Annotated in this window: 56 protein-coding genes and 1 pseudogene (1 of these 57 cut by a window edge); 22 read left to right on the forward strand and 35 right to left on the reverse strand. The window is 51.1% G+C overall.

The features are described from left to right. The 3 genes from FEK47_RS25510 to gadW form a co-directional block, all read left to right on the forward strand. Positions 1-121: hypothetical protein (locus FEK47_RS25510; protein ID WP_001392778.1), on the forward strand; the 121-nt coding region annotated here is incomplete at its 5' end. Positions 122-516: 395 nt separating this feature from the next. Continuing rightward, on the forward strand, positions 517-1,332 hold the full coding sequence (gene gadX / locus FEK47_RS17705) for a DNA-binding transcriptional regulator GadX (RefSeq protein WP_138183318.1): 816 nt from the start codon (positions 517-519) through the stop codon (positions 1,330-1,332). Positions 1,333-1,700: 368 nt separating this feature from the next. Further along, the gene (gene gadW / locus FEK47_RS17710) at positions 1,701-2,429 is read left to right on the forward strand and encodes an acid resistance transcriptional activator GadW (RefSeq protein ID WP_138183304.1); all 729 of its coding nucleotides are present in this window, start codon (positions 1,701-1,703) and stop codon (positions 2,427-2,429) included. 363 nt (positions 2,430-2,792) lie between these two features. Here gadW and mdtF read toward each other — a convergent pair whose 3' ends face one another. Both mdtF and mdtE read right to left on the reverse strand, forming a co-directional pair. Next, positions 2,793-5,906 (reverse strand): multidrug efflux pump RND permease MdtF, encoded by a 3,114-nt coding sequence (gene mdtF, locus FEK47_RS17715; protein WP_130221290.1) that lies wholly within the window; start codon positions 5,904-5,906, stop codon positions 2,793-2,795. Positions 5,907-5,930: 24 nt separating this feature from the next. Then, entirely contained in the window at positions 5,931-7,088 is a 1,158-nt protein-coding gene (gene mdtE, locus FEK47_RS17720) for a multidrug transporter subunit MdtE (protein WP_138183305.1), read from the reverse strand. 59 nt (positions 7,089-7,147) lie between these two features. On the opposite strand from mdtE, the pseudogene FEK47_RS25765 reads away from it, so the two are divergent. After that, a pseudogene (locus FEK47_RS25765) lies at positions 7,148-7,432 on the forward strand (hypothetical protein); the annotation flags it as partial. A gap of 19 nt (positions 7,433-7,451) precedes the next feature. On the opposite strand, the gene gadE reads toward FEK47_RS25765, so the two are convergent. Continuing rightward, on the reverse strand, positions 7,452-7,979 hold the full coding sequence (gene gadE / locus FEK47_RS17730) for an acid resistance transcriptional activator GadE (protein WP_064527778.1): 528 nt from the start codon (positions 7,977-7,979) through the stop codon (positions 7,452-7,454). Positions 7,980-8,699: 720 nt separating this feature from the next. Then, on the reverse strand, positions 8,700-9,269 hold the full coding sequence (gene hdeD / locus FEK47_RS17735; protein ID WP_130221293.1) for an acid-resistance protein HdeD: 570 nt from the start codon (positions 9,267-9,269) through the stop codon (positions 8,700-8,702). A 254-nt stretch (positions 9,270-9,523) separates the two neighbouring features. Here hdeD and hdeA point away from each other — a divergent pair, with 254 nt between their 5' ends. The 3 genes from hdeA (at position 9,524) to FEK47_RS17750 (ending at position 11,010) form a co-directional block, all read left to right on the forward strand. Then, entirely contained in the window at positions 9,524-9,856 is a 333-nt protein-coding gene (gene hdeA, locus FEK47_RS17740) for an acid-activated periplasmic chaperone HdeA (RefSeq protein WP_130209189.1), read from the forward strand. A gap of 116 nt (positions 9,857-9,972) precedes the next feature. After that, the gene (gene hdeB / locus FEK47_RS17745) at positions 9,973-10,299 is read left to right on the forward strand and encodes an acid-activated periplasmic chaperone HdeB (protein ID WP_130209187.1); all 327 of its coding nucleotides are present in this window, start codon (positions 9,973-9,975) and stop codon (positions 10,297-10,299) included. A gap of 63 nt (positions 10,300-10,362) precedes the next feature. Beyond that, on the forward strand, positions 10,363-11,010 hold the full coding sequence (locus FEK47_RS17750; protein ID WP_135487086.1) for an MgtC/SapB family protein: 648 nt from the start codon (positions 10,363-10,365) through the stop codon (positions 11,008-11,010). A gap of 50 nt (positions 11,011-11,060) precedes the next feature. Here FEK47_RS17750 and FEK47_RS17755 read toward each other — a convergent pair whose 3' ends face one another. From FEK47_RS17755 to shuT, 6 genes are read right to left on the reverse strand one after another with little or no spacing between them, the layout of a single operon-like run. Beyond that, positions 11,061-11,831 carry a heme ABC transporter ATP-binding protein gene (locus FEK47_RS17755; RefSeq protein ID WP_135487087.1) on the reverse strand — a complete coding sequence of 257 codons (771 nt, stop codon included), beginning with the start codon at positions 11,829-11,831 and terminating at the stop codon, positions 11,061-11,063. Then, a complete protein-coding gene (gene shuU / locus FEK47_RS17760) occupies positions 11,828-12,820 on the reverse strand; it encodes an iron ABC transporter permease (RefSeq protein WP_214251097.1) in 993 nt (330 codons plus the stop codon). The genes FEK47_RS17755 and shuU overlap by 4 nt, the downstream gene beginning before the upstream one ends. A gap of 50 nt (positions 12,821-12,870) precedes the next feature. Further along, on the reverse strand, positions 12,871-13,494 hold the full coding sequence (chuY, locus tag FEK47_RS17765) for an anaerobilin reductase (protein WP_135487088.1): 624 nt from the start codon (positions 13,492-13,494) through the stop codon (positions 12,871-12,873). After that, the gene (hutX, locus tag FEK47_RS17770) at positions 13,494-13,988 is read right to left on the reverse strand and encodes a heme utilization cystosolic carrier protein HutX (RefSeq protein ID WP_021550030.1); all 495 of its coding nucleotides are present in this window, start codon (positions 13,986-13,988) and stop codon (positions 13,494-13,496) included. The genes chuY and hutX overlap by 1 nt, the downstream gene beginning before the upstream one ends. 12 nt (positions 13,989-14,000) lie before the next feature. Then, on the reverse strand, positions 14,001-15,338 hold the full coding sequence (gene hutW / locus FEK47_RS17775) for a heme anaerobic degradation radical SAM methyltransferase ChuW/HutW (protein WP_135487089.1): 1,338 nt from the start codon (positions 15,336-15,338) through the stop codon (positions 14,001-14,003). Positions 15,339-15,357: 19 nt separating this feature from the next. Next, on the reverse strand, positions 15,358-16,272 hold the full coding sequence (shuT, locus tag FEK47_RS17780) for a heme ABC transporter substrate-binding protein ShuT (RefSeq protein WP_135487108.1): 915 nt from the start codon (positions 16,270-16,272) through the stop codon (positions 15,358-15,360). Positions 16,273-16,327: 55 nt separating this feature from the next. On the opposite strand from shuT, the gene FEK47_RS25135 reads away from it, so the two are divergent. From FEK47_RS25135 to chuS, 3 genes are all read left to right on the forward strand, one after another. Continuing rightward, on the forward strand, positions 16,328-16,528 hold the full coding sequence (locus FEK47_RS25135) for a hypothetical protein (protein WP_167854656.1): 201 nt from the start codon (positions 16,328-16,330) through the stop codon (positions 16,526-16,528). Positions 16,529-16,945: 417 nt separating this feature from the next. Then, positions 16,946-18,928 carry a TonB-dependent heme/hemoglobin receptor ChuA/ShuA gene (chuA, locus tag FEK47_RS17790; RefSeq protein ID WP_130221299.1) on the forward strand — a complete coding sequence of 661 codons (1,983 nt, stop codon included), beginning with the start codon at positions 16,946-16,948 and terminating at the stop codon, positions 18,926-18,928. A 48-nt stretch (positions 18,929-18,976) separates the two neighbouring features. Continuing rightward, on the forward strand, positions 18,977-20,005 hold the full coding sequence (chuS, locus tag FEK47_RS17795; protein WP_135487090.1) for a hematinate-forming heme oxygenase ChuS: 1,029 nt from the start codon (positions 18,977-18,979) through the stop codon (positions 20,003-20,005). A 61-nt stretch (positions 20,006-20,066) separates the two neighbouring features. On the opposite strand, the gene FEK47_RS17800 is transcribed toward chuS, so the two are convergent. The 5 genes from FEK47_RS17800 to arsR all read right to left on the reverse strand — a co-directional run bounded on the left by FEK47_RS17800 (position 20,067) and on the right by arsR (position 23,893). After that, complete coding sequence (locus FEK47_RS17800; RefSeq protein WP_130217826.1) at positions 20,067-20,597, reverse strand: LuxR C-terminal-related transcriptional regulator; 531 nt, start codon at positions 20,595-20,597, stop codon at positions 20,067-20,069. 142 nt (positions 20,598-20,739) lie between these two features. Then, positions 20,740-21,306 (reverse strand): outer membrane lipoprotein Slp, encoded by a 567-nt coding sequence (gene slp / locus FEK47_RS17805; RefSeq protein ID WP_135487091.1) that lies wholly within the window; start codon positions 21,304-21,306, stop codon positions 20,740-20,742. A gap of 451 nt (positions 21,307-21,757) precedes the next feature. After that, a complete protein-coding gene (gene arsC, locus FEK47_RS17810; protein ID WP_130221302.1) occupies positions 21,758-22,183 on the reverse strand; it encodes a glutaredoxin-dependent arsenate reductase in 426 nt (141 codons plus the stop codon). A gap of 12 nt (positions 22,184-22,195) precedes the next feature. Then, a complete protein-coding gene (gene arsB, locus FEK47_RS17815) occupies positions 22,196-23,485 on the reverse strand; it encodes an arsenite/antimonite:H(+) antiporter ArsB (RefSeq protein ID WP_135487092.1) in 1,290 nt (429 codons plus the stop codon). Positions 23,486-23,539: 54 nt separating this feature from the next. After that, the gene (gene arsR / locus FEK47_RS17820) at positions 23,540-23,893 is read right to left on the reverse strand and encodes an As(III)-sensing metalloregulatory transcriptional repressor ArsR (RefSeq protein ID WP_135487093.1); all 354 of its coding nucleotides are present in this window, start codon (positions 23,891-23,893) and stop codon (positions 23,540-23,542) included. 743 nt (positions 23,894-24,636) lie between these two features. On the opposite strand from arsR, the gene dinQ reads away from it, so the two are divergent. Further along, the gene (dinQ, locus tag FEK47_RS17825; RefSeq protein WP_001295215.1) at positions 24,637-24,720 is read left to right on the forward strand and encodes a damage-inducible type I toxin DinQ; all 84 of its coding nucleotides are present in this window, start codon (positions 24,637-24,639) and stop codon (positions 24,718-24,720) included. 53 nt (positions 24,721-24,773) lie between these two features. Here dinQ and gorA read toward each other — a convergent pair whose 3' ends face one another. Then, positions 24,774-26,126, reverse strand: a complete 1,353-nt coding sequence (gorA, locus tag FEK47_RS17830; protein WP_000160811.1) for a glutathione-disulfide reductase — start codon at positions 26,124-26,126, stop codon at positions 24,774-24,776. A 71-nt stretch (positions 26,127-26,197) separates the two neighbouring features. Beyond that, on the reverse strand, positions 26,198-27,040 hold the full coding sequence (gene rlmJ, locus FEK47_RS17835; RefSeq protein WP_135487094.1) for a 23S rRNA (adenine(2030)-N(6))-methyltransferase: 843 nt from the start codon (positions 27,038-27,040) through the stop codon (positions 26,198-26,200). Positions 27,041-27,242: 202 nt separating this feature from the next. Here rlmJ and prlC point away from each other — a divergent pair, with 202 nt between their 5' ends. After that, entirely contained in the window at positions 27,243-29,285 is a 2,043-nt protein-coding gene (gene prlC, locus FEK47_RS17840; protein WP_135487095.1) for an oligopeptidase A, read from the forward strand. Positions 29,286-29,292: 7 nt separating this feature from the next. After that, positions 29,293-30,045, forward strand: coding sequence for a 16S rRNA (guanine(1516)-N(2))-methyltransferase RsmJ (gene rsmJ, locus FEK47_RS17845; RefSeq protein ID WP_135487096.1), 753 nt, complete (start codon positions 29,293-29,295; stop codon positions 30,043-30,045). A 48-nt stretch (positions 30,046-30,093) separates the two neighbouring features. Here rsmJ and dtpB read toward each other — a convergent pair whose 3' ends face one another. Both dtpB and uspA read right to left on the reverse strand, forming a co-directional pair. Continuing rightward, positions 30,094-31,563, reverse strand: a complete 1,470-nt coding sequence (dtpB, locus tag FEK47_RS17850; RefSeq protein WP_130221309.1) for a dipeptide/tripeptide permease DtpB — start codon at positions 31,561-31,563, stop codon at positions 30,094-30,096. A gap of 354 nt (positions 31,564-31,917) precedes the next feature. After that, positions 31,918-32,352, reverse strand: a complete 435-nt coding sequence (gene uspA / locus FEK47_RS17855) for a universal stress protein UspA (protein WP_000323571.1) — start codon at positions 32,350-32,352, stop codon at positions 31,918-31,920. Positions 32,353-32,742: 390 nt separating this feature from the next. Between uspA and uspB the strand changes: the two genes are divergently transcribed. After that, a complete protein-coding gene (uspB, locus tag FEK47_RS17860; RefSeq protein WP_000626187.1) occupies positions 32,743-33,078 on the forward strand; it encodes a universal stress protein UspB in 336 nt (111 codons plus the stop codon). A 67-nt stretch (positions 33,079-33,145) separates the two neighbouring features. Here the strand turns inward: uspB and pitA are convergent, their stop codons facing one another. Beyond that, positions 33,146-34,645 (reverse strand): inorganic phosphate transporter PitA, encoded by a 1,500-nt coding sequence (gene pitA / locus FEK47_RS17865; protein WP_135487097.1) that lies wholly within the window; start codon positions 34,643-34,645, stop codon positions 33,146-33,148. 230 nt (positions 34,646-34,875) lie between these two features. On the opposite strand from pitA, the gene FEK47_RS17870 reads away from it, so the two are divergent. Further along, on the forward strand, positions 34,876-36,069 hold the full coding sequence (locus FEK47_RS17870) for an NAD(P)/FAD-dependent oxidoreductase (protein ID WP_138183306.1): 1,194 nt from the start codon (positions 34,876-34,878) through the stop codon (positions 36,067-36,069). Here FEK47_RS17870 and FEK47_RS17875 read toward each other — a convergent pair. Beyond that, a complete protein-coding gene (locus FEK47_RS17875) occupies positions 36,061-37,059 on the reverse strand; it encodes a permease (RefSeq protein ID WP_138183307.1) in 999 nt (332 codons plus the stop codon). The two genes, FEK47_RS17870 and FEK47_RS17875, sit on opposite strands and share 9 nt — an antisense overlap. A 105-nt stretch (positions 37,060-37,164) precedes the next feature. On the opposite strand from FEK47_RS17875, the gene FEK47_RS17880 reads away from it, so the two are divergent. After that, positions 37,165-37,461, forward strand: a complete 297-nt coding sequence (locus FEK47_RS17880; RefSeq protein ID WP_000418114.1) for a metalloregulator ArsR/SmtB family transcription factor — start codon at positions 37,165-37,167, stop codon at positions 37,459-37,461. A 41-nt stretch (positions 37,462-37,502) separates the two neighbouring features. On the opposite strand, the gene FEK47_RS17885 is transcribed toward FEK47_RS17880, so the two are convergent. Next, a complete protein-coding gene (locus FEK47_RS17885) occupies positions 37,503-38,555 on the reverse strand; it encodes a DUF2776 family protein (protein ID WP_135487100.1) in 1,053 nt (350 codons plus the stop codon). A gap of 559 nt (positions 38,556-39,114) precedes the next feature. Here FEK47_RS17885 and FEK47_RS25140 point away from each other — a divergent pair. From FEK47_RS25140 to FEK47_RS17915, 6 genes are all read left to right on the forward strand, one after another. Beyond that, positions 39,115-39,228, forward strand: a complete 114-nt coding sequence (locus tag FEK47_RS25140) for a hypothetical protein (protein ID WP_214251098.1) — start codon at positions 39,115-39,117, stop codon at positions 39,226-39,228. A gap of 62 nt (positions 39,229-39,290) precedes the next feature. Further along, entirely contained in the window at positions 39,291-40,358 is a 1,068-nt protein-coding gene (locus tag FEK47_RS17895) for an HlyD family secretion protein (RefSeq protein WP_135487101.1), read from the forward strand. After that, on the forward strand, positions 40,355-43,090 hold the full coding sequence (gene rbbA / locus FEK47_RS17900) for a ribosome-associated ATPase/putative transporter RbbA (protein WP_138183308.1): 2,736 nt from the start codon (positions 40,355-40,357) through the stop codon (positions 43,088-43,090). The genes FEK47_RS17895 and rbbA overlap by 4 nt, the downstream gene beginning before the upstream one ends. Continuing rightward, on the forward strand, positions 43,090-44,214 hold the full coding sequence (locus tag FEK47_RS17905) for an ABC transporter permease (RefSeq protein WP_016262635.1): 1,125 nt from the start codon (positions 43,090-43,092) through the stop codon (positions 44,212-44,214). Before rbbA ends, FEK47_RS17905 begins: the two co-directional genes overlap by 1 nt. 72 nt (positions 44,215-44,286) lie before the next feature. Next, the gene (locus tag FEK47_RS17910; RefSeq protein WP_135487102.1) at positions 44,287-44,562 is read left to right on the forward strand and encodes a type II toxin-antitoxin system HicA family toxin; all 276 of its coding nucleotides are present in this window, start codon (positions 44,287-44,289) and stop codon (positions 44,560-44,562) included. Then, positions 44,559-44,918 (forward strand): type II toxin-antitoxin system HicB family antitoxin, encoded by a 360-nt coding sequence (locus FEK47_RS17915; protein WP_135487103.1) that lies wholly within the window; start codon positions 44,559-44,561, stop codon positions 44,916-44,918. Before FEK47_RS17910 ends, FEK47_RS17915 begins: the two co-directional genes overlap by 4 nt. A gap of 119 nt (positions 44,919-45,037) precedes the next feature. Here the strand turns inward: FEK47_RS17915 and nikR are convergent, their stop codons facing one another. From nikR to FEK47_RS17980, 13 genes are all read right to left on the reverse strand, one after another. Then, entirely contained in the window at positions 45,038-45,439 is a 402-nt protein-coding gene (gene nikR / locus FEK47_RS17920) for a nickel-responsive transcriptional regulator NikR (protein ID WP_001190062.1), read from the reverse strand. 5 nt (positions 45,440-45,444) lie between these two features. Further along, positions 45,445-46,251 carry a nickel import ATP-binding protein NikE gene (gene nikE, locus FEK47_RS17925; RefSeq protein ID WP_135487104.1) on the reverse strand — a complete coding sequence of 269 codons (807 nt, stop codon included), beginning with the start codon at positions 46,249-46,251 and terminating at the stop codon, positions 45,445-45,447. Further along, entirely contained in the window at positions 46,248-47,012 is a 765-nt protein-coding gene (nikD, locus tag FEK47_RS17930) for a nickel import ATP-binding protein NikD (protein ID WP_135487105.1), read from the reverse strand. Before nikD ends, nikE begins: the two co-directional genes overlap by 4 nt. Beyond that, a complete protein-coding gene (gene nikC / locus FEK47_RS17935; protein WP_113264606.1) occupies positions 47,012-47,845 on the reverse strand; it encodes a nickel ABC transporter permease subunit NikC in 834 nt (277 codons plus the stop codon). Before nikC ends, nikD begins: the two co-directional genes overlap by 1 nt. After that, positions 47,842-48,786: a nickel ABC transporter permease subunit NikB gene (gene nikB, locus FEK47_RS17940; protein ID WP_000947068.1), complete on the reverse strand. Its 945-nt coding sequence runs from the start codon at positions 48,784-48,786 to the stop codon at positions 47,842-47,844. The genes nikC and nikB overlap by 4 nt, the downstream gene beginning before the upstream one ends. Further along, positions 48,786-50,360: a nickel ABC transporter substrate-binding protein gene (gene nikA / locus FEK47_RS17945; protein WP_000953368.1), complete on the reverse strand. Its 1,575-nt coding sequence runs from the start codon at positions 50,358-50,360 to the stop codon at positions 48,786-48,788. Before nikA ends, nikB begins: the two co-directional genes overlap by 1 nt. Before the next feature lie 110 nt (positions 50,361-50,470). Next, positions 50,471-51,058, reverse strand: coding sequence for a 4'-phosphopantetheinyl transferase AcpT (gene acpT, locus FEK47_RS17950; protein ID WP_130221333.1), 588 nt, complete (start codon positions 51,056-51,058; stop codon positions 50,471-50,473). Between the two features lies 1 nt (position 51,059). Continuing rightward, positions 51,060-52,289: a beta-ketoacyl-ACP synthase gene (locus FEK47_RS17955; RefSeq protein ID WP_000198472.1), complete on the reverse strand. Its 1,230-nt coding sequence runs from the start codon at positions 52,287-52,289 to the stop codon at positions 51,060-51,062. Further along, on the reverse strand, positions 52,286-53,017 hold the full coding sequence (locus tag FEK47_RS17960) for a 3-ketoacyl-ACP reductase FabG2 (RefSeq protein WP_000091664.1): 732 nt from the start codon (positions 53,015-53,017) through the stop codon (positions 52,286-52,288). The genes FEK47_RS17955 and FEK47_RS17960 overlap by 4 nt, the downstream gene beginning before the upstream one ends. Continuing rightward, positions 53,017-53,481, reverse strand: a complete 465-nt coding sequence (locus tag FEK47_RS17965; RefSeq protein WP_000020243.1) for a 3-hydroxy-fatty acyl-ACP dehydratase — start codon at positions 53,479-53,481, stop codon at positions 53,017-53,019. The genes FEK47_RS17960 and FEK47_RS17965 overlap by 1 nt, the downstream gene beginning before the upstream one ends. Beyond that, positions 53,478-54,647: a beta-ketoacyl-[acyl-carrier-protein] synthase family protein gene (locus FEK47_RS17970; protein WP_135405459.1), complete on the reverse strand. Its 1,170-nt coding sequence runs from the start codon at positions 54,645-54,647 to the stop codon at positions 53,478-53,480. The genes FEK47_RS17965 and FEK47_RS17970 overlap by 4 nt, the downstream gene beginning before the upstream one ends. 1 nt (position 54,648) lies before the next feature. Continuing rightward, entirely contained in the window at positions 54,649-55,233 is a 585-nt protein-coding gene (locus tag FEK47_RS17975) for a DUF3261 domain-containing protein (RefSeq protein WP_135487106.1), read from the reverse strand. Beyond that, positions 55,230-57,442 carry the 3' portion of an MMPL family transporter gene (locus FEK47_RS17980; RefSeq protein ID WP_138183309.1) on the reverse strand. The gene runs 106 nt beyond the window's last position, so the window shows 2,213 of its 2,319 coding nt (coding positions 107-2,319); its start codon lies off the right edge, out of view — the gene reads right to left on this strand; the stop codon is at positions 55,230-55,232. Before FEK47_RS17980 ends, FEK47_RS17975 begins: the two co-directional genes overlap by 4 nt.

The following is a 57,442-nucleotide window of genomic DNA, read 5'->3' on the forward strand; positions in this document are numbered from 1 at the left end:
TGGCTTCGAAATGGACTTCGCTGAACTGTTACTGGAAGACTACAAAGCCTCCCTGAAATACCTCAGCGATCACCCGAAACTGCAGGGCATTGCCCAGCAGAACAGCTTTAAACATACCTGATAACCGAATGTCACCTGCATGCCAGGAGCATGCGGGTGTAATTCATTCACGGTAAAGAAATATATCCTATAAATAAGAGCAGTGGCGTAATGATCAGGATGCTAATTCTGATCATTTTTTTGTTTTTTGGGAAATTCATATAATTGAATAATTTGCAATGTAAATTAAATCTTGTGCAAATTACAATAGAATGCATCAGTTATTATTCATATTCCTTATTATTGCTTATTTTTTTCTCTAACAGATTGAAAAATAAGTGACCCGGAACAATGCTTCTAACCACTTAGGATGCTACTCTTTTTTTTGTTTAAGCTTTATTTAAGTCGCGATTTGACTTAGGGTGTTTGCGTGCTACATTAAATACAATAATATGTTTCTGTTATAGTGTATTAATGATGCAATCACTACATGGAACTTGTTTAATTGCGTACGCAAAGCATAAATATATTCTCACCATGCAGAATGGTGAATATCGCTGTTTTAACGGTGGTGATTTGGTTTTTGCGGATGCAAACCAGATTTTAGTTGATAAATGTGCAGAGAACGTCGTCTTTGTCACGAGGGAAACACTCTCATTATTTCTCCCGATGCTCAAGGATGAGGCATTAAATCTTCATGCCTGTAAAAAAGTTCCTTCGTTAATTGTGCATCACTGTACCCGAGATATCCCTGTTTTTCAGGAAGTTGTACAGCTTTCACAGAGTAAAAATCTCCGCTATGGTGAGGTTTTACGTAACAGGGCATTAATATTCGCGATATTGTCGGTTTTTCTTGAAGATGAACAGTTTATAGCGCTACTCATGAATATCCTACAGCCCAATATGCGAACGCGGGTTTGTACGGTTATTAACCGTAATATCGCTCATGAATGGTCATTGGCGAAAATAGCCAGCGAGTTATTGATGAGTCCTAGTTTGTTAAAGAAAAAATTACGTGAAGAAGAGACGTCTTATTCGCAACTGCTTACCGAATGTAGAATGCGACGAGCGTTACAACTCATTGTAATTCATGGCTTTTCTATAAAGCGAGTAGCCGTGTCGTGTGGCTATAACAGTGTGTCGTATTTTATTTATGTTTTTCGCAATTATTATGGTATGACACCGACAGAGTATCATGAACGAATAGCTGAAAGAGGGGGTGATAACCATCTGATGATGGATATTTGTGTAGCAGAAAAGTGTTGTCACCATGAAAGGATAGTAAGGTTATAATTGCTTTTTGAAGATAAAAAAAACCCGGCATAGGGGACCGGGAAGAGGATAGTCTGCCGTCTCCAGACTAATAAGCCGTTATAACACTCCATGTTGGCACGGGAAACTTTGTGCTCTCAGTGGGTTAAATATAACTTTTGCTGGAGATAAGATCAGCCAATTTTTTATAAACATAAGCTATACACAAATTTAAGATATATCACGCATGCATTTACTTTTTATGGCTTAACTGATATATGCGCTTATGTATGTGATTACTTTTTGGTCCTACCAATTTTGGCAGTTTTGGCTTTTTACAGGAGTCATACATCATTTCATTTGTATACTGAAATTGTAATGGTTGTAGTAATGGAATATAAGGGCTTGTCATGACACACGTTTGCTCAGTGATCCTCACCCGCCGTTCATTTGATATTTATCATGAGCAGCAAAAACTCTATTTGCAAAAAGAGAGTATTCTTTTGATGGACAAAAATATGGTGGAGAATTTTCCTTTTGATGAATCCTATGTCCGCAGACTAGATATCGATGAAAGGATCATTAGCCATTACTTGCACAATATCCGTCTTTCGGGTCGGTGTTTAGGGCTGCATGGTAAAAAACGGTTGCTAGTTAACCCAACACCACCAATGCCGCTGGTCACTGCGATATTTGATAGTTTTGCTCAAGAAGATATTGCGTCCAGGACATTAAGTAATATGCTTTACTTTTCCTGCCTTTCGATGTTTTCACGAAATAAAGAACTTATTCCTTTCCTTTTTAATAGCATTAGTACTGTTTCAGGTAAAGTTGAACGCATTATTAGCTTTGATATAGCCAAACGTTGGTATCTGCGTGATATCGCCGAAAAAATGTATACCAGTGAAAGCCTAATCAAGAAAAAATTGCAGGATGAAAATACCTGCTTCAGTAAAATATTGTTGGCCTCGCGAATGTCGATGGCCAGACGATTACTCGAGTTACGACAAATCCCGCTGCCGATGGTCGCAGAAAAATGTGGCTATAGCAGTACGTCGTACTTTATTAATACTTTCCGCCAGTACTATGGCGTAACACCGCACCAGTTTGCGCAACAGTCAACTGGGACCTTTAACTGACGGGATTTCTCATTCGAAAGTCGGTCAGGATCTCCCTCACACTTCATGTGAAAATCTTTCCTCATTAACTCTGCCGGGTCACCGGCAAGTTTACTTTCGCAGTTTGCAAAACAGTAAACGTATTTTCAGGAGGAAAAGACGCGGCATGTTCAGGATTATTAAGTTTGCAATTCATACAATTACGGGAATTCTGGTCAGTGTCGTGTTGTTTAAATTGATAACCAATGGTTGGAGCGGGTTCTACTTTCAATGCTGTTTACTGAGTCTGATGTTCCTGGCGGTAAGCTGGCTGTTGAGTGGCGAGTGGTTAGCGGGAAAGAGTAAGGCTGAATCCTCACGCTCAACCTTACTCTCGTTTACGCGTTACGCTTTTTTAAAGCGGGCAAAGAGATGTTCCACCACAACGAAAAAGACCGGAACGAAGTAAATCGCCAGCACCGTTGCTGCAAACATCCCCCCCATAACGCCTGTACCTACTGCGTTTTGCGCACCGGAGCCTGCGCCATGACTGATAACCAGCGGCAGCACGCCGAGAATAAAGGCCAGAGAGGTCATCAGGATTGGGCGTAAGCGCATCCGTGCCGCTTCGATAATCGCTTCCATCGGTGTCTTCCCTTCTTTTTGCATCATCTCAACCGCAAACTCGACAATCAGGATGGCGTTCTTGGCGGAAAGCCCAATGGTGGTCAGCAGACCAACCTGGAAGTAGACGTCATTGCTTAAGCCGCGCAGGTCTGTAGCCAGTAACGCGCCAATTACCCCAAGCGGTACGACCAGCATTACCGAGAATGGAATTGACCAGCTTTCATAAAGTGCGGCGAGGGCAAGGAACACCACGACCAGCGAGATGGCATATAGTGCCGGTGCCTGGTTGGAAGATAACGCTTCCTGATATGACAGTCCGGTCCATGAATAGCCAACGCCAGTCGGAAGTTTTGCGACCAGATCCGCCATAAATTTCATTGCGTCACCAGTACTTTTTCCTGCCGCCGCTTCACCTAAAATCTCCATTGCTGGAATACCGTTGTAGCGTTCCAGACGTGGTGAGCCGTAGGTCCATTCTGTTGAAGAATAAGCAGAAAGCGGCGCCATCGTGCCGGAGGCGTTGCGCACATACCATTGGTTTATATTGTCTGGCAGCATGCGGAAAGGTGTTCCCGCCTGGACATACACTTTTTTCACTCGTCCCTGGTTAAGGAAGTCGTTCACGTAGCTACTACCGAAAGCGGTGGAAATGGTCTGGTTGATATCGGACAACTCCACGCCCATCGCCTCAGCTTTCGCGGCGTTGACGTTGACTTTGAACATCGGTGTATCTTCCAGGCCGTTCGGGCGTACCCCGGTGACCTGGTCAGGGGATTGTGCTGCCAGAGACAGTAACTCGTTTCTCGCCTGGGTCAGCTTTTCATGTCCCAGGTTACCGTTGTCCAGCAGTTCCATATCAAAACCTGACGCTGTCCCCAGTTCTGCTACCGCCGGTAAGTTGAACGGGAAAATAACTGCTTTATTGATGCGGCTAAGAGCCACCATCGCCCGCTGAATAATCGCGGTCACCGAATTTTCTTCGCCGACGCGTTCAGACCACGGCTTCAGGCTGATAAACGCCAGACCGTTGTTTTGCCCCTGGCCGCTGAAACCAAAGCCGCCAACGGTAAACACCGACTGAACATTATTTTTCTCTTTTGTCAGATAGTAATCGGTCACCTGCTGCAGCACTTTAGTGGTGTTAACCATCGTGGAACCTGATGGTAGCTGTGCAGTGGTCATAAATACCCCCTGATCCTCTTCCGGCAAGAAGGAGGTCGGTGTACGCAGAAACAGCACTGCCATCCCGGCACAAATCAGCAGGTAAACCACCATATAGCGACCCGTGCAGCGCAGCAGTGAGCGGGTACTGTCGGTATAGTGTTGAGTTGATTTTTCAAACAGATGGTTAAATCGCACAAATAACGCATTCTGTTTGTGACCGCCTTCTGGAACGGCTTTCAAAATGGTGGCGCAAAGGGCAGGCGTTAGACTCATCGCCACAAACACCGAAAGCAACATGGAGGAGATCAGCGTAATAGAGAACTGACGATAAATTTCCCCGGTCGCGCCGCTCATAAAGGCCATTGGCATAAACACCGCGGAAAGCACAACGGCAATCCCGACCAGCGCACGTTGGATTTGCCCCATTGATTTATGCGTCGCTTCCTTCGGCGGCAGCTTATCTTCTGCTATCACGCGCTCGACGTTTTCTACCACCACGATAGCATCATCAACCAGCAACCCTATCGCCAGCACCATCCCAAACATGGTGAGGGTGTTGATGGTAAAACCGACCGCCGACAAAATCGCAAATGTGCCGAGAATAACGACCGGAACGGCAATAGTCGGGATGATCGTAGCACGAATGTTTTGTAAAAACAGATACATGACCAGGAAGACGAGGATGATGGCCTCAACCAGCGTTTTGAAAACTTCCTGGATTGAAATTTTAATAAATGGTGTCGTGTCGTAAGGATAAACTGTCTTCAGGCTGGCGGGGAAATACGCTGATAAGCGGTTGAGCTCTGCTTTTACCGCCCGCGAAGTATCGAGCGCGTTTGCTCCGGTAGCCAGTTTGATAGCGATCCCGGCGGCAGGTTTGCCGTTAAAGCGTGCTACGGTGGAATAATCTTCCGCTCCCAGCTCGACGCGGGCAACGTCGCGCAGCAGCACTTGTGAACCATCTTGCTGAACTTTCAGCAGGATTTTGCCAAATTCTTCCGGTGTTTGCAGACGTGTCTGCACAATGATCGAGGCGTTCAGTTGTTGGTCTGCCGCCTGTGGCATTCCGCCCAGTTGACCGCCGGAAATCTGGTTGTTCTGTACCTTAATTTGGGAAATAACATCGGCAGGAACAAGGTTGTATTTATTGAGTTTTTGCGGGTCCAGCCAGATACGCATGGCGTACTCTGAACCAAAGAGCTGCACGCTACCGACACCTGCGGTACGACTTAATGGATCTTTAATATTAGAAGCCACATAGTCTGCAATGTCGTACTGGTTGAGGCTGCCGTTTTCAGAGATAAACGCTGCCACCATCAGGATATTGCTGCTCGACTTATTGACGCTAATCCCTTGTTGCTGTACTGCTTCGGGGAGTGATGGCATGGCAAGTTGCAGTTTATTCTGCACCTGAACCTGCGCAATATCGGGCGACGTTCCTGTCTCAAAGGTCAGTGTGATGGACGCATTACCCGCCGCATCACTGGTTGATGACATATACATCAGGCCATCAAGTCCATTCATATTTTGCTCAATCACCTGAGTGACTGAATCCTCTACCGTTTGCGCATCAGCACCCGGATAGGTGGCGCTAACGGTGATGGTCGGTGGTGCAATCTGCGGATATTGCGCCACCGGTAAGTTCATGATCGCCAGGCCGCCTGCGAGCATCAAAATAATGGCAAGTACCCAGGCAAAAACCGGGCGATCAATAAAATAGTTAGCCATGAAAGTCCCCTTAAGCCTGCAACGTTATTGTTTCGATTCGGTGCTGGCGTTTTCCTGGCTGGAGGAAATTGCGCGTGCTTTGATACCTGGGCGAATGCGTTGCAAACCGGAAACGATCACCCGATCGCCAGCTTGCAAGCCAGAAGTGACGACCCACTGGTCGCCGATGGCTTTAGTGGCCTCAATTTCGCGTAACTGCACGACATCATCTTTATCAAGAATGAGCGCCGTTGCTTTGCCCTGGGCGTTATGGGTAACGCCTTCCTGAGGCACCAGTAACACATTCTGGCGACTACCTTCATCCACTAATGCTGTGACGTACATGCCTGGCAGTAAGTCACCGTTTGGATTGGGGAAAATCGCGCGCAACGTGACGGAGCCGGTGGTTTCATCCACCGTCGGGTCAGAGAATTTCAGCGTACCGGTCTGGCTGTAACGTTTACCATTTTCCAGATTGAGCTGTACTGGTGTACTGCCCTGAACCTGTTTGATTTGCCCACTGGCGACCTCTTCTTTCATGCGCAAAAAATCCTGCACTGACTGCGTGAGATCGACATAAATCGGGTCCAGACGCTGTACGGTAACCAGTGAATCCGCCTGGTTAGCGGTAACGAGTGCGCCGACGGTCACTGATGATTTCCCGCTGACGCCCGTAATGGGCGAGGTGACATTCGCGTATTGCAGATTGATGGTTGCCTGCTCAACAGCCGCTTTAGCAACGGTGACATTGGCTTCCGCCTCATTCAGCTGGGTGCGCGCGGTGTCGTAATCCTGACGGCTGACGTAGTTGGTTTTCAACAACGATGCCTGGCGGTTAAAGGTAATGCGGGCATTGCTGGCGGTAGAGAGGGCTTTCGCCAGCGAACCTTTGGCTGAGTTCAGCTCTGCCTGCAAGGGCGCAGGGTCAATCTGATACAACGAATCGCCCTGGTTAACTTTATCGCCTTCGATAAAATTGCGTTTAATGATGATGCCACCCACCTGCGGGCGAATCTCAGCAACTTCATAAGGAACAGTTCTGCCGGGCAATTCGCTCATGACATTGATTGAGCCGGGGGAGAGCGTCACCACGCCCACTTCTGGCGTCATGGCGCCAGCATTTTGCGCTGATTTGTCGTCGCATGCGGTGAGTATTACGCCGCAGAATAACAACGGTATTAACAGTGTTCTTTTTCTGTTCATTTTATTCCCTGAAAATTCGTGAAAAATTACGGATTTTTTGAATGTGTGCGGGGAGAGGCATGAGGGATTTACAGACCAGCGGCATAGTGCAGGCCATGGGGATGTATGCCTGTGATGGCGCATGCAGGCCGAGTGACCAATGTGGTGATTTAGATGGCAAAAAAAATGTTGCCGTTCTGCTGGCAGTCTCTGCCTGCGTCCGGGCAACGAATGTTTCTACTGGTGGATACATAAACCAGGGGAATAAGTTCGTTTTTGCTTCTCCTTTGGTTATCACCGGGAGTAATGGAGTCAGCATTTGCATCCCTCGTCATGCCAGCCGTCAATTTCAGGCACTTATCGCTGGGCCACATCAACTCCTTCTTAAAAATAAGAAGAGATCCCCAGAGTCACGATGTCGCTCATACGTCTAAGTTTCAGCTTGTACATAATATTGAATTTCTGGATCTTTAATGTCTGCTGTGAAATTTTCAGTGTTGACGTGATATTACTTTCATTTTTGTTCTTAAGGATTAATTGCATAATTTTGAATTGATTATGCGAGAAACATAATTGAGAATTCTTATGAGGCAAGTGTTTTCCATAAGTAATATCAATCAGGTTTTTAATGCTTTCTTTACGGCTGATAAAAAAGATAGGCGACTGACTTTTAAGTTTACTGATGTGGTAAGGTGCCAGAACAATGATTCTTTCAGCATCTAACTTCTCAAGAAACTTAATCGCTTCTTCATCAAGGATATGATTATGATAGGTATCAATGATCACCTTGAATGGTTTGTTACCTATGCTTTTTATCTCTGACAGGGAATTGATTTTTATCATTTCGTGATTATCTTTCAACTGCAAAAAGCCCTGTAAAAGAAAAGAATCCTTCGTCATGAGAAAAATCATAACTTGCTCCTTAGCCGTTATTGTTTCGAACATGTCATCCTTTTCATTATTTACATCCATGTCCGAATTCGTTGTTCAATATAGTAAACGCCTATAAGAACGTTGCCCTTCGTGAACTAATACGTCTATTAACACTAATCAAAACTTGAGATTTATCCATCACGCACTCCATATATTGATCCTAGGTAACATTCCTGGGTGTTATAAATTTGTTAGTGCTAACAGGAAATTAACAACCTCATATTTTCACCAAGAATAAGTTATCAATTTAAAGTTTGTGATTTCTTAATGATAAAACTAAAATAAAAAAGTAATCCGATTTAAATATCGAGTCTCCTTGTTTCTACTTAAGCTGGCAATTGGATTGCCAGCTTTCTTTTTAATTTATCAGGAAAATTAACATCAACCGAATTAATTACCTTCTTATTGAGCCAATGCTTGCCAAATCTTGATTTCATTTTCCCACAGCACTTTTAAACATTAAACCTGACTACAGAAAATATCAGCCATGATAATGTTTGAAATGGCTAATTTGCTGTGAAATTTATAAAACCATAAAGGTTTCAGCGAGTTGTTTAATGAGTCGCACGGTAATTATTTCAACGATGGTTTATGTTTTGCCCTGGTGGCTATATGAAGTGAGAGTGTTACATGCCTCATAGTCACTATGAGTGATTATGAGGCGGTGTGGGAAATACTGTGTCGACGGTCTGATATTGATTATTTTTTAACGAATAAACTAGCGAAGCTAAACAAGCTGGCAGCGCTGAATATTAGTTCTATCCCCACCAGTGTAGAAACTAGTGTTACAGAAACCATTGGCGTTGCACCCAGGAATATCCATGCGATGATGATATCCAGGATACCAATGACTAGTTGTAGCCAGCTGCCTTTCATTGAACGCTGGCGATACCAGCTCATCAAGCGAATAACCCCAGCGACACAAAACAAGCCAGCAATAAACGCCGCAATAGCAAAAATTCCCAGTTCTGGTGCGCGGATGAAGAAATAGCCGATCAACAAATAGGCGACAGCGACAAGGAAGCCGGATAATACAGGCCAGAAATTATGACTCCGGTTGCTGAATAAACCGACAATAAGCGCAATGCCTGAGCAGATTAATAATGCGCCAACGACCGTGCTAAGGATATCGCCAGAGACAAACGGGAAGCTTATACACAGCAAACCGACAATAAACAGTAGCACAGCAATAAACTGGATTGCTCTCCGATGCTTCTTAAGCATATCCAGATCAAATTTCAAAATTGTTGCCTTATCTATATATAACATAGAACCACCCTATAAATTTAAGAAGAAAAACCCCTGCTATCAATCTATGCCAAAAATGCATCCAGGAATGCATGTGATTTAATAAAAATTTCCTAATTAATGTGTCTGACACCTATGTAACCTGTTGTATTTAAATAAAAATATCTGATTTTGATATTTTATCTCAACATGACATACCCAAAAAACCAGGTTATAACCTCAGTGTCGAAATTGATTCGTGACGGCTCTTTCACTTTATAGTTGAGGATATTACGATGAAAAAAGTATTAGGTGTAATTCTTGGTGGCCTGCTTCTTCTGCCAGTTGTGAGCAATGCCGCGGATGCACAAAAAGCAGCTGACAATAAAAAACCTGTCAACTCCTGGACCTGTGAAGATTTCCTGGCTGTGGACGAATCCTTCCAGCCGACTGCAGTCGGTTTTGCTGAAGCACTGAATAACAAAGATAAACCAGAAGATGCGGTTATGGATGTTCAGGGCATTGCAACCGTAACCCCAGCTATCGTTCAGGCTTGTACTCAGGATAAACAAGCCAGCTTTAAAGATAAAGTTAAAGGCGAATGGGACAAGATTAAGAAAGATATGTAATTCATGGAATGCGTTGCATCGTATTTCCTTGAATATTGAACAGGCAGGAATACCTCGCGTTAAAAGCAGATAATCCTCCTGTTCATATATACTTTATTTGTTGAATGGGTTGTAAAATGAATATTTCATCTCTACGTAAAGCCATGATTTTCGTTGGCGCTGTAGCGGCACTTTCACTGGTTAATGCACAATCTGCACTGGCTGCTAATGAATCTGCTAAAGATATGACTTGTCAGGAATTTATTGACCTGAATCCAAAAGCGATGACACCGGTTGCATGGTGGATGCTGCATGAGGAAACGGTTTACAAAGGTGGTGATACTGTAACCTTAAATGAAACCGATCTGACTCAGATTCCTAAAGTGATTGAATATTGTAAGAAAAATCCGCAGAAAAATTTGTATACCTTCAAAGATAAATTGGCAAATGTCCTGCCGAATTAACAGGAATAAAGCAAAAAGGAGTAGCAAGTTGAGCCATCTTGCTGCTCCTTTTTGCATTTTTATATGACTGCAGAATTTATTATTCGTCTAATCCTGGCTGCTATTGCCTGTGGTGCTATTGGCATGGAAAGGCAAATGCGCGGCAAAGGGGCAGGGCTTCGTACACATGTCTTAATCGGTATGGGTAGCGCCCTGTTTATGATTGTGTCGAAATATGGTTTCGCTGATGTGCTGGCACTTGATCACGTCGGGCTTGATCCCAGCCGTATTGCCGCTCAGGTTGTCACTGGCGTCGGTTTTATAGGCGCGGGTAATATCCTCGTTCGTAATCAAAATATTGTCGGCCTCACCACCGCTGCGGATATCTGGGTAACAGCAGCAATCGGTATGGTGATTGGTAGCGGCATGTATGAGCTGGGGATTTACGGTTCTGTAATGACCTTGTTGGTACTGGAAGTTTTCCATCAATTAACTTTCCGGCTGATGAACAAGAATTACCATTTACAGCTGACGTTGGTGAACGGGAATACGCTGTCGATGCTCGACTGGTTTAAACAACAAAAAATAAAGACTGATTTAGTTTCGTTGCAGGAAAATGAAGATCATGACGTGGTTGCTATTGATATTCAGCTTCATGCGGCGACGTCGATTGAAGACTTATTAAAGTCGCTAAAAGACATGACGGGTGTTAAAGGTGTTTCAATCAGCTAATGTGAATATTAATGATATCGACGGGAGTACACCCGGTACTCCCGTCGTATTTAACTATCGAGGACAATCAGCGGAGAATGATTGGCAGGGGCGTTTAATACAGTAATATCCGCGCCGTAGAGCATAGTCAGCGCCTGCTGTGTCAACACGTCCTGCGGTTTACCATTGGCGATAACCTTTCCTTTTTGCATCAATACAACACGGTCGGCATAACGGGCGGCAAGATTAAGATCGTGCAATACACAGCAGACGTTGAATTGCCGTTCGCGAACTAACTGACGTAATAAACGAAACAGATGCTGCTGATGATGAATATCCAGCGCCGACGTTGGTTCATCAAGAAATAACCATTTCGGCGAGGGTATTGCTTCCCAAAGTTGTACCAGCAGGCGCGCTAATTGCACACGCTGTTGTTCACCGCCGGATAATTGCCGATAGTCGCGGTTTGCTAACGCCTGACAGTCGCATAGCGCCATTATCTGTGCCGTTTCATCCCCCTGATTACCGGTACGATGTGGATGGCGCCCCATCTGGATCACTTCTTGTACGCTGAATGGAAACGCCATATGGCTATTCTGACGCATCACGGCACGGTGTTTCGCCAGTTCGGTAATTGACCATTCATTTAATGGCTTATTAAATAACCGGCATTCACCGCTATCAGGTTGAAGGTAGCCGGTGAGTTGGCGAAGCAACGTGGATTTTCCCGCACCATTAGGACCGAGAATGGCAACAATTTCCCCGCCGGGTAAAGTCAGCGAGACATTGTCAGTCAGGCGTCGCCCATGAAGGCTATAAACCAGGTTCCGGGCGCTAATCATGCGATCCTCCGGTTGCGCAGAATCAACCACATGAAATACGGACCGCCAAGCAGGCTGGTTAGTAATCCTACAGGCATTTCTGCGGGCTGTACCAGTGTGCGGGCAAGCGTGTCTGCCATCAGTAATAAGCAGGCTCCGGCAAGGGCAGAGCAAGGAATTAGCCAGCGATGATTTGCTCCGGTTGTCATGCGAATCAGATGCGGGATCACCAGGCCAATAAAGCCGATAATGCCGCTTACCGATACGGCAGCGCCAACGAGCAGTGAGCTAATCAACAGTAATTGTTGGCGTTTACGCTTTACGTTCACGCCGAGGTAATGGGCTTCTTCATCACCAAGTTGCAGCAAATTCAGCGTTCCGGCGAGACACGTTGTTGCCATAATGGCGGGCAGAATGAAGGAACTGGCAACCAATAACGTTGGCCATTGCGCCTGACCGAGATTGCCCATCATCCACAACGTGAGTTGTCGTAGCTGTTGCTCATCGCCGATATAGCTCAGTATGCCGATCGCTGCGCCGCACAGGGCATTGATGGCGATACCGGCGAGTAACAATTGCATCATGCTGCCATCGCGATGGCGCTGTGTAATGAGAAAAATGATGGTGCAGACCACTAAACTTCCGGCGATGGCAAACACCATTTGTTCATAAAGCACCAGCACCACGGGGAAGGAAAAGGGCAGTACAATAGCAACGCCGACCATTAATGCCGAACCGCTACTGACGCCGAGCAATCCAGGGTCAGCCATGGGGTTGCGGAAAAGCCCCTGCATAATCACCCCGGCGGTTGCCAACGCGGCACCTACCAGCACGGCCAGTAAAACGCGTGGCAGGCGAATATTTAGCCAGATGTCGCGGTATTCCTCATCAAGAAGGGCGCTAAAGCTGATTTTTAACGCGCCCTGACTGGCACCGAACAGCACCAGGGCAAGCAATAATAGTGATAGCCCCATAAAGACACTGGCGGATGAAAATGAATCCTTGAGCACGCAAAACTCCGTTATGACGTTGCGGCGCGGAGAGTCTGCGCCGCATGGGATTACGCCGGTTTCAGGTCAGGTTCAATCAGACTGTAGATCTGCTTGTTGAGTGCTGGCGCGTTTGCCAGTTCATGAATGTGTGCGGCGACATCGGCACGGCGGACAAAACCATGACACTCCTGATTTTGTACCCGTTGTGCTTTGCCTGTTGCTGCGCCGTCAAGCAGACCGCCAGGGCGGAGAATGGCGTAGTCTAGCTGGCTGGTTTGCAGCCAGCTTTCTGCCAGTGTCTTTTCGCGCACCGCCTGACCAAACGCGGCTTTTGCCCGATCCGATAAGAACGGCCAACTATCGCCGCATCCCAAAGAAGTCACCAGAATCATGCGACGGATGCCTGCCTTTTCGGCCTCATCAATCACCGTTCTGTGGGCCAGATAATCCTGTGCGCCGCCCATTGTTGAGATGATAAGTGCTTGCGGACCAGCCGCGCGGCAGGCGGCTGCGACTACGCTGGCGTCACAAGCGTCGCCAGTAAAAACCTGCACACCTTGTTGCGCCAGTTGAGCCGCAGCGTCTGCACGGCGAACGACAGCGACGACCGGACGTTGTTCCGCCAGCGCCAGTTCAAGCGTTCTGGCGCCCACACCTTTTCCGCCCGCGCCAAAGAGTAGCCACGGTGTCATCAGGCGTGTTCCTTTAACGATGCTGCCAGAGCATGGAAGGCGTTGACCTGTTCACTCAGGAGCTGACGATGGTCATCCCTGCCGAGGAAGATTTTCAGCATGGCGCTGCCTTCTTTGTTGAAAAAGAGAATGGATGCGGTGTCCATGCCCATAAATTTACGTTCGATTAAGGCAATATGCGTGCAGTTTTCTGCTTTGATATGCCCGGACATGCCGTGCTTTCCACGCAGATTGAAATAGCCGTGGCGGTGGAAACCCGAAGGCAGTTCGCCGCTAAATTCGAGGATCACATCGGCAGTATGCACCAGCGTGGTGACGTTGCCCCATTCGCAGACGGTATCCCAGACAGTATCGAATTTATCGCCTGACACAACAGTCGGAGAGGGCAGATTTTTCACTACCTCCAGCAGCGTGGTGTTGTATTGTTCGGCGATCGCCTCCAGCGTACCGTCTGGCTCCGTTTTCAAAAATTCCTGTAACGAGACATGGCTCATAAATCACTCCTGTTATGGTTTTTCAAGCGCAATCGCTGGCGCATTAAGTACCTGAATCAGTTCATTAAGAGACTGCAAAATGTTGCTTGCCCAGAAACGACCTTCATTGGTCAACCGCAGGCACGTTGAAGCATCGCGGCTTAAGCCTTTTTGGTGCCACTGGGCCAGTAATGGTGCGAGTTTTTCGGCATGTGGCGTAAGTTCGTCCAGCGGTACACGCGCTGTTTCAATGCCCGATTGCAAGGTATGACGCCACTGCGCGTTACGTTCAGCGTTACGCATGATCATCATCAGCGGTTTTTTGCCTGCCGCGACGGATTCATGCCAGGTCTGCAGATCGCGTTCATTCATCCAGGAGTAACCATTAATCGAACCGCCGGCGCCGGAACCAAAGGCCAGACAATCGGCACCTTGTTTTATCAGCAGGTTATAGAGATTGCGTTCGCGTGTGGTACGGCCCCAGTGGCTGTTACTGATGCAGCGCCAACCGGCATCGTCCATAAAATCACACCCTTGCAGGTAAAGATCGCGACGTTCCGCCGGAGAGGGCACGGTAGTGCGCCCGTTTTCCACGGCTTTGCCCAGTGGCGTGTTGGGCAGGACGTTGAGCGCATAGAGGTCGACGCCGTCAAGACCGATATCGCGGGCAATAGCCAGATCTTCTCCCCAGGTTTGCGCATCCTGACCTGGCAGGCCAAACAGCAGGTCACAGACCACCGCAGCACGGTCGCGTTTGACCAGGCTTTCCATAAACGCAATGGCGGTTGGACCATCCGAGGTGCGGGCCATTTTCTTGCGGATTTTGCTGTTAAACGACTGAATACCAATTGAGAAGCGGTTTGCTCCCGCATCAAGGCAAGCGTCGATTCGGTCAGCGTCAAAATTCAGTACCCGGCCTTCAATGGTGATTTCACAATCGGGTGCCAGTGGTAATTTCTCTCGTAGTGTGGTGATGATTCTTGCCAAATCGCGCGCGGAGAGTGCGGAAGGCGTACCGCCACCGAAATAGACCGCATGGATGGGCGCGGACTGATGCAATACGCTGTCTGCCTCCTGTTCGATTTCTCGAATCAGGGCATCGGTATAATGAGCACACGCATCTTCATTAAAACGATTCTGATAAAAACCACAAAACGTGCAGTGTGTCGCGCAAAAAGGAATATGAAGATAAACCAGTCGCTTACGAGGTGAGGTTGTTTGACTGATCATCTCTTGCCAGGTCTGTGCCAGTTGTTCTTTGGCGACCGGAATGGCTCCACGAAACGGCATCATGGCACGCCTGTCTTTAAATGGCTGGTCACCGTCTAAAGCAAAATGAGGCGTGAGATCCAGGGTGTTTTTCATGTTCATACGTCTGATTTAAATCCGTTTATTGCGGCCAAAGTTGCTGGTGTAAAGACTCAACGACATCAGCAATACGCGGGCCCATTCCCAGAATCAGGTTTTGATCAACGGTGATAATGCGCTGGTTCTTCCAGGCGGCGGTGTGGGTAATTCCGGCAATAGAACGTAGCCGATTAATATCGCCATCGACCATTTGTGAGGTTACGACAATCACTTCAGGGTTAGCCGCAATCAGCGATTCCGCGCTGTAGCTTTTGTACTGCTGGTGGGTAGCGACGTTTTCTGCTCCGGCAAGCGACAGAATGGCGTCTGCGACGCTGCCTTTACCGGCGACCTGTGGCGCGCTGCCGCCAGCAGAGAGAATAAACATCGCTTTAACCGGGGCTTTTTTTGCCGCCACGCTTTGCTGTACTCGCTCCAGGCGTTGACTGATTTGTGTCACCAGCACCTCGCCTTGTTCAGGAACCTGTAGCGTTTTTGCCAGTTGGCGAATGTTGGCGTACATCTGCTCAAGGGTGGCTGGTACACGCGGCAGAGTGACGACGTTGACCTTTTGCGCCCGCAGTTGGTCGAGCACAATTTGCGGTCCTGCATCCTGCCAGGTAATTACGCTATCCGGGCGAAGTGACAAAATGCCTTCGCTGCTGAGTTGTTTCCAGTAGCCAATATGCGGCAGTTTGGCGGTTTCTGGTGGATAAGATGTCGTTTCATCGACACCCACTACGCGCTCGCCAGCACCCATCGCGTAGATTAGTTCCGTCAGTGATCCTCCTGCGACCACAATGCGTTCGGCAGCCGTTGCGCTAAAAGCCCAGCTAAGAGCCAGTACTGCCGTAAACAATTTTTTTCGTTTTACCGCAGTCTTCGCGGCAGAGGCCACGGCTGAAATACATAACGTTAGTGGGGAAAAAAGATACGGCCTGTTGGTGATCCTTGGCATCATATGAGAACTCTTATCGAATTGAGAATGATCATGATTATCATTTGAATTATATATGAAACACAACCGTCGATTCAATACGCAAGGCGTTACAAGCGTATTTATTTTTGATTTTTATCAAGATGCTTCGTCAGCTAACGTTCTTGTTACCGACAAAATTTCAGGGCGGGAAAAAGCTGAGATCTCCGAGATATCGCGGCTTGCAGAGCAAAGAGGAGAGAAAATTATCGCGGTTAACGACAACGTTTCGTTATGAGGTCGTGGGGGACTGCCACAAGAAAAAAATGGTTTTCTGGATACAGGATAGCTTTCATAACCCCCCTGTTTATTGTGTTAATGGCGGTTAAAAAAAAGCTTGATCATAAAAAATTGATCGATAATAATTCTCATTATCACGTCTGGCTTTAACAAAATATGACTATATGGATAACAAAATCATAGCTTTTGCAAGGGATAGCGCACAGCGCTCTTCACTCCAGATGCGGCATATCGCTTTGCCTGACAAAGAGGGCGAATTGTCCGGGATACCAGGCAATTTCACGGAATATAAACGCCCGTTAACTCACCCGGCGAATATTATCGCTTTGAATTGTAAATAAATTTATTTTTCGCCAGCCATCCCGGTATTAATCCAGGTAGCCAGCATTTTTTATTTTCCTCATGGAGAATCGCTATGTCACGTCCGCAATTTACCTCGTTGCGCTTGAGTTTGTTGGCTTTGGCTGTTTCTGCCACCTTGCCAACGTTTGCTTTTGCTACTGAAACCATGACCGTTACGGCAACGGGGAATGCCCGTAGTTCCTTCGAAGCACCAATGATGGTCAGCGTCCTCGACACTTCCGCTCCTGAAAATCAAACGGCGACTTCAGCCACCGATCTGCTGCGTCATGTTCCTGGAATTACCCTTGATGGTACCGGACGAACCAACGGTCAGGATGTAAATATGCGTGGTTATGACCATCGCGGCGTGCTGGTGCTTGTCGATGGCGTTCGTCAGGGAACGGATACCGGACACCTGAATGGGACTTTCCTCGATCCGGCGCTGATCAAACGTGTCGAGATTGTCCGTGGACCTTCGGCATTACTGTATGGCAGTGGCGCGCTGGGTGGGGTTATCTCCTACGATACGGTCGATGCAAAAGATTTGTTACAGGAAGGACAAAGCAGCGGTTTTCGCGTTTTTGGCACCGGTGGCACGGGGGACCATAGCCTGGGATTAGGCGCGAGCGCGTTTGGGCGAACGGAAAATCTGGATGGTATTGTGGCCTGGTCCAGTCGCGATCGTGGTGATTTACGCCAGAGCAATGGCGAAACCGCGCCGAATGATGAGGCTATTAATAACATGCTGGCGAAAGGAACCTGGCAAATTGATTCTGCCCAGGCTCTGAGCGGATTAGTGCGTTATTACAATAACGACGCGCGCGAACCAAAAAATCCGCAGACCGTTGAAGCGTCTGACAGCAGTAATCCGATGGTTGATCGTTCAACGATTCAACGTGATGCACAGCTTTCTTATAAGCTCTCTCCAGTGGGCAACGACTGGTTAAATGCTGATGCAAAAGTTTACTGGTCGGAAGTTCGTATTAATGCGCAAAACACGGGAAGTTCCGGTGAGTACCGCGAACAAACAACAAAAGGTGCCAAACTGGAGAACCGTTCCACTCTGTTTGCCGAGAGTTTTGCCTCTCACCTGCTGACGTATGGCGGTGAGTATTATCGTCAGGAACAGCATCCGGGCGGCGCGACGACGGGCTTCCCGCAAGCAAAAATTGATTTCAGTTCCGGCTGGCTACAGGATGAAATCACCTTACGCGATCTGCCGATTACCCTGCTTGGCGGAACCCGCTATGACAGTTATCGCGGTAGCAGCGACGGTTACAAAGATGTTGATGCCGACAAATGGTCGTCTCGTGCAGGGATGACTATCAATCCGACCAACTGGCTGATGTTATTTGGTTCATATGCCCAGGCATTCCGCGCGCCGACGATGGGCGAAATGTATAACGATTCTAAGCACTTCTCGATTGGTCGCTTCTATACCAACTATTGGGTGCCAAACCCGAACTTACGTCCGGAAACCAACGAAACTCAGGAATACGGCTTTGGGCTGCGTTTTGATGACCTGATGTTGTCCAATGATGCCCTGGAATTTAAAGCCAGCTACTTTGATACCAAAGCGAAGGATTACATCTCCACAACCGTCGATTTCGCGGCGGCGACAACCATGTCTTATAACGTCCCGAACGCCAAAATCTGGGGCTGGGATGTGATGACGAAATATACCACTGACCTGTTTAGTCTTGATGTGGCCTATAACCGTACCCGCGGCAAAGACACCGATACCGGGGAATATATCTCCAGCATTAACCCGGATACCGTTACCAGCACCCTGAATATTCCGATCGCTCACAGTGGCTTCTCTGTTGGTTGGGTCGGTACGTTTGCCGATCGCTCAACACATATCAGCAGCAGTTACAGCAAACAACCTGGCTACGGCGTGAATGATTTCTACGTCAGTTATCAAGGGCAGCAGGCGCTCAAAGGCATGACCACTACTTTAGTGTTGGGCAACGCCTTCGATAAAGAGTACTGGTCGCCGCAGGGCATTCCACAGGATGGACGTAACGGCAAAATTTTCGTGAGTTATCAATGGTAATCATCAGCCCCGATATTTCGGGGCATTTATCTGGAAGGAAGAGAGACAATGAACCACTACACACGCTGGCTTGAGTTAAAAGAACAAAATCCCGGAAAGTACGCGCGTGACATCGCAGGTTTAATGAATATCAGCGAAGCAGAACTGGCATTTGCGCGCGTCACGCACGACGCGTGGCGGATGCGCGGCGATATTCGTGAAATTCTGGCGGCGCTGGAAAGCGTTGGTGAAACCAAATGTATTTGTCGTAATGAATATGCAGTCCATGAGCAAGTCGGCTCGTTCACAAACCAGCATTTGAACGGTCATGCCGGATTAATACTCAACCCGCGCGCGCTGGATTTGCGACTGTTTCTCAATCAGTGGGACAGTGTTTTCCATATAAAAGAAAACACGGCTCGCGGTGAACGTCAGAGTATTCAGTTCTTTGATCATCAGGGCGATGCATTACTGAAAGTTTATGCTACCGACAATACCGATATGGCGGCATGGAATGAGCTTCTGGCACGCTTTATCGTCGAGGAAAATACGCCGCTTGAGTTAACAACGATTGATGCGCCTGCCGCACAAACCGACGTCGATGCCAGTGTTGTAGAACAAGAGTGGCGTGCGATGACGGATGTCCATCAGTTTTTTACGTTGCTCAAGCGCCACAACCTGACTCGTCAGCAGGCGTTCAATCTGGTGGCAGACGATTTGGCCTGCAAAGTATCTGGTAGTGCGCTGGCGCAGATTCTGGAATCTGCACAGCAGGATGGCAATGAAATCATGGTTTTTGTTGGCAACCGTGGCTGCGTACAGATTTTCACGGGTGTGGTCGAAAAAGTAGTGCCAATGAAAGGTTGGCTGAATATTTTCAACCCGACGTTTACTCTTCATCTATTAGAAGAGAGCATTGCTGAAGCCTGGGTTACCCGTAAACCGACCAGCGATGGCTACGTAACCAGCCTGGAACTGTTTGCTCATGATGGTACACAGATTGCGCAACTTTATGGTCAGCGTACTGAAGGGGAACAGGAGCAGGCGCAATGGCGTAAACAGATTGCGGCGCTGACGCAGGAAGGCGTTGCTGCATAACGAGTCATTGTCAGGAGGTCTGGCTGTCGCTGGGCCTCTTTATAAATATCAGCTGGAGATTTCAGACCAGATAATCAATATGTTGATGACGTACCAGTTCGTTGATCCGTTTAAGATTGAGGATCATCATAATATTGTGTTTATGGCAGTAGAATGTTTTCAGCGATATTTTTAGTTTCCCCAGAATATCTTCTGTCGTCATTTGATTCGCAATGCAGCTCAGAACCTGATGCTGTTTGCGCGAGAGTGACACGTCCGCTTCTGGTACAGAGCAATAACTGCCATTGAGCAGCGCGACGAAGTCAATAATTGTAATATTTCTCTGGACAAAGGTTACCGGAACTTTCCCCAGACAGCGTTTAATATTAAACGGCGAGAAAACAATGACATGAACAGGTCGCAGGCGTTCAATTTTGTTGAGCATTGATGAGTGGAATACATTATTCATTAATGTATCAATAATCACTAAGGCATTCTGATGCAACGTTAAGTCAATCTCTTTTTCGTTCTGTATATGAACGACATTACCTTTACTTATAATATTTTTCATCGCGGTGAAAAACATGGTGTCTTTGGTAATTATAAGAAACATAACCGACTCCCGTTGCGAACATTAACTTTATAATCAGGTCGCCAAAGGTAATAAAAAGGTCAGGGCTTGTAATTATAGTTATATAGAAATGATTTTATTGAAGATGCAGATATTTGAAAAATATCTGCATCTTTAAACCAAATTATTTCACCAGTTCTGGCGTTACCTGGCTAACTGCATTGGTGTAGTACGGTGCGCCCCAGCCGGGTTCAGGCCAGAATGCGCCGTAGCCGTAATCCCACAAGTTGTAGGTGGTATTGACCACTTCTCTCAAATGCCATACCTGAATCCCCTGCACATTTACGTCAACGAAGTTATATGGGACTTTATTGATAAATCCAGGTTGTTCGCCCTGAATGGTGCCGAGAACGGTGACAAAGTGGTTACGGTAGTTCACTGGGTCAAGGAAGCCGCTTTGTCTGGCGAGCAGTCGCCCTTGATAGTTGGCCTCAATGTCAGGTTTCGCATAGCTATCCAACGGCAATACGGCGATTTCTAGCAACGTATCTGTTTTACCGTTGATAACGTTGATAACCTTCCCGCCGAAGCGTGCCTGTTGGCCAACATACAAATTCGGTTGGTTATGAACAGCAACAAAACTTTTTTGAATATCAGGTTGGTTATTGCCTTTGATATTTTGCGGAATCGAACTACATGCGGCAAGAAAAAATGAAAGGCTGAAGATGAGTGCACCTTTTGTCTTGTTCATGTTACTATCCTTATCAACAAATGTTAAAACCATAATAGATATTTCTTTATAGTTTTCATCTGATTTTCAGGTGATATGCCTGATAGTAACGTAAACCTGTCTGATATTTATATCCTTGCAGATGAGTTCCGGAAAGCATTGATGTGTGATGTTATTATGTGTCTCCTTATAATATGGGATATTTTAGGGAGGCTCTTATTTCTAATGGTACATGGCGTAAAAATTGTTATTGATGTGATGATAATGGTTTATAAATGTTAGATATGCAAGCCATTCGTAATTTTAACTTTGGGGTTCTTCAATTTAAAACGCTTATTATATAACTCATTTTATCTGTTTATAAAAAACATTGTTTATCCGTCCTGCATGGATATCAATAATTTACTGAAATTGCACGATCGAAATTATGTATTTTTTGTCAATAATGAGAGGGCGCAGCCGCCCCCTTTGTTTATTTTAATCGTTTACCCGCCTCATCAACCACTTTCTCGCCATCTTCCTTGGTGAACGCGCCTTGTTGCGCATCTGGCAGAATTTCCAGCACCACTTCTGAAGGGCGGCACAGACGAGTTCCCAGCGGTGTAACCACAATCGGGCGATTAATCAGGATGGGATATTGCAGCATAAAGTCGATTAACCGATCGTCAGTAAATTTATCTTCTGCAAGGCCCAATTCCTCATACGGTTCAACGTTTTTACGCAGCAGCGCGCGTACGGAAATCCCCATATCGGCAATGAGTTTGACCAGTTCATCGCGCGTCGGCGGTGTTTCCAGATAATAGATAATGGTCGGTTCTGTACCGCTGTTGCGGATCATCTCAAGCGTATTACGCGACGTACCGCAGGCCGGGTTGTGATAAATGGTAATGTTGCTCATATCAGTATCTCATTACAAAGTGAAAGAGAGACGTAGCGCCAGCGCGGCGAGCGTCACAAACAGCACAGGCAGGGTCATGATAATCCCTGTACGGAAGTAATATCCCCAGCTGATAGTCATATTCTTCTGCGAAAGTACGTGCAGCCAGAGCAGCGTTGCCAGGCTACCAATCGGGGTAATTTTCGGCCCCAAATCGCAGCCAATCACGTTGGCATAAACCATCGCTTCTTTGATAACACCAGATGCCGTGCTGCCATCAATGGACAACGCGCCAACCAGTACCGTTGGCATATTGTTCATAATAGAAGAGAGGAAGGCGGTGAGGAATCCGGTGCCGAGCGTCGCGGCCCACAGGCCGTTATCCGCCAGCACGTTGAGTACGCCAGAAAGATATTCCGTTAATCCGGCATTGCGCAGGCCATAAACCACCAGATACATGCCGAGCGAGAAGATGACAATCTGCCAGGGCGCACCGCGCAGGACTTTGCCCGTATTAATCGCATGACCGCGTTTAGCGACGACAAATAATATCAGCGCGCCCACAGCCGCAATGGCGCTTACCGGAATGCCGAGCGGTTCCAGGACGAAAAATCCCACCAGCAGAAGCAGTAAAACAACCCAGCCAGTTTTGAACGTAGCAGGATCTTTGATCGCTTCTGCGGGAGATTTCAGCAGCGCCATATCGTAGTTCTGCGGAATATCTTTGCGGAAATAGAGATGCAGCATCACCAGGGTAGCCAGTATCGCGGCGATATCCACCGGTACCATCACCGAGGCGTATTCGCGAAAGCCGAGGCCAAAGAAATCAGCGGAAACGATATTCACCAGGTTGGAGACAATAAGCGGCAGGCTGGCGGTATCGGCAATGAATCCGGCCGCCATCACGAACGCAAGCGTCGTGCCTTTACTGAATCCTAAAGCCAGCAGCATGGCGATGACAATCGGCGTCAAAATAAGCGCCGCGCCATCATTGGCAAACAGGGCCGCAACGGCGGCACCGAGCAGGACAATCCAGGTAAACAGCAAGCGACCGCGTCCATTGCCCCAGCGTGAAACGTGCAGCGCCGCCCATTCAAAAAAGCCGGACTCATCCAGTAGCAGGCTGATGATAATGACGGCAATAAACGCAGCCGTCGCGTTCCAGACGATATTCCACACCACCGGAATATCACCCGGATGGACCACGCCCGTAGCTAACGCCAGTACTGCGCCGAGCGTTGCACTCCAGCCGATGCCTAAACCTTTCGGCTGCCAGATAACCAATACGATGGTCAGGACAAAGATAGCGCCTGCCAGTAACATAATGCCTCCCGGATAAAACACATGTGCAAATCCATATGTGTTTAGCTAAATTTTTTAACTGCAAATGTTCTTACTGTCTGCGGAACAGTTTTGCCGAGCCAGGTTGCGGACAATCGCCTGAATCTTTTCCTGTTCACACCGCCAGGCCTGCTCAATAATTTTCGCCGCCCATGCTGGAATATGCGGCGATAAGCGGTAATGAACCCACTTACCTTGCTTGCGATCCAGCAATAACCCGCTTTCACGCAGCAATGCCAGATGGCGGGATATCTTGGGCTGCGACTGATCGAGGGCAGTGCAGAGATCGCAGACGCATAACTCTCCCAGTTCGCTAAGCAGTAAAACGATGCCCAGACGGGTTTCATCAGCAAGAATTTTGAACAATTGGATGGGTAACAGAAATGACATATTGTGCTCCTGATTGTTGCAGGTAGTGTCTCTCTTCGAAGCGGATAAGTCAAAAACATATATGAATTAATGAATGTGTAAGTGCAGAGGAAGGTAATAGGTGTGAATTTTGAGTTGGGTATTCATTTGAAAGGCGGTCTGAATCAGGACGTAAAAAAACCGACTTTGCGTCGGTTTTTTACTCTTCAGCCTGAGTTGGTGGCTCTGGCTGAAGTGAGAGAGCTCTTATCTAACAGTTCAATACTATTAGCCAGTGGCTAACATTGCAAGAATTAGCGATTTCTTCAGCTGGCGGAGGGAGCACTTCGGTATATATCGCAGTGAAAGGCGATTTATATACTTTCACCGGATTATCGCCGTATTAAGCCTTGTCCGAATCAGGACGTAAAAAAACCGACTTTGCGTCGGTTTTTTTACTCTTCAGCCCAGAGTTGGTGGCTCTGGCTGGAGTGAGAATGCCATCATCTAACGCATCAATGCTAATACCATACTGAAACTATTGCAAGGACATGCTGGTTTTATAACCTGCGCGTACTGTATGATTATCCAGTTAGCTCTGAGGCATTTTCACTCTGGCAATGCGCATAAACGCTTTCAAAGTCCTGGTCAGAAGTACGGGTGGTGCCGTTAACTGATGCTCTGGCCGGAGTGAGAATGCCATTATCTAACAATAGGGCATGCGCCGTGACAGGCAGTGGATGAGTAAGCGGATGCATTCTCACTCCATCGCATGGAGAAAACGGGTGATTGATAAAGCAATCATCGTTCTTGGAGCGTTAATTGCGCTGCTGGAACTGATCCGCTTCCTGCTTCAGCTTCTGAACTGATAGCGGAAACGTAATTAAGGGCTAAGAGCACACTACTCTTAGCCCTTTAACATTTAACGCATTGTCACGAACTCTTCTGCCGCCGTTGGGTGAATGGCGACGGTATTGTCGAAGTCTTTTTTGGTTGCACCCATCTTCAGCGCCACCGCGAAGCCCTGCAACATTTCGTCCATACCAAAACCAATGCCGTGAATACCGACAATCTTCTCTTCTGGTCCAACGCACACCAGCTTCATGCGGCACGGCTGGCGGTGAGTGGTGACGGCGGTATACATCGCAGTGAAAGAGGATTTATACACTTTCACCTGATCGTCGCCGTACTGCTCGCGCGCCTGCGGTTCCGTTAAACCAACAGTACCAATCGGCGGATGGCTGAAGACCACGGTCGGAATGTTGCTGTAATCCAGATGCTCATCCGGCTTGTTATTAAACAGGCGTTCAGAGAGACGGCGACCCGCTGCAACTGCCACCGGTGTCAGTTCCACTGCACCTGTGTTATCGCCTACCGCGTAAATACCTTCAACGTTGGTGTTTTGATATTTATCGACGACGATATAGCCTTTTTCGTTGGTTTTAACGCCAGCGGCTTCGAGGTTGATGTTGTCATTGGCAGGCTCGCGACCAATCGCCCAAATCAGGCAATCCACCGTTTCACTGCGACCATCTTCCAGCTCCAGCGTCAGGCTACCATCGGCATTTTTCACTACCGCTTTCGGGATGGCGTTGGTGTGCAACTGCGGGCCTTCGGCGTTCATCACTTCAACCAACGTTTCAGAGATCATCGGGTCGAAGCTGCGCAGCGGCGCATGTTTACGCACAAACAGATGCGTTTTCGCGCCCAGGCCGTTAATCACGCCCGCCAGCTCAACAGCGATGTAACCCGCACCAACAACCGCTACGCGCTCTGGCAAAGCAGGAAGGGCGAAGAAGCCATCAGAATCAATACCGTATTCCACGCCTGGAATATCCGGGTGGCTCGGACGACCGCCGGTGGCGATCAGAATATGATCGGCCGTGATGGTTTCGCCGTTTACCTCCAGCGTTTTGGCATCAACGAAGCGGGCAAAGCCTTTGATTACATCAACGTTATTTTTACCGAGCACGTTTTCATAGGAAGTATGAATACGGTCGATATAGGCGGTACGGCTGGCGATCAACGTTTCCCAGTTGAATTTATTGATAGTGGTATCAAAACCATAATCCGGGCCGTACATATGGATCGCTTCACGGATTTGCGCCGCGTGCCACATCACTTTCTTCGGCACGCAGCCGACGTTCACGCAGGTGCCTCCCAGTTCTTTGGCTTCAATCAGTGCGCATTTCTGGCCGTACATAGCCGCGCGGTTGATGGAGGCGATACCGCCGCTGCCGCCGCCGATGGCGATGTAATCATAGTGTTTAGTCATGACAGAGTGTCCTTATCGTTGATTACCGCGATTGTAGCGCGAGACGTAATAGGTGCCAGCAATGGCTGCAATTACTCCGGCACGATCCAGCTTACGGTGGCGTGCCCGGTGCCTGCCGGAACCAGTTTGCTGTGCAGCCACGGCAGCACGTTATTCATCTGCTGTTCCAGCTTCCACGGCGGGTTAATCACAATCATGCCGGAAGCGGTCATGCCACGGCGATCGCTGTCTGGCAGTACCGCCAGTTCAATTTGCAGAATTTTGCGAATGCCGGTCGCTTCCAGGTCGTGGATCATGCGCTTAATTTGCTGGCGCAGCACCACTGGATACCACAATGCGTAAGTGCCCGTGGCGAAACGTTTGTAACCTTCTGCTATCCCGCTGACCACCGCCTGATAGTCGGTTTTCATTTCATACGGCGGGTCGATAAGGATTAAACCACGGCGGGAAACCGGCGGCAGTTTGGCCTTAAGCTGCTGGAAACCGTCGGCTTTTTCGACGCGCGCACGGCTGTCTTTCTGAAATTCAGAACGCAGCAACGGGTAATCGCTCGGGTGCAGCTCGGTCAGTTGCAGGCTGTCTTGTTCGCGCAGTAACTGACGAGCAATCAACGGCGAACCGGGGTAGTAACGCAACTGCCCGCTACGGTTGAAGTGTTTTACCACATCGATGTACGCCTCCAGCTCCGCAGGCAAATCGTCCTGCTGCCAGATACGGGCGATACCTTCGAGATATTCGCCGGTACGCTCGGCATGTTCGCTGCCTAACTGATAACGCCCGGCCCCTGCGTGGGTGTCGAGATAGAGAAACGGTTTATCTTTCTCTTTCAGCGACTCGATGATCAGGCTCTGAACGGTATGTTTAAGGACGTCGGCGTGGTTGCCAGCGTGAAAGCTGTGGCGATAACTGAGCATGGGTAAAGGTGTTCCGGTAAGTAAAAATCGGCCCGTATTCGGGGCGCACAAAAGCCTATCAGGACAGTATACCGAAAAGAGGCCGCTGCCGCGAAAGCGTAACGTTTCTCATTGAAATTCACTACACTTAACCCCATGCTACACACATTATGTAAAGCGCCTGTTGAGCGCTTCCTTAACCTCTTTAACCAGGACTGCGCTAATGACGAATCCGTTACTGACTCCCTTTGAATTGCCTCCGTTTTCTAAAATTCTCCCGGAACATGTCGTTCCTGCCGTGACTAAGGCGCTGAACGACTGCCGCGAAAATGTGGAGCGCGTAGTAGCGCAAGGGGCACCGTACACCTGGGAAAATCTCTGCCAGCCGCTGGCGGAAGTGGACGATGTGTTGGGGCGTATCTTCTCCCCGGTCAGCCACCTGAACTCGGTGAAAAATAGCCCGGAACTGCGTGAAGCGTACGAACAAACCCTGCCGCTGCTGTCGGAATACAGCACCTGGGTAGGGCAACATGAAGGGCTGTATAAAGCGTATCGCGACCTGCGCGATGGCGATCATTACGCCACGCTGAATACGGCTCAGAAAAAAGCGGTTGATAACGCACTGCGCGACTTCGAACTCTCTGGTATCGCTCTGCCGAAAGAGAAACAGCAACGCTACGGCGAAATTGCCACCCGTCTTTCTGAGCTGGGCAACCAGTACAGCAACAACGTTCTCGATGCGACGATGGGCTGGACCAAACTCGTTACCGACGAAGCTGAGCTAGCGGGGATGCCAGAAAGTGCGCTGGCTGCGGCAAAAGCCCAGGCCGAAGCGAAAGAACTTGAAGGCTACCTACTGACGCTGGATATCCCAAGCTACTTGCCGGTAATGACCTACTGCGACAACCAGGCCTTGCGTGAAGAGATGTATCGCGCTTATAGCACTCGCGCCTCCGATCAAGGCCCAAACGCCGGTAAATGGGACAACAGCAAGGTGATGGAAGAGATCCTCGCTCTGCGTCACGAACTGGCGCAACTGCTGGGCTTTGAAAACTACGCCTTTAAATCCCTTGCCACTAAAATGGCGGAAAACCCGCAGCAGGTGCTGGATTTCTTAACCGATCTGGCAAAACGCGCGCGTCCGCAGGGCGAAAAAGAGCTGGCGCAACTGCGCGCCTTCGCCAAAGCCGAATTTGGCGTCGATGAGTTGCAACCGTGGGATATCGCATACTACAGCGAAAAACAAAAACAGCACCTTTACAGCATCAGTGACGAACAACTGCGTCCGTACTTCCCGGAAAACAAAGCGGTTAACGGCCTGTTTGAAGTGGTGAAACGTATTTACGGCATCACCGCTAAAGAGCGTAAAGATGTTGATGTCTGGCATCCGGATGTACGTTTCTTCGAACTGTATGACGAGAACAACGAACTTCGCGGTAGCTTCTACCTCGACCTGTATGCCCGTGAAAACAAACGCGGCGGGGCGTGGATGGATGACTGCGTAGGCCAGATGCGTAAAGCCGACGGTTCGCTGCAAAAACCGGTCGCGTATTTGACCTGTAACTTCAACCGCCCGGTAAATGGTAAACCGGCGCTGTTTACCCATGACGAAGTGATCACCCTGTTCCACGAGTTCGGTCATGGTCTGCACCATATGCTGACCCGCATCGAAACTGCCGGAGTGTCTGGTATCAGCGGGGTACCGTGGGATGCGGTCGAACTGCCGAGCCAGTTTATGGAAAACTGGTGCTGGGAGCCTGAGGCGCTGGCGTTTATCTCTGGTCACTATGAAACTGGCGAACCGCTGCCGAAAGAGTTGCTGGATAAAATGCTGGCGGCGAAGAACTACCAGGCGGCGCTGTTTATTCTGCGTCAGCTGGAGTTCGGCCTGTTCGATTTCCGCCTCCATGCCGAGTTCCGCCCGGATCAGGGAGCGAAAATCCTCGAAACTCTGGCAGAAATCAAGAAACTGGTTGCCGTGGTACCGTCTCCGTCATGGGGCCGCTTCCCGCACGCTTTTAGCCATATTTTCGCCGGTGGTTATGCGGCAGGCTACTACAGCTACCTGTGGGCCGATGTGCTGGCAGCAGATGCCTTCTCGCGTTTTGAGGAAGAGGGCATTTTCAACCGCGAAACCGGACAGTCGTTCCTCGACAACATTCTGAGCCGTGGTGGTTCAGAAGAGCCGATGGATCTGTTCAAACGTTTCCGTGGTCGTGAACCGCAACTGGATGCGATGCTGGAGCATTACGGCATTAAGGGCTGATCATTCAGTGAAAATCTGCTTAATTGATGAAACGGGCGCCGGAGACGGCGCCTTATCTGTTCTGGCGGCCCGCTGGGGGCTGGAGCATGATGAAGACAACCTGATGGCGCTGGTGTTAACGCCGGAGCATCTGGAACTGCGCAAGCGTGATGAGCCAAAACTTGGCGGCATTTTCGTTGATTTTGTCGGCGGGGCAATGGCGCACCGTCGCAAATTCGGCGGTGGCCGCGGTGAGGCGGTGGCGAAAGCGGTGGGCATTAAAGGCGATTATCTGCCGGACGTGGTGGACGCCACCGCAGGACTTGGTCGCGATGCCTTTGTGCTGGCGTCGGTCGGCTGCCGCGTGCGGATGCTGGAACGTAATCCGGTGGTTGCCGCATTGCTCGACGATGGCCTGGCGCGTGGCTATGCGGATGCGGAGATCGGCGGCTGGTTGCAGGAGCGTTTGCAGTTAATTCACGCCTCCAGCCTGACGGCGCTGACCGATATTACCCCGCGCCCGCAGGTGGTTTATCTCGACCCGATGTTCCCGCATAAGCAGAAAAGCGCGCTGGTGAAAAAAGAGATGCGTGTCTTTCAGTCGCTGGTGGGGCCGGATCTTGATGCCGATGGATTGCTGGAGCCTGCGCGGCTGCTGGCGACCAAACGCGTGGTGGTAAAGCGTCCGGACTACGCGCCGCCGCTGGCGAATGTTGCCACGCCAAACGCGGTTGTCACCAAAGGGCATCGCTTTGATATTTATGCTGGTACACCGGCGTAAAAGTAAAACAGGGTAGCGATAACGCTACCCTGTTTTCTGCAAGAATAATCAATGGCTTTCCGGCGTCTCAATCATTCGTTTCAGCCACGGCACCATCAACAGCATCACTACAGCAACGCCCAGCGTGACCAGACCAATCTTACCAAACACGTTGGTATAGACAGGCAGCGTCTCAAGCGGGTCGGTAATGTTGTCTGGTACTGCGGTAAATGTTGCCACATAGCCGCCCAGCAAGAACGCGGCAGCCTGCGTAAGGAACCACATCCCGAGAATAAAGCCCATCAAATGTTGTGGCACCAGAGCGGCAATCATTGCGAGGCCCAGGGCGCTAATAAGCAGTTCACCTAAGCTCTGGAATAAGTAAACCAGCACGATAAACCATGGCGATGTCAGCCCCTGGGCATCCGCAAACCACATTCCTGCTGCGGCGGCTGTCAAAAAGCCCAGCGAGCACATAAACATACCGAGGGTAAATTTCATCGGCATGGAGAGGTCTTTGCCTTTGTTACCCAGATGCGTGTAAATGCCTGCCAGAACTGGGCTGGCGAGCACCACCCAGAACGGGTTAAGCGCCTGGAAGCTCACCGGGTTGATGGAAAAACCGAGAATTTCATGATGCACGTTGTTGATAGCAAAGAAGTTCAGCGACGTTGGCATCTGGGCGTAGAGGATGTAAAACACTACCGCTTCAAGCATCAGCACAAAGGCGACAAACATCTTATTGCGCCCGGTTTTATCCAGCTTGAATGCCTGACGGAAGAAGATAATGGTCACGACGATAGAGAGCACAATCAGTACCAGATTGGCGACTTCCACGTTGTGCATCAGCCATGCGCAAACGAAAATCATCACCACGCTGCCAAGCAGCACGTACAACAATTTGCTGAAGTTCATCGGTCGGAAATCTGGTTCAGAACCAATATCTTTCACCATTCCGCGACAGGCGATGTAAACCAGTAGCGCGACAATCAATCCTGCTCCGCATAAGTTATAGGTGACGGAATAGCCAAATCTGTCAGCGATAACCGGTGCTAGCGACAGCGCAATCAACGAGCCGATATTGATCGACATATAGAACAGGGTGAAAGCGCCATCGAGACGTGGATCTTTCGGTGGATAGCACTTCGAAAGCAGGCTTGCCGGGTTGGCTTTAAACAGGCCGTTGCCGACGGCGATTGTTCCCAGCGCGATGAATATCAGGTCTGGCTTGAGTAGCGACATCCCGGTCATGAAGTAGCCCATCGCCAGAACAATTGCCCCAAGGACAATGGTGCGTTTAGTTCCTAACAGATGGTCGCCAACATAACCGCCGATCGAGATAAGGCCATAGACCAGCGCAGCGAAGGCACCAAAGGTGACAAAAGCCTGTTCTTGTGAGAAACCGAGCTGTTTAACGAAGAAAACGGCCAGGACGCCTTGCACGCCGTAGTAACCGAATCGCTCCCATAGTTCGACAAAAAAGATCATGAAGAATGGGCGAGGTTGTTGCAGCATCCCAGTGGGTGTTGTTGTATTCATAATTTTTAGCCTTTCAATACCATCATGAAAAGTATGAACGCGTAAGTGATTGCGTGCGAAAGAGTTTACACACGTCTAAAATTCTTAATATTGATGTAATGAATGCATTAATGCACTATCACAACAAAAAACAACCAGCTAATCATGCTGGCTGTTTGAGATATGATGGCGCTAAATGCTATTTTGTCGTGATGTAAATTTGAATTATTCGATGCGTAGAGGAACTTTCTGACTGCGGATGAACACCGGCTTGATTGAGCACTCCCGTGTTTGTACCCACACGTTGCATTCGGGTGCAACACAAAAAGCAGAACGCCCGCATAAGCGGGCGTTCAGGAGCAAGTGGGGGAGATATTATTCTTCTTCGTCGCGCAGCGGAACAATCAGCATATCAACGTGAACGGTGTTGATCAGCTGACGCGCGGAAGACATCAGTTTGCTCCAGAAGTCCTGGTGGTGACCACAAACAACCAGGTCCATGTCGTATTTCTTGATCGCATCAACCAGAACCTGACCCAAATCGCCGCTGCCGCTAAGGGTTTCAGTGATGGGGTATCCTGCGTTGGTGGAGAGTTCGGTCAATGCATGATGAGTCTCTTCGGAAATGCGTTTCTGCATGTCACCCAGATTTACATCAATAAGTCCGGTGTATAGGTCAGAGTAGTTTACATCTACGTGGATCAGAGAAACTTTCGCATTGTAGGGGCGAGCCATAGAGACAGCTTTCTCTACCAGAACTTTGCTTTCCGGGGAGAGATCGACCGCGATGAGAATGTGTTTATAAGCCATAGTGTTACTCCTTCCATAAAGTTGTCGATGACTGGCCAGCTTGCGTTTCTTGTGCCGTTACGTCACCCGCGTCCTGCGAACTACGTGCGCGGGGCTAACCCAGCCGTAAAGATTCAGTGAAAAGACCATCCTTACCTTATAGCGACCTGGATGATCCGTCAATCCGCCTTGCTTACCAATCAGATAATCAAATTTTCTACATGAATGTATTGATAGTGGTTAACCTTATGGAAAAAAAACAACCTGATCTCCTACACTATCTATAGAGCCGCTCGGATGTTTGCCATCACAAAAGCGGTTTCTCCAGGACCTGGTGTTAACTGATTGGCAGCGTATCGGGAGCGGTAGCCCCGGAGGGGAACTCCGCGGGCAGGTCGCCGGGGAGGGGGTATGATAAGCACCGTCGCATTATTTTGGGCTTTATGTGTCGTTTGCATTGTTAACATGGCGCGCTATTTCTCATCACTACGCGCGTTGTTAGTGGTACTGCGTAATTGCGATCCATTGCTCTATCAATATGTTGATGGAGGGGGCTTTTTTACCTCACATGGCCAACCCAACAAACAGGTGCGTCTCGTTTGGTATATCTATGCCCAACGTTATCGCGATCATCACGATGATGAGTTTATCCGTCGCTGCGAGCGCGTGCGTCGTCAGTTTATTCTGACCAGCGCATTGTGTGGCCTGGTGGTGGTAAGCCTGATTGCGTTGATGATTTGGCATTAAGCGTCACGGTAATAACGCATAAAAAAAGCGGGCCAGTAAACTGACCCGCTCGTTTTTATGCGTGCGATTACAGGAACTGCAAGGAGATCCAGTACAGCGCACCGGAGAGCAGAACTGCAGCCGGGAGGGTAAACACCCAGGCCATCAGAATGCTGGTTACGGTTTTACGCTGTAAGCCGCCGCCGTCAACCACCATTGTCCCCGCTACGGAAGAGGAGAGTACGTGAGTGGTGGAAACCGGCATCCCGGTATAACTCGCCAGACCGATAGACACCGCTGCCGTCATCTGAGCAGACATCCCCTGAGCGTAGGTCATGCCTTTCTTACCGATTTTCTCACCGATAGTGGTCGCCACACGACGCCAGCCAATCATCGTACCGATACCTAACGCCAGCGCGACCGCCATGATGATCCACACCGGAGCATACTCGATGGTGCTCAGCATATCGGACTTCAGTTTCTTCAACAGACGCTGATCATCCGCAGTGACGCCAGGCATTTTCACCACTTTGTCGATAGTGTCAGAAACGCACAGCATAATGCGGCGCATCTGGCTACGTTGGTCAAGCGACAGCTTGTCGTAGCTTTCCACATCGGCGGTCAGCATGCCTTTCAGGCGGTTGAGCGCGTTAATGGTATTCGACGGATGGCAATGGAACTCCGCAGGTTGTGTTGCGCCTGCTTCCGGAGCCGGTACTAACTGATCGGCACCGGTCGCCTGTTTAAGCAGCGCAGGATGCTGCTCAAAGTAAGCTTCCACATTGTTGATGGCATCACGGGTACGGGTGATTTCGTAGCCAGTGGCATTCATATTCACCACGAAGCCCGCTGGCGCGACGCCAATCAGAACCAACATAACCAGACCAATGCCTTTCTGACCATCGTTCGCGCCGTGAGAGAACGCCACGCCGATAGCGGAAAGGATCAGCGCGATACGCGTCCAGAACGGCGGCTTTTTCTTGCCGTCTTTCTTTTCACGTTCCGCTGGGGTCAGGTGGATACGGGCGCGTTTCTTGGTGCCGCTCCAGTAGCGACGCAGCAAGAAAATCAGACCGCCAGCAAACACCAGGCCGACAATAGGGGAAACGATCAGAGATGCGAAAATACTTAATACTTTCGGGATATTGAGTGCATCCACCACTGACGTACCGGTCATCAACGCATTGGTTAAACCAATACCGATGATCGCGCCAATCAGCGTATGGGAGCTGGATGCAGGTAAACCAAAGTACCAGGTACCAAGGTTCCAGATAATTGCTGCCAGCAACATAGAGAACACCATGGCAAGACCATGGGACGATCCCATATTAAGCAGCAGATCTGTCGGCAGCATATGCACAATGGCATAGGCAACACTAAGACCACCCAGCAAAACACCCAGGAAGTTGAACACTGCCGCCATAACCACAGCGAGCTGAGAACGCATCGCGCGGGTATAGATGACAGTTGCCACGGCGTTGGCTGTGTCATGGAAACCATTGATGGCTTCGTAGAACAGCACAAAAGCCAGTGCAAGCAATAATAACAGCCCGGTATGCAAATCCAGGCCAGCAAACAAATGTAGCATAGGACGTTACGCCATTTTGAGGACATGAACGCGGCGCATTATCAGTGACTTTCGCGGCGCGGGCAAAGTGAAATATAGATTTTTTTGATTTGCCTCCTGTATGAATTTCGCTCAAAAAATAATTATCTTATATAATTCAGACAAATACTTCCCCTAAGTAATATTGCTGCTGGTGCGGCCACTGAGGAATCTTTACAATTCACGCCCATTTTTTCTAAGAGGAGCGCAACGTGGAAAGGTTTGATGCCATTATTATAGGCGCTGGTGCGGCGGGTATGTTCTGTTCTGCGCTGGCAGGTCAGGCAGGACGCCGGGTTCTGCTGATCGATAATGGTAAAAAACCAGGGCGCAAAATCCTCATGTCTGGCGGTGGGCGCTGCAACTTTACCAACCTTTATGTCGAACCAGGTGCTTATCTGAGCCAAAATCCGCATTTTTGTAAGTCTGCACTCGCGCGTTTTACCCAGTGGGATTTCATTGATCTGGTCAATAAACACGGCATCGCCTGGCACGAGAAAACGTTAGGGCAACTCTTCTGTGATGACTCCGCTCAGCAGGTTGTCGACATGCTGGTGGATGAGTGCGAGAAGGGCAATGTGACCTTCAGATTACGTAGCGAAGTGTTGAGCGTGACGAAGGATGACGCGGGATTCACGCTTGAACTGAATGGTATGACAGTAGGCTGCGATAAACTGGTCATCGCGACCGGAGGCCTCTCGATGCCGGGTCTGGGCGCGTCGCCGTTCGGTTATAAGATTGCCGAACAATTCGGGCTGAACGTGTTGCCGACGCGCGCAGGCCTGGTGCCATTCACCCTGCATAAACCGTTGCTGGAAGAGTTACAGGTGCTGGCAGGCGTTGCAGTACCTTCAGTGATCACCGCTGAAAACGGCACCGTATTCCGTGAGAACTTACTCTTCACCCATCGCGGCTTGTCTGGCCCTGCGGTATTGCAGATATCCAGCTACTGGCAACCGGGTGAATTTGTCAGCATCAACCTGCTACCGGATGTCGATCTGGAAGCCTTTCTTAATGAACAGCGTAACGCGCATCCGAATCAGAGCCTGAAAAACACGCTGGCGGTTCATCTGCCGAAACGGTTGGTTGAACTGTTACAACAACTCGGGCAGATCCCGGACGTCTCGTTAAAACAGCTCAACGTGCGTGACCAACAGGCGCTCATTGCCACATTGACCGACTGGCGCGTACAACCTAACGGCACTGAAGGCTATCGCACCGCCGAAGTGACGCTCGGCGGCGTGGACACCAATGAACTCTCTTCACGGACGATGGAAGCGCGTAAAGTTCCGGGCTTGTACTTTATCGGTGAAGTGATGGACGTTACCGGCTGGCTGGGGGGCTATAACTTCCAGTGGGCGTGGTCCAGTGCGTGGGCCTGTGCACAGGATTTGGCCTCAGAATAACGCTTGCGTTACATATCCCATAACCACTGCCATTCCTAAAATTACCATCAGAAAGGCAATAATCATCGGCGTGCGAAACATCGATTTCAGCAAAATAACTTCTGTTAAGCTGGCACCCGCGCTACCGATGATGAGTGCCATTACAGCTCCCATCCCCATGCCTTTGGTCATTAATACCGAGGCGAGGGGAATGACGGCCTCTGCACGTATATAGAGCGGGATACCTATAACCGCGCTCAGGGGGATGGCCAGTGGATTATCCGTTCCGGCATGTGCTGCAATCCATTGTGCTGGAATAAAGCCGTAAATAAATGAGCCAATTAGCACCCCAATTAACAGATAGGGCAGCACTTCTTTAAATTGCAGCCATGCATCCTTTATTGCCTGAGTCGGCAGGCTGGGGGGAGCCGTTTTGGCAGCACTATAGCAATTAACAGCAGGTTTTGCGGTACAGCAAGATGTGGTTTGCGGTGTAAACGTCACGGAGCGCAAGCTAATTACGGGTTTATCGAACACCGGTTTGCAGCAGCTCGCGTTGCTCCCCTTCGCCGGTATGACGTATCGTTCAAAGCCAACAAAATCCAGTAACAAACTGGCGGTCAGCGAAACGCCGCACGCAATAACGGCGTACAACAACGTGACCTTCCAGCCAAATGTTGCCCACATTAGCCCGACGATAATCGGGTTGAGTAATGGTGAAACAAACAAAAAGGTGAGCGTTGGGCCAAATCCCGCTTTTGCAGAAAGAAGACCGCGAAGCATGGGAATGGTTGAGCAACTGCAAAACGGAGTCACTGCACCTAACATTGCTGCCAGCAAATAACCGCGCCCTTTACGCGCACCCATCATTTTCTGGATCTTATGATCCGGGATTTTATGACGGATTACGCTGACACCAGCACTGATAAGAAGAAAAAGTAACGATAGCTCTACGGCTAAGAACAGGAACATCCCGGCGGCGTCGCGCAGCCCTGGTAACCATTCAAACATTTTATACCCTCTTTAAAACGATATTTCTAAAATTATCGAAATAAAGAGCGGTGAGCAAGATATTTCTGGTATTATCGAAATATCAATTAGCCGGAGAAACTACTTATGGAACTGGAAGATGTCGCTAAGGCACTGAAAGAATTAGGTCATCCGACCCGTTTGTTTATTTTTCGTCACCTGGTCAAAGCGGGAGAACGCGGGATGCCGGTAGGCGAGTTACAGAAGGAACTTGCGATCCCCGCATCGACCTTGAGCCACCATATCTCGGCGCTGGTCTCCGTTGGTCTGGTTAAGCAAAACCGCGAAAGTCGCACGTTGATGTGTGTCTCGCAATATGATGTGCTGGAAGGGATTATTAGTTTTCTGCGTGAAGAGTGCTGCGTGAATAACGGGAAGTATTAATATTCGCCAGGCTGTAACTAACCACAACCCGGCGAGAGTCATTATTTTTTCGCAGAACCCGCTTCTAATATAGAAACGATGGAAAACAGTGTAAAACACACTGCACCTAAGCCAACCAAAACTCGCGAAGGAATAAAATAAGCCATATCGGTTTGCGCAATTTCAGCAAGGAACGCTGCGAGGAACAGGCAAAACAGACAGGTAAATACCGGAATCATGGGTATTCTGTTGGCTAACGAACAGGTGCGCCGCCATACCAACGCCAACAGCCACACTTTGGAGAAAATGCTGTAGCAGATCATCCCCAGACAAATAAGAATAATGCCGGGTGCCAGTCTGGCACTTTCATCAGAACTGACTAAAACGTAGATCCCCTGAATAACCGTCAGTGATCCAAGTAAAATAACCCAATAGCACCACAGCCAATGCTCTTTCACTGAGAACGTATTCCGCGTTTGATGGACAATAGTGGCGACAAGGCCGATAAGACAAGCGCAAATTGCAGTTAACCCCAGCAGTACGTGACCAGCAACATAATGTGGTGTGATATTTGCACTACGTAACAGCGCGACTGACCAAATGAAACCAAAGAGAGTAAGCAGAACGGGAACGGCAATTAAGCCATTACCGATTGTTGAAGAATAAGCCTGCAACGGCGTACCATCACTCTTACTGCCCGAGGCGTTTTTGGGAATTAGCAGAAAATGCCCGGAAGACGCCGCCACGGTGGATACGCAGGCGGCAATCATCCCAACACCGAAAATAACATGCCCGGCAACAAATTCATCGGCCATGACATTATCACTTGCCAGCAGTAACCATCCCCAAATCATAGTTGCGACAGACCCAGCGTAACCAATAACAGGAAAAAGTGTGTTGTAGAGCTTATTCACACCATGCGTTAACTGCGAAATAATAATAAACGCAGTAGTGAATAATGCCAGACAGATTGCAGAAAGCGAAATAAGTACATGCCCCGCCACAAAATACTCACTTTGCCCGGAACCTGCTAATACAAAATCACCCAATGCAATACATATTATCCCCATAATTAAAGGGATTAATTTAAATAGCCATCCGATATATATATTCATTTTAAACTCCATGTGTACTTTCTGCTAATATAAGAAAGCGTATCAGTAGTATTTTTAGTCAGTTAAATATAACAATGAGATACCACCAAATGTAACAAGTAACTTTACTATAGCCGGATTTATTGCCCTGAGTGTTAAGTTTTAGATGTGAGTTAATGCTGATAAATAAATATTTATCCTAAGGTAAATTCCGAGTTAATATCTTTATCCTATTTTTATTTTGTTGATTTAAACGACCTTGTTCGAGATTGCTTTATTTAATACACAAGCATTTATCATCTATCATCTTTTCAAAAAAACATTTCACTTTCGGTAAATATTTGCACCTCGGCGATAATAACGCTATGTGATAGTCATCGGATTTTCTGTTATGCAAACCTACGCAGTAGTATCTGAGAACCTGTGCAGAAGATTTTTGGTTAAAAACGCTATCGAACAGAAGAACATCGCGATGTATCACAAGCTGATGGTAATCAAATAGACAACATGAATATAAATGTTAGTATTTAATTGATTTCACTTATGAGTATGCGTGTTTCATTTACGGCCAGGAATGCTGATGATGACAACATTACTACCCGTTTTCACCAGACCTTCCCCGTTGGCGCTCAGTTTGCTGCGCCCTGGCCGCCTTTGCCGTTTCCTTCTTATCCCGGATGGAATAATTCGCTGAACGTCGTTCGGTGGCAGTTGTAACACGCGTCGATTGCTTACAGGGATTATGGCGGGTCGATTATGGATAATATTAAGCGCCATCTGGCGTGGTGGGTTGTCGGGTTACTGGCGGTGGCTGCTATCGTGGCGTGGTGGCTGTTGCGCCCGGCAGGTGTGCCGGAAGGCTTTGCCGTCAGCAATGGGCGCATTGAAGCGACGGAAGTGGATATCGCCAGCAAAATTGCCGGGCGTATCGACACCATTCTGGTGAAAGAAGGCCAGTTTGTTCGCGAAGGCGAAGTGCTGGCGAAGATGGATACTCGCGTGTTGCAGGAACAGCGACTGGAAGCCATCGCGCAAATCAAAGAGGCGCAAAGTGCCGTTGCCGCCGCGCAGGCTTTGCTGGAACAGCGGCAAAGTGAAACTCGCGCCGCTCAGTCGCTGGTTAATCAACGGCAAGCTGAACTGGACTCCGTAGCCAAACGTCATACCCGTTCCCGCTCGCTCGCCCATCGTGGGGCTATTTCTGCGCAACAACTGGATGACGACCGCGCCGCTGCCGAAGGCGCCCGTGCTGCGCTGGAATCGGCAAAAGCCCAGGTTTCGGCTTCTAAAGCCGCTATAGAGGCGGCACGCACTAATATCATTCAGGCGCAAACTCGCGTCGAAGCGGCACAAGCCACTGAACGGCGCATTGCCGCAGATATCGATGACAGCGAACTGAAAGCCCCGCGTGACGGACGCGTGCAGTATCGGGTTGCCGAGCCAGGGGAAGTGCTGGCGGCAGGCGGTCGGGTGCTGAATATGGTCGATCTCAGCGACGTCTATATGACTTTCTTCCTGCCAACCGAGCAGGCGGGTACGCTGAAACTTGGCGGCGAAGCCCGGCTGATCCTCGATGCTGCGCCAGATTTGCGTATTCCTGCAACCATCAGTTTTGTCGCCAGCGTCGCCCAGTTCACGCCAAAAACTGTCGAAACCAGCGATGAGCGGCTGAAACTGATGTTCCGTGTCAAAGCGCGTATCCCACCGGAATTACTCCAGCAGCATCTGGAATATGTCAAAACGGGCTTGCCGGGCGTGGCGTGGGTGCGGGTGAATGAAGAACTTCCGTGGCCTGACGACCTCGTGGTGAGGTTGCCGCAATGACGCATCTGGAACTGGTTCCCGTCCCGCCTGTCGCGCAACTGGCGGGCGTGAGCCAGCATTATGGAAAAACCGTTGCGCTGAACAATATTACTCTCGATATTCCGGCCCGTTGCATGGTCGGGCTGATTGGCCCGGACGGCGTCGGGAAGTCGAGCTTGTTGTCGTTGATTTCCGGTGCCCGCGTCATTGAACAGGGCAATGTGATGGTGCTGGGCGGCGATATGCGCGACCCGAAGCATCGCCGCGACGTCTGCCCGCGCATCGCCTGGATGCCGCAGGGGCTGGGCAAAAATCTCTACCACACCTTATCGGTGTATGAAAACGTCGATTTTTTCGCCCGCCTGTTCGGTCACGACAAAGCGGAGCGGGAAGTCCGAATCAATGAGCTGCTGACCAGCACCGGGTTAGCACCGTTTCGCGATCGTCCGGCGGGAAAACTCTCCGGCGGGATGAAGCAAAAACTTGGGCTGTGCTGTGCGTTAATCCACGACCCGGAACTGTTGATTCTTGATGAGCCAACAACGGGGGTTGACCCGCTCTCCCGCGCCCAGTTCTGGGATCTGATCGACAGTATTCGCCAGCGGCAGAGCAATATGAGCGTTCTGGTCGCCACCGCCTACATGGAAGAGGCCGAACGCTTTGACTGGTTGGTGGCGATGAATGCCGGAGAAGTGCTGGCAACCGGTAGCGCCGAAGAGCTGCGGCAGCAAACGCAAAGCGCCACGCTGGAAGAGGCGTTTATTAATCTGTTACCGCAAGCGCAACGCCAGGCGCATCAGGCGGTAGTGATCCCACCGTATCAACCGGAAAACGCAGAGATTGCCATCGAAGCGCGCGATCTGACCATGCGTTTTGGTTCCTTCGTTGCCGTTGATCACGTCAATTTCCGCATTCCACGCGGGGAGATTTTTGGTTTTCTTGGATCGAACGGCTGCGGTAAATCCACCACCATGAAAATGCTCACCGGACTGCTGCCCGCCAGCGAAGGTGAGGCGTGGCTGTTTGGGCAACCGGTTGATCCAAAAGATATCGATACCCGCCGTCGGGTGGGCTATATGTCGCAGGCGTTTTCGCTCTATAACGAACTCACCGTGCGGCAAAACCTGGAGTTACATGCCCGTTTGTTTCACATCCCGGAAGCGGAAATTCCCGCGCGAGTGGCTGAAATGAGCGAGCGTTTTAAGCTCAACGACGTTGAAGATGTTCTGCCGGAGTCATTGCCGCTCGGCATTCGCCAGCGGCTTTCGCTGGCGGTGGCGGTGATTCATCGCCCGGAGATGTTAATCCTCGATGAGCCTACTTCTGGCGTCGATCCGGTGGCGAGGGATATGTTCTGGCAGTTGATGGTCGATCTCTCGCGCCAGGACAAAGTGACCATTTTCATCTCCACCCACTTTATGAACGAAGCGGAACGTTGCGACCGCATCTCACTGATGCACGCCGGAAAAGTGCTTGCCAGCGGTACACCGCAGGAGCTGGTTGAGAAACGCGGAGCCGCCAGTCTGGAAGAGGCATTTATCGCCTATTTGCAGGAGGCGGCAGGGCAGAGCAACGAAGCCGAAGCGCCGCCCGTGGTACACGACACCACCCACGCGCCGCGTCAGGGATTTAGCCTGCGCCGTCTGTTTAGCTACAGCCGCCGCGAAGCACTGGAACTGCGCCGCGATCCGGTACGTTCGACGCTGGCGTTGATGGGAACGGTGATCCTGATGCTGATAATGGGTTACGGCATCAGTATGGATGTGGAAAACCTGCGCTTTGCGGTGCTCGACCGCGACCAGACTGTCAGTAGCCAGGCGTGGACGCTCAATCTCTCCGGTTCCCGTTACTTTATCGAACAGCCACCGCTCACCAGTTATGACGAGCTTGATCGTCGGATGCGTGCGGGCGATATCACGGTGGCAATTGAGATCCCTCCCAATTTCGGGCGCGATATCGCGCGTGGTACGCCTGTGGAACTCGGCGTCTGGATCGACGGAGCGATGCCCAGTCGTGCCGAAACGGTAAAAGGTTACGTGCAGGCTATGCACCAGAGTTGGCTTCAGGATGTGGCAAGCCGACAATCCGCGCCCGCCAGCCAAAGCGGGCTGATGAATATTGAGACGCGCTATCGCTATAACCCGGATGTAAAAAGCCTGCCAGCGATTGTTCCGGCGGTGATCCCGCTTCTGCTGATGATGATCCCGTCAATGCTAAGCGCCCTTAGCGTGGTGCGGGAAAAAGAGCTAGGGTCGATTATCAACCTTTACGTGACCCCCACCACCCGTAGCGAATTTTTACTTGGCAAACAGCTGCCGTACATCGCGCTGGGGATGCTGAACTTTTTCCTGCTCTGCGGCCTGTCGGTGTTTGTGTTTGGCGTACCGCATAAAGGCAGTTTCCTGACGCTCACCCTGGCGGCGTTGCTGTATATCATCATCGCCACCGGAATGGGGCTGCTGATCTCTACCTTTATGAAAAGCCAGATTGCCGCCATTTTCGGTACGGCGATTATCACGTTGATCCCGGCGACACAGTTTTCCGGGATGATCGATCCGGTAGCTTCGCTGGAAGGTCCTGGACGTTGGATCGGCGAGGTTTACCCGACCAGTCATTTTCTGACTATCGCCCGCGGAACGTTCTCGAAGGCGCTTGATCTGACTGATTTGTGGCAACTTTTTATCCCGTTGCTGATAGCCATCCCGCTGGTGATGGGCTTAAGCATCCTGCTGCTGAAAAAACAGGAGGGATGATGCGCCATTTACGCAATATTTTTAATCTGGGTATCAAAGAGTTGCGCAGTCTGCTCGGTGATAAAGCGATGCTGACGCTGATTGTCTTCTCGTTTACGGTGTCGGTGTATTCATCAGCGACCGTTACGCCTGGATCGTTGAACCTCGCGCCGATCGCCATTGCCGATATGGATCAATCGCAGTTGTCGAACCGGATCGTTAACAGCTTCTATCGCCCATGGTTTTTGCCGCCGGAGATGATCACCGCCGATGAGATGGATGCCGGGCTGGACGCCGGACGCTATACCTTCGCGATAAATATTCCGCCTAATTTTCAGCGTGATGTCCTCGCCGGACGCCAGCCGGATATTCAGGTGAACGTCGATGCCACGCGCATGAGCCAGGCATTTACCGGCAATGGGTATATCCAGAATATTATCAACGGTGAAGTGAACAGCTTTGTCGCGCGCTACCGTGATAATAGCGAACCGTTGGTATCGCTGGAAACCCGGATGCGCTTTAACCCGAACCTCGATCCCGCGTGGTTCGGTGGGGTGATGGCGATCATCAACAACATTACCATGCTGGCGATTGTATTGACCGGATCGGCGCTGATCCGCGAGCGTGAACACGGCACGGTGGAACACTTACTGGTGATGCCGATAACGCCGTTTGAGATCATGATGGCAAAGGTCTGGTCGATGGGGCTGGTGGTGCTGGTGGTATCGGGATTATCGCTGGTGCTGATGGTAAAAGGCGTGCTGGGCGTACCGATTGAAGGCTCGATCCCGCTGTTTATGCTGGGCGTGGCGCTCAGTCTGTTTGCCACCACGTCAATCGGCATTTTTATGGGGACGATAGCGCGTTCAATGCCGCAACTGGGGCTGCTGGTGATTCTGGTGCTGCTGCCGCTGCAAATGCTTTCTGGTGGCTCCACGCCGCGCGAAAGTATGCCGCAGATGGTGCAGGACATTATGCTGACCATGCCGACGACACACTTTGTTAGCCTCGCGCAAGCCATTCTCTACCGTGGTGCCGGATTCGAAATCGTCTGGCCGCAGTTCCTGACGCTGATGGCAATTGGCGGCGTGTTTTTCACCATCGCGCTGCTGCGATTCAGGAAGACGATTGGGACAATGGCGTAAGGAAGGGAAACTTGACTTCATACTGTGATGTCATACTATTGATGTCATAAAGTGAAGTCATAAGGACATGCCATGAGAATCCAGGTACAGGCTTTACGGAAGAAACAAAAAAATACATTGGATCAAATATTTAAATCTCCTGTTCCTCAAGGGATCAAGTGGTCTGATATAGAGTCACTGGTTAAAGCATTAGGCGGAGAAATTAAGGAAGGAAGAGGTTCGCGTTGTAAGTTCATACTAAATATGAGCGTTGCGTGTTTCCATCGGCCTCATCCGTCGCCAGATACCGATAAAGGCGCTGTAGAAAGCGTGCGTGACTGGTTATTAAGTATAGGGGTAAAACCATGATCAAACTGAAGACGCCAAACTCTATGGAGATTGCCGGGCAACCAGCTGTTATTACCTACGTGCCAGAACTGAATGCATTTCGTGGCAAATTCCTGGGCTTGTCAGGTTATTGTGATTTTGTCTCTGACAGTATTCAGGGGCTGCAAAAAGAAGGGGAGCTTTCCCTGCGAGAGTATCTTGAGGATTGTAAATCTGCGGGTATTGAGCCGTATGCGCGTACAGAAAAGATTAAGACCTTTACGTTACGCTATCCAGAATCGCTGAGCGAACGCCTTAATAATGCCGCTGCGCAGCAACAAGTCTCTGTTAATACCTATATTATTGAAACGCTGAATGAGCGTTTGAATCATTTATAAATTTTAGCGGCGTACATTACGCAGAATATCTGCCTTTACAGGATCTATCTATGCAACTGAACTTAATTTTATAAATTAAGTTCAGTTAATATCTTTTCTTTCCTCGTTCTAGAAATAACTCAATCTTCCTTCGGCAAGCACTGCAAATGCCCGTGCCGCACGCCGCGCTGGGCGATAACGTCATCGGCAAAATGCTGCACGTCGCCCATGTCACCTTTCAACACGGCGATTTCCAGACAGTCGTCGTGATTAATGTGTACATGCAGCGTGGCAACCGAGAGATCGTGGTGGTGATGTTGGGTGGAGACAATACGGCTGGCTAAGTCGCGTTTTTCGTGTTCATACACATATGACAGCACCGCGAAACCTTGTGTGCCGTGCTGCTGGGTAGCTTCCTGTGCCAGGGCGCTACGCAGAATATCGCGGATAGCTTCGGAACGGTTGTTATAACCACGACGCTGGCTCAGGCTGTCCAGCGTCTCCAGTAAATCGTCATCAAGCGTGATGGTGACTCGTTGCATTTGCGTTAAACCTTTTCTGTGGCGCGACGGCGCACGGGGAATGCGGGTAATACCGCGTTTTGTAGCACACGTCCGGCGTCAGAGGAAAAGGTTAATTTATCTCCCACCACCTGGGTTTCGACGATTTGTCCGTTGTCCATCACCATCACCCGCTGACAGAAGCGTTCTACAAGACGTAAGTCGTGGGTGATGAACAGGCAGGCGGTGCCAAACTGTTGTTGCAGCTTTTTCAGCAGGCGAATGACGCCCGCCTGTAACACGAGGTCAAGGTTAGAAACCGCTTCATCCAGAATCAGCAGTTTCGGTTCGACCGCCAGCGCGCGCGCCAGGCAGACGCGCTGGAGCTGGCCGCCGCTTAACTGCGGTGGGCGTTTGTCGAGCACGCTGTCGTCAAGATCTACCGCCTTCAGCATTTCGCTGGCGCGCGCCAGTTGTTCGGATTTTTTCAGCGATAGCAGATGGCGCATCGGTTCACGCAGGATCTCGCGCACGGTTTTGCGCGGGTTAACGGCGCTGATGGAGTCCTGAAATACCATCTGAATATCACGGCGGAAGGCTTTACGTTGGGCGCGATTAAGTTTCGCCAGCGATTCGCCGCGCCAGCTAATATTCCCTTGTGAGGGAGACTCTAAGCCTACCAGCAGCCGCGCGAGAGTGCTTTTTCCGCAGCCGCTGCGCCCCAGCAGGGCGACGGTTTCACCGCTTTTCAGGGTCAGCGAAACGTCATTCAGCACCGCCTGGTGTTGATGTTTTCCGCTAAATCCACCGTGCGCATAGTGATGGGAAAGGCCGGAGACGTTAAGTAAAGTCATGATGCCAGCTCCATACCGTAGAGGGCGAGATGAGCGGAAACCAGGCTGCGCGTCACCGTATGTTTGGGGGCGTTAAACAGCGTTTCTACATCGCCCTGTTCGACAATTTTACCGTGTGACATCACCGCCACGTCATCTGCCAGACGCGCCACAACGCCCATATCATGGGTCACCAGCAGCATTCCCGGCGCTTGTTTTTGCATAATGCTTTCCAGCAGATCGAGGATTCGCGCCTGCGCTACCACGTCAAGGTCGGTGGTCGGTTCATCGGCGATGATAAACGGTGATTCACACAGCACCGCCATCGCAATCATCATGCGCTGCAACATGCCGCCGCTCATCTCGAACGGGTACAGCTTCAATACGCGCGCGGCGTTTTCCAGCCCCACCGCTTCTATGGCAGCGGTAAGCGTAGCGTCATCGGCGGGTTTCCCCAGCGCCAGGCAGGTTTCCCGCGCGTGGGTGTGCATAGTGTGCAGCGGATTAAAGGCGCTGCGCGGGTTCTGCATGATGGTGGCAATTTTGATGCCGCGCAGGGCGCAGGGAGAAATCGGTTTGCCATCGGCTAAAATTTCCCCCGCCGTCTGGCGAACGCCTGCGGGCAGAATGCCCAGCGCCGCGGCGCAGGTTAATGATTTCCCACTGCCGCTACCGCCGACTAACGCCAGCACACGCCCGCGTTGCAGGGTTAACGATACGCCGTGCACCAGCGGCTGCGCGGCCTGTAGCGCGATATCGCGCAGTTCAATCTGTTGCGGCATTAGTGTGCGTGCTCCGTCACCAGATGAGGATCCAGATGATCGCGCAGTGCGTCACCCACCAGGTTAAAGGCCATCACGCTGATAAACAGCGCCAGCCCCGGCCAGAACATTTGCAGCGGCTGGGTCCAGATATACTGGCGCGCGTCGTTAATCATCACGCCCCATTCGGCGGTCGGCGCGGTCACGCCGAGGCCGAGGAAGGACATCCCCGCGACATGCAGCATCATATGGCCGATATCCAGCGTTGCCAGCACCAGCAGCGAAGGGATCACAGCACCCGCCAGATGATCGACAAACACCCGCACATGGCCCGCACCGGAAAGCCGTGACGCCAGCACAAACTCGCGCTGGCGCAGTGAAATCACCAGGCTTCGCACCATGCGCGCGTACCACGCCCAGTGCGACAGGGCGATGGCGATAATCACGTTGGTCAGCCCGGTGCCGAGCACGCCGACCATAAAGAACGACAGAATCGAGGTCGGGAAGGTCATAAACATATCGGCGACGCGCATAGTCGCCTGATCAACGCGTCCGCCAATCAGTCCGGCGCTGCCGCCAATAACCAGCCCTAATGTCAGCACCAGCAGCAGGCAGGCCATTACCGAACCGAGCGACACGCGGGTCGCTGCCATCAGCCGCGAGAAAATATCACGCCCTAAGTGATCGGTGCCCAGCCAGTGCTGCGCATCCGGTGAAAGTAGGCGCGACGGCAGATCAATCGCCTGGGGGTCATACGGCAGCCACCACTGGCTGGTGAGCGCAATCAGCGCCAGCAGGGCGATAATGATCAGCGCCAGGCGTACCGACCAGCGGGAAGAGAGGAAAAATTTCACGCGTGCGCTCCTTCATGACGACGAATGCGCGGGTCCAGCGCGGCGTTGAGCAAATCGACAATCAAATTACAGACCACAAAAACCACCACCATCATCAGCGTAAAGCACTGAATCACCGGATAGTCACGGTTAAAAATCGCCGACACCGCATAGCGCCCGACGCCCGGCCAGGCAAAGATGTTTTCGATAATCATCGTCCCGCCAATCAATTCGCCGATGTGCATCCCCACGGCAGTAATCATCGGCAGCGAGGCATTGCGCAGAATATGGCGGCGTTCGGTCTGTTTGTCGTTCAGGCCGCGCAGACGCGCCCAGGTGACGTGACGCTGACCGGCGACGTCCAGCATACTGGCGCGCAGCAAACGCGCGTTAATCGCCAGCGACATAAAGGCAATGGAAACCGCAGGCAAAATGATGTGCTGCCAGCCGCCGTAACCCATCGCGGGTAGCCATTGCAGATACACCGAAAACGCCATCACCAGTAAAAACGCCAGCCAGAAGTTGGGCATCGACACGCCGAGAAACGCGATGAAACGTACGGCGAAATCCGGAAGACGATCGCGATGGCGCGCCGCCCAGATACCGAGCGGCACAGAAGTGAGCAGAATTAATACCAGCGCGGCACCTGCAAGTTCCAGCGTGGCGGGCAGGAAGTTCAGCATATCGTCCAGCACTGGGCGTTGGCTGGCGAATGAGATACCAAAGTCAAGATGCAGCGCCTTCCACAACCAGGTACCGTACTGGACGTACAGCGGCTGATCCAGTCCGAGCATGGTGCGGGTAGAGGCCAGCATCTCCGGCGTCGGCGGCAGGTTAGACAGACGCAGATAATCGAGCGCCGGGTCGCCGGTACCGAGGCGCAGCATCAGAAAAATGATCACCGAGGCGGCGAGCACCATCGGGATCAGCAGCAGAAAGCGGCGTAATACGTAACGCAACATTAAGGTTTCACCGGTTTAATCTGTTCGAACGGAATTTCGGTGGCGATCGGCGCGTAGGGGATGTTACCCAGCTCCGGTTTTGATACCACCATCATTGAGATGTAACTGATAGGCAGATAAACCGCCTCGTCATGCAGACGGGTCAGAATGTCGCGATACAGCGCCTGACGTTGCGTTTCGTCATGGGTCGCCAGCACTTCGCCGATCTCTTTATCAATCAGCGGTTTGTCGGCTAATCCTTGCTGTGCCTGGAAGTCAGCGTGCGACGGTACGCGCATTGAACTCAGGAAGGCGTGTGGATCGTATGGCGCGCCCCAGGTGCGGTGGAAAATCATGCCAAAACGACCGTCGCGCTGACGAGCATAGATACTGCTCTCTTCTTCGCCAATCAGCGAGACATCTGCGCCAATCTGGCGCATATCAGCCTGAATGATTTCCGCCATCGATTTACTTAACGCATCGGTGCCGATGAACGAAAGTTCAATGCGCAGCGGCTGACCATTTTTCTCGCGGATGTCTTTGCCTGCAGGCAGCGTCCAACCGGCTTTTTCCAGCAACGCTTTCGCTTTCTGCGGATCGTACTGGCGTGGTTTCAGGCCGAGATTAGCGTAAGGCACAGAAGGGGCAAACAGGGTGTCGGCAACCTGCTGGGTGCCATACAACGCGTTATCAATCAGCGATTTTTTGTTTACCGCGTAATTAAGAGCTTCACGTACTGCCAGCTCGTTGGTAGGGGCTTTGGCAGTATTGAGCGCCAGCATCACGGTTTCGATCGGCTGTGACAGTTGGGTGTGGTAAGCCGGATTCTGGCTAAAGCGGGCGAAGGTATCGAGCGGTAATAACCCTTCGTTTCCGTACAGCAGGTCGATATCGCCAGTTTCAAACGCTACCGCGCGGGTAGTCGGGTCCGGGATGACGTTAAAAGTGATCTTTTTAATCGCCGGCTTTTCGCCCCAGTAGTTTTCGTTACGGACGAAGACATCGTACTGATTCAGTTTCGATTCCTGCAAAACCCACGGTCCGGTGCCAATCGGCGCTTTAATCCCGTTCATGGTTTCATGGTTTTTAAACTGCGAGGGGGCGATAAAGCGGAAAGGACGAGGCAGGGCCAGTTCTTGCAGGAAAGGATAGTAGGCGCTTTTCAGGGTGATTTGCAGCTCTGTTTTACTGAGTGCTTTGACATCAACAATCTGGTTTGCCAGCTCCAGCCAGGCGTGACGTTGACGGTTATCGAGCACTGCGCGGAAGTTTTCTGCCGCTGCCTCTGCATCAAACGGTTCGCCGTTGGAGAATTTCACGTCATCACGCAGGGTGAAGGTCCAGGTTTTACCATCTTCTGAATGAGTCCAGCTTTTTGCCAGCCACGGGATCACCGAACCATCAGCCTGATATTTCACCAGCGGTTCATAAACCATGCTCTGGGCGAACATCTGGTTAGGCGTGTAAAGGTGCGGGTTTAGTGGCCCGACATTCACCGGCCAGGCGGTGGTGATTTCATCTGGCGCGGCGGCATGGACGATAAAAGACGCACAAGCCAGCAGCGCAAATAGAGTGCGGCGGAGTGTGGAGAGCATGGTAACCCCAATGGATTAAAATAGATGGCGGAAATAAGTATGACGATTTTAAGTATTCGTCATACTGATTACCTGTTCTGGATCAATAGATGGACAGTCGGGTGGGCGGATCAGTTAACTGAATCGATCCATTGCACACTGTCGGCGGTGAGCGTAAAGGGGGTAGGGGTGCAGATTGCCAGGCTTAAATTGTCGAGCTGGCAATGGCTGACTGACAGCGAGGACTGATAGGTGCTGTCTACGCTGACGATTTGCCAGGCGCTGCCGCCACGCTGTTTAACGATGGCTTCTTTGCGCGTCCAGATGCGCCAGAACATTTCCAGCTGCTGATCAGGATGCACGGCGTCCATCTCAGCGTGTTCCCCGAGGCTGAACACCGCGTTCGCCAGCCAGCGCCAGTTGGCGCGCGGGCGAATCACTTCGATATCGCAGCCGACTTCGCCTTCATCGCTCAACAGCAGGGCGATATCGTCACCGCTATGGCTTAAGTTGAACCATAGCGGCGTTTCCGGCGCGAATGCAGGTTTGCCTTGTTCGCCATAGATGATCTCCGGTAGCGGGGAAAGCGTGTGCGAAAGCAATGCACGCCCCGCCAGCCAGCGTTCGCGTCGTGGACCTTGCGGTGCTTGATCGCGTAAATCCGGTGGCAGTGGAGCTGCGCTTAAGGTCGAAACTTTCCCCAGAACTATCCGATACATATCAGGGCCAACGTTTAATGATGATGGATGTATTAATGCCGCCAAAGGCAAAGTTGTTACTCTGCAAAAACTCACAATCAACCTTGCGGGCTTCATGCATGATGTAATCCAGCGCGCCACAATTCGGGTCTGGTTTATTCAGGTTTAGCGTAGGCGCAAACCAACCTTCGCGCATCATTTGCAGACTCATCCAGGCTTCGAGCGCGCCACAGGCACCAAGCGTATGACCAAAATAACTTTTCAGCGAGGAGAGCGGCACATTATCACCGTAAATGGTTGCTGTCGCCAGACTTTCTGCCATATCACCACGATCGGTCGCCGTACCATGCGCTGAAATATAGCCGATATCTTGTGCGCTTAACCCGGCGATTTTCAGCGATTGCTCCATACAATACTGCATGGTTTCGCGCTGCGGCTGGGTAATATGTGCCGCGTCGCAGTTAGTCGCAAAGCCGACGATTTCACCGTAAATGGTCGCGCCGCGCGCTTTAGCGTGCTCCAGTTCTTCGAGAATGAGCGTACCTGCGCCTTCACCAATCACCAGCCCGTCGCGGTTTTCATCGAACGGTGAAGGTGTGGTTTTCGGCGCATCATTGTGCTGGCTGGTGGCGAAAAGCGTATCAAATACCGCTGCTTCTGAAGGACATAACTCTTCGGCACCACCAGCAACCATCACCGTTTGATAACCGTGGCGAATGGCTTCCCACGCATAACCGATCGCCTGGCTGCCGGAGGTACAGGCGCTGGAGGTTGGGATCACCCGCCCGCGCAGGCCGAAAAAGAGGCCAGTATTAACAGCGGTGGTGTGCGGCATCATCTGCACATAGGTGGTGCCAGTGATGTTGTTCGTGTGCTTTTCCGTCAGCATGGTGGCAAATTCGCTTACCGGGCCGGTACTGCCGGTCGATGAGCCGTACGCAATGCCCGTTTCGCCGCTGGTTAATATCGGATCGCCAATCAACCCTGCCTGCTCTAACGCCAGCTCGCTGGCACGGGTCGACATTTGCGACACGCGGCCCATCGCACGGATACGCTTGCGGGTGTAGTGTTCCGGTAGCGTGAAATCATCAACAGGCGCGCCAAGCAGGGTGTGCAGGCCGTCGTAGACCTGCCACTCCGGCATTTTGCGCACCGCATTTTCATACGCCAGTAAGCGTGCAGAAACGTCCTGCCAGTTTTCACCAAAGGCAGTCACGCCGCCCATTCCTGTAATCACTACGCGACGTGTCATAACATCCCTCCGTTGATGGAAATAACCTGGCGGGTGACGTAACCCGCAATATCAGACATTAAATAGCTGGCAAGCCCGGCAACTTCTTCCGCCTGGCCCATGCGTTTCATGGGGATCATCGACATTGCCTCTTTCAGAGCGCTCTCTTCCATTTCGATCATCCCGGTATCAATAAGCCCTGGCGCGATGCAATTGACGGTGATTTTGCGCTTCGCGAGTTCGATAGCCAGTGCTTTTGTTGCGCCGATAATTCCGGCTTTGGCTGCGCTGTAATTCACCTGGCCGCGATTGCCCATTACGCCGGAAACCGAGGATAGCGTGATGATGCGCCCACCCTGGCGTGCGCCGATCATCGGCATAATGCACGGCTGAATGACGTTGTAGAAACTGTCGAGGTTGGTGTGGATCACCGCATCCCAGTCGTCATCGCTTAAAGCCGGAAAAGCGGCATCGCGGGCGATCCCGGCGTTACTGACCACGCCGTACCAGGCACCGTGTTGCGCGATCTCATGCTCCAGCACTTCCCGACACTGTTCGCGGTTTGCGACGTCGAAACTGAGCAAACGCCCGTTACCCCCGTTGGCGACAATGGCATTCAGCGTTTCCTGAGCGCCTGTGGCGTCACGGTGATAGTGAACGCCAATGTTAAAACCGTCTGCCGCCAGTTGGCAGGCGATGGCGCGACCAATGCCTTTGCTGGCACCAGTAACCAGAACTGAACGACTCATCAGGACGCTCCTTGTTGAAACAGGGTGGTAAGTTCTTCCGCGGTCGGCTGGAAGGTGTTAATGCGGCCCGTCGCCTCACCGTCGTTGATGCTGCACTCAAAACTGCCGAAGCGATCGTCTTGCATCAGCAGTTTGACGGTAATGGTCAGCGTCTGGCCTGCGGGCAGAATGCCAGCGGCGCAAAGCAATTCACGCGCGCCCAGTACCATCCCTAACTCAATACTGTTTTTGCCCTGCTGGTGGCGATGCCAGCCAGACCAGACGCCGACGGTTTGCGCCATCAGTTCAAGGGCAAACCAGCCGGGTAAATTGCCGTCCGGGTCGAGAAACGGTGCCAGTACGCCACTGGGCGAAACCGTCACGCGGCACACCGCGCTGTCATCGCTGACGCTCACCACGTCTTCCAGCAGCAACATGGGCGCGTCGTGGGGCAGATAAGCGCCGGGTGATAAATAGTGGCTCACGAAACCCTCCCGAGCAGAATGCTGGCGTTATTGCCGCCAAAGGCGAAGGAATTGGACAGGATCACCGGACGTGCTAGCGGCTGCGGTTTTTCGATAATGCCGCACGGTGGCAGCGTGGGATCGCGCGGCGACAGGCTGAAGTCCTGAGCGGGCAGCGGTAAATCACGCTGTAAAATCAACATGCTGATTGCCGCCTCGGTAATGCCCGCCGCGCCGAGCGTATGTCCGGTCAAATGTTTGGTGGAGCTGCACGGTACGCGTTCGCCAAACAGGGCGTTAACCACCATTGATTCAATCTGGTCGTTGAGCTGTGTGGCGGTGCCGTGCAGGTTGATATAGCCGACGTCATCTGGCGTAAGCTGCGCATCGGTCAGCGCCTGATTAATAGCGCGGATCGCTCCTTCGCCCTGCGGATGCGGGGCTGAAATATGGTAAGCGTCGCTCGATTCACCAACGCCCAGCAACGCGATGGGCTGCGGTTCACGGGTTAATAACATCAGTCCCGCCCCTTCGCCAATGGTGATACCTGCGCGGTCACGACCAAACGGCTGACATAAGGTTGGCGACAGTGATTCGAGGCTGTGAAAACCGTTAATCGGCATTCGGCTCAGGGTGTCTGCGCCACCCACAATGGCGGCATCGACCAGCCCCGCCTCGATAAGCCTGCGCCCGCTGATCATCGCTCTGGCGCTGGAAGAGCAAGCGGTTGAAAGGGTATAGGCCGGGCCGTCGAGCGCCAGCCAGTGGCTGAGAAAGCGCGACGGATCGCCGAGTTCTTGTTGCGCGTAGTGCCATGTGGTGCTCGGCTGCCCGTTGGTGCGCAGGTTAACGTGCGTGTCGCCTTCATGCAGGCCGGAGGTGCTGGTGCCAAGTACAATCGCGATGCGCTCGCGACCATATTTCGCGATAGCGTCATCAACCTGCGGCTGGATCTGCGCCAGCGCCGCCAGCAGGATCTGATTGTTGCGCGAGCGGTGCGCAGCGAATTTTTCGGGGATAAGCGGAAGCTCGCCATCCACGCCAGCCAGGACTGCCTGCGGATGCCCCTGCAACCAGCCTGCGCGTGGGCGCATTCCGGGAGCAACACCGCGAGTCAGGTTGGCTGCGATTTCGTCAAGGTTATTTCCCAGGGCGTTGATCATGCCGACGGCGGAAATATAAATCATATCAGTCACCTAAGTATTGAATGGTGATGTGGTATTTAAAGACATGCTGCTCAATGCTAATTGGCACGCGTTTGCCCTGGCGATTCAGATAGGTGATTTCCGTGACCAGTTTGCCGCTGGCGTTACGTAGCTCGCGTTTGTCTCCGTTGTCGCGAAGTGTCCATCCTGCGGGAAGTTGCGGTTGCCAGGCGCTAATCGGCCAGTGGCTGAGCATCACGTCAGCCAGTACCTGACTTGCGGGCGGCAACTGTGGGACGACGATGGATTGCTCGGCGCGTAGCCCTTTTGCATCGTAGGTCACCAGAAACAGGCGAATGCCGACCGACGACAGTCCGGCAAGGGTGATTTTCTGGTCGTCGGCGTTAAGCATCACTAGCAGCGACTGGGTTTTGCCGTTGAAGCTGCCGGTTAACAGTTGCTGGGAATTGACGGCGGGTGAAATCCCTGGTGCCGGCAGCGTGATGCGCGTGCCAGGTTGCAGCCACGCCTGCGGGCGGCCTTCCTGTTCCGGTTGCGAGTGGCTACAGCCGGTGAGGATAAGCGTAGCGGTCAGGGCGAACGCTCGCCAGAAGGTAGGTTTGATCATTTTTTTGTTCTCTTTTTTTCGGGCATAGCCAGCGGCGAAAGCAGGAAGGCGGTGAAAATACCGCTCACCAGCACAATGCCAAAACTGCTGATGGCCTGAGTGGCGCTGAATACCAACATTCCCAGCGTCAGCAAGGTGGTGAGCATTGCCAGCGTGATCGCCAGTAGGGAAGTTAACGGTGTACCGCGCGGATTACTGAAAAACAGCGTGTAGTTGATACCGATGCCAAGCACCAGCACCAGCGCCAGCAGCGAAAAGAGATTCACCGCCTGCCCGCTCATCGCCAGCACCGCCAGACCGCAGCCCAGCGAAAGCACCGAAGGCACCAGGCTGATAAGCCCTTTGCGCCAGCCGAGGCGAGCTACCGCGCCGCAGGCAATCACCGCCAGCGCCACCAGCAACAAGCCGGTTAAGACGTAGCGGTAAAGTGCGAACAATTCATCAAAGGTGCTTTTGCGATCAACCCAGGCAATGCCGCCAGGGTAATATGTGGAGATTTCCTGTAGCGCCGCACTATTTTTAACACCTTCAACCGGCACCAGCACGCCGCTTGTGCCGTTTTCCAGCGTCAGCCACAGCAGACGCCAGCCTTCACTGGCGGGGCTTGCCAGCCATTCATCAACGTTCACCGGCATGGCGTTGAGATCCGGATTCACTGCCGTCAGCCCGGCATTTTGCAGTGCTTTTGTTACCGTCGGGGCCGCCGTTTTCAGCAGATGTAAATCTTCCTCCTGCCGCGCCAGGGAGTTCAGCGGAATGGTGCGGTAGTTGCTGATAAGGCCGTCTTTTTTCGCCTTCTCCAGCGAAGCGGTAAATTTCTCCAGCCGTCTTAATGTTTGCTGTGGGGAGTCGCCGTAAACCACAAACCATTTTTGATCGACGCTTTGTCCGGTCAGGGCGGTAATGGCTTTCTCCTGGGCCAGAATATGCTGCGGCAGCGCCTGTAACTGCGAGATATCGTCATCGACGCGCAGCATTGACATCCCCGCCAGCGAAAACAGCGCCAGCGCGACGGGCAGACCCAGCGACAGTTTTTTATTACGCCGCCATGCCGCCAGCCAGCGCAGCATCAGCGCCATCGCCGGAACCGGACGCACCGGCAGGCCACGGCACAGCCACGGATGCCAGAACAGGACGGTCAGACAGGAGGCGCTTAACCCGACGGCGGCAAAAATCGCCATCTGGCGAATACCGGGGAAGGGGGCGAGCATCATAATCAGATATGCCGCCACGGTGGTGAGCAGCGCCAGCAGCAGGGCATTGCGTACTTTCGCCAGGCTTTGCCACGGCGAAACGTCATTGCCGTGCACCATCCGCTCGGTAAGGTAATAGAGCGTGTAGTCAGCGGAAATGCCGATAACGCTCATGCTCATCACCAGCGTCATCAGGTGTAATTCACCGAAAATCAACAATGTGGCGACCGTTCCCGCCAGCGCGCCGATACCGATGGAAATCACGCAGAGCAGCAACGGACGTAAAGAGCGGAACACCGCCACAATCAGCAATATCACCCCCAGCAGCGTTGCCACGCCCAGGGTGGAGATATCCTGCTTCGCCTGTTGGCTGGCGTAATCGCTGTAAAACACCGTGCCGCGCGAGAGCAACTGCGCCTGCGGGTAACGCGTTTTCAGATCCTTTTCCAGCGTATTCAGGGTCGTGATGAGCTGGTGGGTTTGCTGCATATCAAACGACGATCCCGCCAGTTCACCGTGCAGCAGATACCAGTAGTTGCCCTGGGGATCCTGCGTCATCAGCCAGCCGTCCATCAGTCGTAAACGCTGGCCGTTTTTCGCCATCGCCAGCTGCGAGCCGCGCATTAACATCAGCGGATCGTTTTGCAGCTCCTTGCCGCTTACCCCGGAGAACGCGGAATAAAGCTGGGAGAGGATCCACTGCGCCTGCGCTTCGCCGCCGTTTTGCAGGCGCGCGCGGGTGTCGGGGTCAATCAGGCCGTTGCGGTGCTGCCAGAAAAATGCTCCCCACGCTTGCTGGCTGGCGGCATCCATTGGCCCTTTAACGTCGTCGAGCGCAGCGGATTTTTGCAGCAGCGTCAGCCACTCATGAGCGACCCTGGGATTCGCCTCTTTACCGGGGCTGACCAGCCACACCAGTTGGCGGTCCAGACGCTGCATAAAGCCGTCATTCAGCGCTGGGGGAATATCGCCCATCGCCTGTTTGGGTAACATAGCCAGCACGCTACTGTTCAGCC

It is taken from the genome of Escherichia sp. E3659 (genome assembly GCF_005781135.1).
Taxonomy (GTDB): domain Bacteria; phylum Pseudomonadota; class Gammaproteobacteria; order Enterobacterales; family Enterobacteriaceae; genus Escherichia.

Excerpts from the sequence above, each read along its gene's own strand:
- gadX (WP_138183318.1), top strand. The coding sequence starts at position 517 with ATGCAATCACTACATGGAACTTGTTTAATTGCGTACGCAAAGCATAAA.
- gadW (WP_138183304.1), top strand. The coding sequence starts at position 1,701 with ATGACACACGTTTGCTCAGTGATCCTCACCCGCCGTTCATTTGATATT.
- mdtF (WP_130221290.1), bottom strand. The coding sequence starts at position 5,906 with ATGGCTAACTATTTTATTGATCGCCCGGTTTTTGCCTGGGTACTTGCC.
- mdtE (WP_138183305.1), bottom strand. The coding sequence starts at position 7,088 with ATGAACAGAAAAAGAACACTGTTAATACCGTTGTTATTCTGCGGCGTA.
- gadE (WP_064527778.1), bottom strand. The coding sequence starts at position 7,979 with ATGATTTTTCTCATGACGAAGGATTCTTTTCTTTTACAGGGCTTTTTG.
- hdeD (WP_130221293.1), bottom strand. The coding sequence starts at position 9,269 with ATGTTATATATAGATAAGGCAACAATTTTGAAATTTGATCTGGATATG.
- hdeA (WP_130209189.1), top strand. The coding sequence starts at position 9,524 with ATGAAAAAAGTATTAGGTGTAATTCTTGGTGGCCTGCTTCTTCTGCCA.
- hdeB (WP_130209187.1), top strand. The coding sequence starts at position 9,973 with ATGAATATTTCATCTCTACGTAAAGCCATGATTTTCGTTGGCGCTGTA.
- FEK47_RS17750 (WP_135487086.1), top strand. The coding sequence starts at position 10,363 with ATGACTGCAGAATTTATTATTCGTCTAATCCTGGCTGCTATTGCCTGT.
- FEK47_RS17755 (WP_135487087.1), bottom strand. The coding sequence starts at position 11,831 with ATGATTAGCGCCCGGAACCTGGTTTATAGCCTTCATGGGCGACGCCTG.
- chuY (WP_135487088.1), bottom strand. The coding sequence starts at position 13,494 with ATGACACCGTGGCTACTCTTTGGCGCGGGCGGAAAAGGTGTGGGCGCC.
- hutX (WP_021550030.1), bottom strand. The coding sequence starts at position 13,988 with ATGAGCCATGTCTCGTTACAGGAATTTTTGAAAACGGAGCCAGACGGT.
- hutW (WP_135487089.1), bottom strand. The coding sequence starts at position 15,338 with ATGAACATGAAAAACACCCTGGATCTCACGCCTCATTTTGCTTTAGAC.
- shuT (WP_135487108.1), bottom strand. The coding sequence starts at position 16,272 with ATGCCAAGGATCACCAACAGGCCGTATCTTTTTTCCCCACTAACGTTA.
- FEK47_RS25135 (WP_167854656.1), top strand. The coding sequence starts at position 16,328 with ATGAAACACAACCGTCGATTCAATACGCAAGGCGTTACAAGCGTATTT.
- chuA (WP_130221299.1), top strand. The coding sequence starts at position 16,946 with ATGTCACGTCCGCAATTTACCTCGTTGCGCTTGAGTTTGTTGGCTTTG.
- chuS (WP_135487090.1), top strand. The coding sequence starts at position 18,977 with ATGAACCACTACACACGCTGGCTTGAGTTAAAAGAACAAAATCCCGGA.
- FEK47_RS17800 (WP_130217826.1), bottom strand. The coding sequence starts at position 20,597 with ATGTTTCTTATAATTACCAAAGACACCATGTTTTTCACCGCGATGAAA.
- slp (WP_135487091.1), bottom strand. The coding sequence starts at position 21,306 with ATGAACAAGACAAAAGGTGCACTCATCTTCAGCCTTTCATTTTTTCTT.
- arsC (WP_130221302.1), bottom strand. The coding sequence starts at position 22,183 with ATGAGCAACATTACCATTTATCACAACCCGGCCTGCGGTACGTCGCGT.
- arsB (WP_135487092.1), bottom strand. The coding sequence starts at position 23,485 with ATGTTACTGGCAGGCGCTATCTTTGTCCTGACCATCGTATTGGTTATC.
- arsR (WP_135487093.1), bottom strand. The coding sequence starts at position 23,893 with ATGTCATTTCTGTTACCCATCCAATTGTTCAAAATTCTTGCTGATGAA.
- gorA (WP_000160811.1), bottom strand. The coding sequence starts at position 26,126 with ATGACTAAACACTATGATTACATCGCCATCGGCGGCGGCAGCGGCGGT.
- rlmJ (WP_135487094.1), bottom strand. The coding sequence starts at position 27,040 with ATGCTCAGTTATCGCCACAGCTTTCACGCTGGCAACCACGCCGACGTC.
- prlC (WP_135487095.1), top strand. The coding sequence starts at position 27,243 with ATGACGAATCCGTTACTGACTCCCTTTGAATTGCCTCCGTTTTCTAAA.
- dtpB (WP_130221309.1), bottom strand. The coding sequence starts at position 31,563 with ATGAATACAACAACACCCACTGGGATGCTGCAACAACCTCGCCCATTC.
- uspA (WP_000323571.1), bottom strand. The coding sequence starts at position 32,352 with ATGGCTTATAAACACATTCTCATCGCGGTCGATCTCTCCCCGGAAAGC.
- uspB (WP_000626187.1), top strand. The coding sequence starts at position 32,743 with ATGATAAGCACCGTCGCATTATTTTGGGCTTTATGTGTCGTTTGCATT.
- pitA (WP_135487097.1), bottom strand. The coding sequence starts at position 34,645 with ATGCTACATTTGTTTGCTGGCCTGGATTTGCATACCGGGCTGTTATTA.
- FEK47_RS17875 (WP_138183307.1), bottom strand. The coding sequence starts at position 37,059 with ATGTTTGAATGGTTACCAGGGCTGCGCGACGCCGCCGGGATGTTCCTG.
- FEK47_RS17880 (WP_000418114.1), top strand. The coding sequence starts at position 37,165 with ATGGAACTGGAAGATGTCGCTAAGGCACTGAAAGAATTAGGTCATCCG.
- FEK47_RS17885 (WP_135487100.1), bottom strand. The coding sequence starts at position 38,555 with ATGAATATATATATCGGATGGCTATTTAAATTAATCCCTTTAATTATG.
- FEK47_RS25140 (WP_214251098.1), top strand. The coding sequence starts at position 39,115 with ATGATGACAACATTACTACCCGTTTTCACCAGACCTTCCCCGTTGGCG.
- FEK47_RS17895 (WP_135487101.1), top strand. The coding sequence starts at position 39,291 with ATGGATAATATTAAGCGCCATCTGGCGTGGTGGGTTGTCGGGTTACTG.
- rbbA (WP_138183308.1), top strand. The coding sequence starts at position 40,355 with ATGACGCATCTGGAACTGGTTCCCGTCCCGCCTGTCGCGCAACTGGCG.
- FEK47_RS17905 (WP_016262635.1), top strand. The coding sequence starts at position 43,090 with ATGCGCCATTTACGCAATATTTTTAATCTGGGTATCAAAGAGTTGCGC.
- FEK47_RS17910 (WP_135487102.1), top strand. The coding sequence starts at position 44,287 with ATGAGAATCCAGGTACAGGCTTTACGGAAGAAACAAAAAAATACATTG.
- FEK47_RS17915 (WP_135487103.1), top strand. The coding sequence starts at position 44,559 with ATGATCAAACTGAAGACGCCAAACTCTATGGAGATTGCCGGGCAACCA.
- nikR (WP_001190062.1), bottom strand. The coding sequence starts at position 45,439 with ATGCAACGAGTCACCATCACGCTTGATGACGATTTACTGGAGACGCTG.
- nikE (WP_135487104.1), bottom strand. The coding sequence starts at position 46,251 with ATGACTTTACTTAACGTCTCCGGCCTTTCCCATCACTATGCGCACGGT.
- nikD (WP_135487105.1), bottom strand. The coding sequence starts at position 47,012 with ATGCCGCAACAGATTGAACTGCGCGATATCGCGCTACAGGCCGCGCAG.
- nikB (WP_000947068.1), bottom strand. The coding sequence starts at position 48,786 with ATGTTGCGTTACGTATTACGCCGCTTTCTGCTGCTGATCCCGATGGTG.
- nikA (WP_000953368.1), bottom strand. The coding sequence starts at position 50,360 with ATGCTCTCCACACTCCGCCGCACTCTATTTGCGCTGCTGGCTTGTGCG.
- acpT (WP_130221333.1), bottom strand. The coding sequence starts at position 51,058 with ATGTATCGGATAGTTCTGGGGAAAGTTTCGACCTTAAGCGCAGCTCCA.
- FEK47_RS17955 (WP_000198472.1), bottom strand. The coding sequence starts at position 52,289 with ATGACACGTCGCGTAGTGATTACAGGAATGGGCGGCGTGACTGCCTTT.
- FEK47_RS17960 (WP_000091664.1), bottom strand. The coding sequence starts at position 53,017 with ATGAGTCGTTCAGTTCTGGTTACTGGTGCCAGCAAAGGCATTGGTCGC.
- FEK47_RS17970 (WP_135405459.1), bottom strand. The coding sequence starts at position 54,647 with ATGATTTATATTTCCGCCGTCGGCATGATCAACGCCCTGGGAAATAAC.
- FEK47_RS17975 (WP_135487106.1), bottom strand. The coding sequence starts at position 55,233 with ATGATCAAACCTACCTTCTGGCGAGCGTTCGCCCTGACCGCTACGCTT.